54 protein-coding genes (1 of these 54 running past the window's edge) are annotated in these 57,488 nt (G+C 56.9%); 35 read left to right on the forward strand and 19 right to left on the reverse strand.

Features of this window, described 5'->3' with window-relative positions:
- The 5 genes from C8265_RS17305 to C8265_RS17325 all read left to right on the forward strand — a co-directional run.
- On the forward strand, positions 1 to 288 hold a 288-nt coding region (locus C8265_RS17305), incomplete at its 5' end, for a PRC-barrel domain-containing protein (protein WP_108485294.1).
- Between the two features lie 139 nt (positions 289 to 427).
- Positions 428 to 1,105 (forward strand): SOS response-associated peptidase, encoded by a 678-nt coding sequence (locus C8265_RS17310; protein WP_108485295.1) that lies wholly within the window; start codon positions 428 to 430, stop codon positions 1,103 to 1,105.
- 85 nt (positions 1,106 to 1,190) lie between these two features.
- Positions 1,191 to 1,625: a LexA family protein gene (locus tag C8265_RS17315; RefSeq protein ID WP_108485296.1), complete on the forward strand. Its 435-nt coding sequence runs from the start codon at positions 1,191 to 1,193 to the stop codon at positions 1,623 to 1,625.
- Positions 1,622 to 2,893: a Y-family DNA polymerase gene (locus C8265_RS17320; RefSeq protein ID WP_108485297.1), complete on the forward strand. Its 1,272-nt coding sequence runs from the start codon at positions 1,622 to 1,624 to the stop codon at positions 2,891 to 2,893. The genes C8265_RS17315 and C8265_RS17320 overlap by 4 nt, the downstream gene beginning before the upstream one ends.
- Positions 2,894 to 3,026: 133 nt before the next feature.
- Positions 3,027 to 3,392, forward strand: coding sequence for a hypothetical protein (locus C8265_RS17325; protein WP_126623193.1), 366 nt, complete (start codon positions 3,027 to 3,029; stop codon positions 3,390 to 3,392).
- Positions 3,393 to 3,804: 412 nt separating this feature from the next.
- On the opposite strand, the gene C8265_RS17330 is transcribed toward C8265_RS17325, so the two are convergent.
- The 6 genes from C8265_RS17330 to C8265_RS17355 form a co-directional block, all read right to left on the reverse strand.
- Positions 3,805 to 4,674, reverse strand: a complete 870-nt coding sequence (locus C8265_RS17330; protein ID WP_108485299.1) for an alpha/beta fold hydrolase — start codon at positions 4,672 to 4,674, stop codon at positions 3,805 to 3,807.
- 93 nt (positions 4,675 to 4,767) lie between these two features.
- Positions 4,768 to 5,148, reverse strand: coding sequence for a hypothetical protein (locus C8265_RS19330; RefSeq protein WP_126623194.1), 381 nt, complete (start codon positions 5,146 to 5,148; stop codon positions 4,768 to 4,770).
- Between the two features lie 239 nt (positions 5,149 to 5,387).
- Positions 5,388 to 6,005 carry a hypothetical protein gene (locus C8265_RS17340; RefSeq protein ID WP_126623195.1) on the reverse strand — a complete coding sequence of 206 codons (618 nt, stop codon included), beginning with the start codon at positions 6,003 to 6,005 and terminating at the stop codon, positions 5,388 to 5,390.
- 183 nt (positions 6,006 to 6,188) lie between these two features.
- Positions 6,189 to 6,572: a hypothetical protein gene (locus tag C8265_RS17345; protein WP_108485302.1), complete on the reverse strand. Its 384-nt coding sequence runs from the start codon at positions 6,570 to 6,572 to the stop codon at positions 6,189 to 6,191.
- Positions 6,573 to 6,934: 362 nt separating this feature from the next.
- Positions 6,935 to 8,095 carry an AAA family ATPase gene (locus tag C8265_RS17350; RefSeq protein ID WP_164512371.1) on the reverse strand — a complete coding sequence of 387 codons (1,161 nt, stop codon included), beginning with the start codon at positions 8,093 to 8,095 and terminating at the stop codon, positions 6,935 to 6,937.
- Positions 8,096 to 9,143: 1,048 nt separating this feature from the next.
- Positions 9,144 to 10,223 carry a plasmid recombination protein gene (locus C8265_RS17355; RefSeq protein WP_164512372.1) on the reverse strand — a complete coding sequence of 360 codons (1,080 nt, stop codon included), beginning with the start codon at positions 10,221 to 10,223 and terminating at the stop codon, positions 9,144 to 9,146.
- A gap of 620 nt (positions 10,224 to 10,843) precedes the next feature.
- On the opposite strand from C8265_RS17355, the gene trfA reads away from it, so the two are divergent.
- From trfA to C8265_RS17395, 8 genes are all read left to right on the forward strand, one after another.
- Positions 10,844 to 11,833 (forward strand): plasmid replication initiator TrfA, encoded by a 990-nt coding sequence (gene trfA, locus C8265_RS17360; RefSeq protein ID WP_240611127.1) that lies wholly within the window; start codon positions 10,844 to 10,846, stop codon positions 11,831 to 11,833.
- An 87-nt stretch (positions 11,834 to 11,920) separates the two neighbouring features.
- Complete coding sequence (locus C8265_RS17365; RefSeq protein ID WP_108485306.1) at positions 11,921 to 12,589, forward strand: ParA family protein; 669 nt, start codon at positions 11,921 to 11,923, stop codon at positions 12,587 to 12,589.
- A complete protein-coding gene (locus C8265_RS17370) occupies positions 12,571 to 12,864 on the forward strand; it encodes a hypothetical protein (protein ID WP_108485307.1) in 294 nt (97 codons plus the stop codon). Before C8265_RS17365 ends, C8265_RS17370 begins: the two co-directional genes overlap by 19 nt.
- A gap of 113 nt (positions 12,865 to 12,977) precedes the next feature.
- The gene (locus C8265_RS17375; RefSeq protein ID WP_108485308.1) at positions 12,978 to 15,728 is read left to right on the forward strand and encodes a class I SAM-dependent DNA methyltransferase; all 2,751 of its coding nucleotides are present in this window, start codon (positions 12,978 to 12,980) and stop codon (positions 15,726 to 15,728) included.
- Positions 15,725 to 17,197 (forward strand): ATP-binding protein, encoded by a 1,473-nt coding sequence (locus C8265_RS17380; protein ID WP_108485309.1) that lies wholly within the window; start codon positions 15,725 to 15,727, stop codon positions 17,195 to 17,197. Before C8265_RS17375 ends, C8265_RS17380 begins: the two co-directional genes overlap by 4 nt.
- 175 nt (positions 17,198 to 17,372) lie before the next feature.
- The gene (locus C8265_RS17385; RefSeq protein WP_108485310.1) at positions 17,373 to 19,421 is read left to right on the forward strand and encodes a DEAD/DEAH box helicase; all 2,049 of its coding nucleotides are present in this window, start codon (positions 17,373 to 17,375) and stop codon (positions 19,419 to 19,421) included.
- Positions 19,414 to 20,607, forward strand: a complete 1,194-nt coding sequence (locus tag C8265_RS17390; RefSeq protein ID WP_108485311.1) for a GIY-YIG nuclease family protein — start codon at positions 19,414 to 19,416, stop codon at positions 20,605 to 20,607. The genes C8265_RS17385 and C8265_RS17390 overlap by 8 nt, the downstream gene beginning before the upstream one ends.
- Before the next feature lie 341 nt (positions 20,608 to 20,948).
- Positions 20,949 to 22,058 carry a hypothetical protein gene (locus tag C8265_RS17395; protein ID WP_164512373.1) on the forward strand — a complete coding sequence of 370 codons (1,110 nt, stop codon included), beginning with the start codon at positions 20,949 to 20,951 and terminating at the stop codon, positions 22,056 to 22,058.
- Positions 22,059 to 22,346: 288 nt separating this feature from the next.
- Here the strand turns inward: C8265_RS17395 and C8265_RS17400 are convergent, their stop codons facing one another.
- On the reverse strand, positions 22,347 to 23,096 hold the full coding sequence (locus tag C8265_RS17400; protein ID WP_126623197.1) for a hypothetical protein: 750 nt from the start codon (positions 23,094 to 23,096) through the stop codon (positions 22,347 to 22,349).
- Between the two features lie 339 nt (positions 23,097 to 23,435).
- On the opposite strand from C8265_RS17400, the gene C8265_RS17405 reads away from it, so the two are divergent.
- The gene (locus C8265_RS17405) at positions 23,436 to 24,008 is read left to right on the forward strand and encodes a recombinase family protein (protein WP_108485314.1); all 573 of its coding nucleotides are present in this window, start codon (positions 23,436 to 23,438) and stop codon (positions 24,006 to 24,008) included.
- Between the two features lie 424 nt (positions 24,009 to 24,432).
- Here C8265_RS17405 and C8265_RS17410 read toward each other — a convergent pair whose 3' ends face one another.
- The 3 genes from C8265_RS17410 to C8265_RS17420 are packed head-to-tail and all read right to left on the reverse strand — an operon-like array spanning position 24,433 to position 26,214.
- Positions 24,433 to 25,035: a hypothetical protein gene (locus C8265_RS17410; protein ID WP_108485315.1), complete on the reverse strand. Its 603-nt coding sequence runs from the start codon at positions 25,033 to 25,035 to the stop codon at positions 24,433 to 24,435.
- 15 nt (positions 25,036 to 25,050) lie between these two features.
- Entirely contained in the window at positions 25,051 to 25,542 is a 492-nt protein-coding gene (locus C8265_RS17415) for a hypothetical protein (RefSeq protein ID WP_126623198.1), read from the reverse strand.
- A gap of 18 nt (positions 25,543 to 25,560) precedes the next feature.
- Positions 25,561 to 26,214 (reverse strand): hypothetical protein, encoded by a 654-nt coding sequence (locus C8265_RS17420; RefSeq protein ID WP_108485317.1) that lies wholly within the window; start codon positions 26,212 to 26,214, stop codon positions 25,561 to 25,563.
- Positions 26,215 to 26,235: 21 nt separating this feature from the next.
- Between C8265_RS17420 and C8265_RS17425 the strand changes: the two genes are divergently transcribed.
- The 3 genes from C8265_RS17425 (at position 26,236) to C8265_RS17435 (ending at position 29,291) form a co-directional block, all read left to right on the forward strand.
- A protein-coding gene (locus C8265_RS17425) for an IS3 family transposase (protein WP_108485318.1) occupies positions 26,236 to 27,587 on the forward strand; the annotation gives its coding sequence in 2 pieces (ribosomal slippage) (positions 26,236 to 26,572 and positions 26,572 to 27,587; 1,353 coding nt in all).
- A 110-nt stretch (positions 27,588 to 27,697) separates the two neighbouring features.
- Complete coding sequence (locus tag C8265_RS17430; RefSeq protein ID WP_276308511.1) at positions 27,698 to 28,420, forward strand: SDR family oxidoreductase; 723 nt, start codon at positions 27,698 to 27,700, stop codon at positions 28,418 to 28,420.
- Between the two features lie 76 nt (positions 28,421 to 28,496).
- Positions 28,497 to 29,291 carry a Crp/Fnr family transcriptional regulator gene (locus C8265_RS17435; RefSeq protein WP_164512374.1) on the forward strand — a complete coding sequence of 265 codons (795 nt, stop codon included), beginning with the start codon at positions 28,497 to 28,499 and terminating at the stop codon, positions 29,289 to 29,291.
- Between the two features lie 76 nt (positions 29,292 to 29,367).
- Here C8265_RS17435 and C8265_RS19820 read toward each other — a convergent pair whose 3' ends face one another.
- Positions 29,368 to 30,225, reverse strand: a complete 858-nt coding sequence (locus C8265_RS19820) for a BON domain-containing protein (protein ID WP_240611128.1) — start codon at positions 30,223 to 30,225, stop codon at positions 29,368 to 29,370.
- Positions 30,226 to 30,430: 205 nt separating this feature from the next.
- On the opposite strand from C8265_RS19820, the gene C8265_RS17445 reads away from it, so the two are divergent.
- The 3 genes from C8265_RS17445 to C8265_RS17455 all read left to right on the forward strand — a co-directional run bounded on the left by C8265_RS17445 (position 30,431) and on the right by C8265_RS17455 (position 34,359).
- The gene (locus tag C8265_RS17445; protein WP_108485322.1) at positions 30,431 to 33,508 is read left to right on the forward strand and encodes a CheR family methyltransferase; all 3,078 of its coding nucleotides are present in this window, start codon (positions 30,431 to 30,433) and stop codon (positions 33,506 to 33,508) included.
- A 16-nt stretch (positions 33,509 to 33,524) separates the two neighbouring features.
- The gene (locus tag C8265_RS17450; protein ID WP_108485323.1) at positions 33,525 to 33,896 is read left to right on the forward strand and encodes a response regulator; all 372 of its coding nucleotides are present in this window, start codon (positions 33,525 to 33,527) and stop codon (positions 33,894 to 33,896) included.
- Positions 33,897 to 34,044: 148 nt separating this feature from the next.
- On the forward strand, positions 34,045 to 34,359 hold the full coding sequence (locus C8265_RS17455) for an EF-hand domain-containing protein (protein ID WP_108485324.1): 315 nt from the start codon (positions 34,045 to 34,047) through the stop codon (positions 34,357 to 34,359).
- Between the two features lie 310 nt (positions 34,360 to 34,669).
- Here the strand turns inward: C8265_RS17455 and C8265_RS19575 are convergent, their stop codons facing one another.
- The 5 genes from C8265_RS19575 to ku form a co-directional block, all read right to left on the reverse strand.
- Positions 34,670 to 34,807, reverse strand: a complete 138-nt coding sequence (locus C8265_RS19575) for a hypothetical protein (RefSeq protein WP_164512375.1) — start codon at positions 34,805 to 34,807, stop codon at positions 34,670 to 34,672.
- A gap of 248 nt (positions 34,808 to 35,055) precedes the next feature.
- Positions 35,056 to 35,673, reverse strand: a complete 618-nt coding sequence (locus C8265_RS17460; protein ID WP_108485325.1) for a hypothetical protein — start codon at positions 35,671 to 35,673, stop codon at positions 35,056 to 35,058.
- A gap of 103 nt (positions 35,674 to 35,776) precedes the next feature.
- Positions 35,777 to 36,130: a PRC-barrel domain-containing protein gene (locus tag C8265_RS17465; RefSeq protein WP_108485326.1), complete on the reverse strand. Its 354-nt coding sequence runs from the start codon at positions 36,128 to 36,130 to the stop codon at positions 35,777 to 35,779.
- A gap of 117 nt (positions 36,131 to 36,247) precedes the next feature.
- Positions 36,248 to 38,710 carry a DNA ligase D gene (ligD, locus tag C8265_RS17470; RefSeq protein WP_108485327.1) on the reverse strand — a complete coding sequence of 821 codons (2,463 nt, stop codon included), beginning with the start codon at positions 38,708 to 38,710 and terminating at the stop codon, positions 36,248 to 36,250.
- A complete protein-coding gene (gene ku / locus C8265_RS17475) occupies positions 38,711 to 39,538 on the reverse strand; it encodes a non-homologous end joining protein Ku (RefSeq protein WP_108485328.1) in 828 nt (275 codons plus the stop codon).
- 171 nt (positions 39,539 to 39,709) lie between these two features.
- Here ku and C8265_RS17480 point away from each other — a divergent pair, with 171 nt between their 5' ends.
- The 3 genes from C8265_RS17480 to C8265_RS17490 all read left to right on the forward strand — a co-directional run bounded on the left by C8265_RS17480 (position 39,710) and on the right by C8265_RS17490 (position 42,562).
- Positions 39,710 to 40,162 carry an enoyl-CoA hydratase gene (locus tag C8265_RS17480; RefSeq protein ID WP_126623199.1) on the forward strand — a complete coding sequence of 151 codons (453 nt, stop codon included), beginning with the start codon at positions 39,710 to 39,712 and terminating at the stop codon, positions 40,160 to 40,162.
- Entirely contained in the window at positions 40,159 to 41,094 is a 936-nt protein-coding gene (locus C8265_RS17485) for a cation efflux transmembrane domain-containing protein (RefSeq protein ID WP_108485330.1), read from the forward strand. Before C8265_RS17480 ends, C8265_RS17485 begins: the two co-directional genes overlap by 4 nt.
- 337 nt (positions 41,095 to 41,431) lie before the next feature.
- Positions 41,432 to 42,562, forward strand: a complete 1,131-nt coding sequence (locus tag C8265_RS17490; protein WP_108485331.1) for an extracellular catalytic domain type 1 short-chain-length polyhydroxyalkanoate depolymerase — start codon at positions 41,432 to 41,434, stop codon at positions 42,560 to 42,562.
- Between the two features lie 23 nt (positions 42,563 to 42,585).
- Here the strand turns inward: C8265_RS17490 and C8265_RS17495 are convergent, their stop codons facing one another.
- On the reverse strand, positions 42,586 to 43,623 hold the full coding sequence (locus C8265_RS17495; protein ID WP_108485332.1) for a nitrilase-related carbon-nitrogen hydrolase: 1,038 nt from the start codon (positions 43,621 to 43,623) through the stop codon (positions 42,586 to 42,588).
- A gap of 118 nt (positions 43,624 to 43,741) precedes the next feature.
- On the opposite strand from C8265_RS17495, the gene C8265_RS17500 reads away from it, so the two are divergent.
- The gene (locus C8265_RS17500; protein WP_108485333.1) at positions 43,742 to 45,850 is read left to right on the forward strand and encodes a catalase; all 2,109 of its coding nucleotides are present in this window, start codon (positions 43,742 to 43,744) and stop codon (positions 45,848 to 45,850) included.
- A gap of 48 nt (positions 45,851 to 45,898) precedes the next feature.
- Here C8265_RS17500 and C8265_RS17505 read toward each other — a convergent pair whose 3' ends face one another.
- Positions 45,899 to 47,140, reverse strand: a complete 1,242-nt coding sequence (locus C8265_RS17505; protein ID WP_108485334.1) for a cation:proton antiporter — start codon at positions 47,138 to 47,140, stop codon at positions 45,899 to 45,901.
- A gap of 1 nt (position 47,141) precedes the next feature.
- Positions 47,142 to 47,657 carry a DUF421 domain-containing protein gene (locus C8265_RS17510; protein WP_108485335.1) on the reverse strand — a complete coding sequence of 172 codons (516 nt, stop codon included), beginning with the start codon at positions 47,655 to 47,657 and terminating at the stop codon, positions 47,142 to 47,144.
- A gap of 172 nt (positions 47,658 to 47,829) precedes the next feature.
- On the opposite strand from C8265_RS17510, the gene C8265_RS17515 reads away from it, so the two are divergent.
- The 11 genes from C8265_RS17515 to C8265_RS17565 all read left to right on the forward strand — a co-directional run.
- Positions 47,830 to 48,273: an MgtC/SapB family protein gene (locus C8265_RS17515; RefSeq protein WP_164512376.1), complete on the forward strand. Its 444-nt coding sequence runs from the start codon at positions 47,830 to 47,832 to the stop codon at positions 48,271 to 48,273.
- A 10-nt stretch (positions 48,274 to 48,283) separates the two neighbouring features.
- Positions 48,284 to 49,021 (forward strand): Crp/Fnr family transcriptional regulator, encoded by a 738-nt coding sequence (locus tag C8265_RS17520; RefSeq protein WP_108485337.1) that lies wholly within the window; start codon positions 48,284 to 48,286, stop codon positions 49,019 to 49,021.
- A 309-nt stretch (positions 49,022 to 49,330) separates the two neighbouring features.
- Positions 49,331 to 50,680, forward strand: a complete 1,350-nt coding sequence (locus C8265_RS17525) for a glycosyltransferase family 2 protein (protein ID WP_276308512.1) — start codon at positions 49,331 to 49,333, stop codon at positions 50,678 to 50,680.
- Complete coding sequence (locus tag C8265_RS17530; RefSeq protein WP_108485339.1) at positions 50,677 to 51,645, forward strand: glycosyltransferase family 2 protein; 969 nt, start codon at positions 50,677 to 50,679, stop codon at positions 51,643 to 51,645. The genes C8265_RS17525 and C8265_RS17530 overlap by 4 nt, the downstream gene beginning before the upstream one ends.
- A gap of 35 nt (positions 51,646 to 51,680) precedes the next feature.
- On the forward strand, positions 51,681 to 52,688 hold the full coding sequence (locus tag C8265_RS17535; protein ID WP_164512377.1) for a glycosyltransferase: 1,008 nt from the start codon (positions 51,681 to 51,683) through the stop codon (positions 52,686 to 52,688).
- A 5-nt stretch (positions 52,689 to 52,693) separates the two neighbouring features.
- Complete coding sequence (locus C8265_RS17540) at positions 52,694 to 53,791, forward strand: acyl-CoA dehydrogenase family protein (RefSeq protein ID WP_108485341.1); 1,098 nt, start codon at positions 52,694 to 52,696, stop codon at positions 53,789 to 53,791.
- Positions 53,788 to 54,492 carry a PIG-L deacetylase family protein gene (locus C8265_RS17545; RefSeq protein ID WP_108485342.1) on the forward strand — a complete coding sequence of 235 codons (705 nt, stop codon included), beginning with the start codon at positions 53,788 to 53,790 and terminating at the stop codon, positions 54,490 to 54,492. The genes C8265_RS17540 and C8265_RS17545 overlap by 4 nt, the downstream gene beginning before the upstream one ends.
- Positions 54,492 to 55,055, forward strand: coding sequence for an SAM-dependent methyltransferase (locus C8265_RS17550; protein WP_108485343.1), 564 nt, complete (start codon positions 54,492 to 54,494; stop codon positions 55,053 to 55,055). Before C8265_RS17545 ends, C8265_RS17550 begins: the two co-directional genes overlap by 1 nt.
- Positions 55,052 to 56,158 (forward strand): glycosyltransferase family 2 protein, encoded by a 1,107-nt coding sequence (locus tag C8265_RS17555; RefSeq protein WP_108485344.1) that lies wholly within the window; start codon positions 55,052 to 55,054, stop codon positions 56,156 to 56,158. Before C8265_RS17550 ends, C8265_RS17555 begins: the two co-directional genes overlap by 4 nt.
- A 1-nt stretch (position 56,159) precedes the next feature.
- A complete protein-coding gene (locus C8265_RS17560) occupies positions 56,160 to 56,648 on the forward strand; it encodes a YciE/YciF ferroxidase family protein (RefSeq protein WP_108485345.1) in 489 nt (162 codons plus the stop codon).
- A 290-nt stretch (positions 56,649 to 56,938) separates the two neighbouring features.
- A protein-coding gene (locus C8265_RS17565; protein WP_108485346.1) for a hypothetical protein crosses the window boundary here: on the forward strand, positions 56,939 to 57,488 show its 5' portion. It continues 14 nt past the right edge of the window; only the first 550 of its 564 coding nucleotides appear in the window; it begins with the start codon at positions 56,939 to 56,941; its stop codon lies off the right edge, out of view.

The raw sequence follows: 57,488 nt of genomic DNA on the forward strand, positions 1-57,488 counted from the left end.
TCCAAGCACACCCCCCTCCAAGCTAACGAACTGACGTCCGCGAACGTCGATGGCGCTAACGTTTACGGCCCCGATGACAGCCACATCGGTGACGTGTCGCATTTCCATGGCACGGGTCATTCCGCGCAGGCCATTGTAGATGTCGGTGGATTTCTCGGCCTGGGTGCAAAGCCGGTGTCCCTGCCTGTTTCAAATCTGAACTTCATGCGCGACGAAGGTGGCAAGGTTCACGCAACGACCGCCATGACGAAGGACCAGTTGAAAGATCTGCCTGAGCACAAGCACTGACTATTCTGCATTTCGCAGAAAATGGGGCCAGCATATCTATATGTGCTGGCCTTCTCACTGTCTGATATCGCCTGTCTTTCACCCAAGATCATATGGAACGATCCTTCGTGGCGACCACTCCATCAAGTTAAGATTTGTCATGTGTAACCTTTACTCAAACACCATGCCGCCAGCCGCGATGCGCCAACTCTTCGCGGTAGACGCGCAGCACGATCAGCTCGGCAACGCAGAGCCTCTGCCCGCGATTTTCCCGAAAGGGACTGCCCCGGTTGTTGCCCTGAACGATGACGGCGACCGTGCGCTCTGGAAAACGCACTGGGGCTTCGTGCTGCCGCAGGTCTCGAAAAAGACCGGCGATCCGATCCAGCCAAAGGCGGTCAACAACGCCCGCGATGACAAGCTGCAGACATCATCTTTTTGGAAGAAAAGCTTTGTTGAACGCCGATGCCTGATCCCGGCGACGAGCTTCTGCGAGGCCAAGGGGCGCAACCCAGCCACCTATGTCTGGTTTGGCGTCAACGGCGAAGATGCGCGCCCACCCTTCGCCCTCGCTGGTGTCTGGCGGGCATTCAACGGGAATTATGGCGGCGAGCACTGCGATCTGATCACCTCTTCCATGATCACCACGACACCGAACGAGCTGGTGGGGGATACTCATCCGGACCGTATGCCCGCAATCCTGCATCCGGAAGACTATGAAGAATGGCTCACAAGCGAGCCGGAAGTAGCATTTAAACTGATACGACCGTTTCCGACTGAGAAAATGGTCATTTATCAATCGGGCGAAGGGCTCAAATCCGACTGGGGCGATCTTTAATTTCAGGGCCGCCAGCCGGATCAATCTTGACAGTCACGGGGCATATGACAGATTAAGAACAAAATAAGAACCACTAAGGATTTCCATGCCTCTGCACCGCGTCGAACAACCTGTCACTGCCAACGGTTTTCCGATGCGCCTCGTCACCATGCCTGCCAGTGCGGGGTTTCCATCACCTGCTGGGGACGACCTTGAGGACGAAATCGACCCTATGGCTTGGGTCGTGCGCCATCCGGCGTCCACCTTTTGGTGGCGTGTGGAGGGGGACTGCCTCTGGGACGTGGGGATCCGGGATGGTGACATCATTGCTGTGGATCGCGCGGGCAAGAAGCGCCTCGGCCGCGCCGTCTTGGCCGTTGTCGAGGGTGCCGTGACGGCAAAGATCCTGCGCAAACGCGGGGACAGGTATTATTTGGCTCCGGCAAACAGCCGGGAGAAGTTCCCCGACATCGAACTGACCGAAGACAGCGAGATCTGGGGTGTGATCGCAGGCGTCGTGCGGCGATATGATCTGGCGTGAAGCGGCCCATCGCGATCAGCGACAGCGCGAACTTTTATGTCAGCGCTGAACGGATCTTCGATCCGACCCTGAAAAATGTGCCTGTCATCGTGCTGTCGAACAATGACGGCTGCGCCGTGGCACGCAGCGACGAGGCCAAAGCACTTGGCATCAGGATGGGCGAGCCTTTGCATTTGATCCGCGACAAGATCGCGGCGCATGGCGTGCGGGTGTTCAGTTCCAACTACACGCTGTATGGCGACATCTCCCGGCGGGTTGTCGAGGTCTATGAAGATTTCACACCAAACGTGGAAATCTACTCGATCGACGAGTGTTTTCTGGATTTCACCGGCTTTAAAGATCGTGTGGCCCACGCTCGCGCTATGCGGTCTGAGGTTCTGCAACGTATCGGCGTCCCGGTGCGGGTCGGCATTGCATCTTCCAAAACTCTGGCGAAATGCGCGAACGATGTCGCTAAGAAAAACCCGATTTTCGCGGGGGTTCTGGACATGATGGATGAAGCGCTTGCGGATCTCATCCTGCCCATGGTGCCGGTTGGAGACATCTGGGGCGTCGGACGACAGACACAAAAGAAGCTGCATGGTGTAGGAATCCACACGGCTGCAGAACTGCGGGACATGCCACTGCGGCAAGCCCGTGCCGTTGGCACTGTTGTGCTTGAGCGCACGATTTTGGAGCTGCAGGGCGAGGCCTGCCTGTCTTTCGACGAGGTAGAGCCTCAACGTAAAGGCATGGCGGTCACGCGCTCCTCAGGGACACCAATGACGGACTTCGATACGTTGTTTCAGGCGATCACCGCACATGCGACACGAGCGGCAGAAAAGCTTCGCAGACATGGGCTCGTCGCCGGAACACTGACGGTCTTCTATCATACTAACAGGCATCGACCGGACCGACCTCAGTATTCGGGGTCGCGTTCTACCCGGATGATGCCGATGTCGTCGGATACCTTCGATCTTGTCGAAGCGGCACGGCGCTGCGCACAGGCGGCTTGGCCAAAGGCGCACGTCGGGACCTTCGGATTTACGAAAGCCGGCGTGCTCTTGGACGATCTGGTGCGGCTCGAAGACCGGCCGCAGACCTTGTTTGACGTCGCACGTCCAAAGTCTGCAGCGCTCATGACCGCGCTTGATCAAGTGAATGATCGGTTCGGGAAGAAGACGATGGTGCTGGCGAGTGAAGGCATGCAGAGGCCATGGCAGCTGCGGGCGGATCATCGCAGCCCGCGTTATACCACTCGGATGTCTGATCTACCTGTGGTGCGCTAATCGACAGCATCCCAATCTGTCTGAAGCAGCGCTGGTGCAGAAATAATATGCCTCAGTTCACTTGACACTATTGCGTGCGAGGTAGTGTAGTAAGTCAGAAAATTAAGGTTACTTCTAACCAATCAGGGAATAAATGTCATATTCTGAAAGTAAGAAACACTCTATGCGAACTGCGTCTGCAGAACGTCGCGGGCGCCTGAAAGATGCGGGCCTCGTGCAACGGTCTGTCTGGATCCGGGAAGAAGACAGCGAAGCTTTTGACGCCGCTACTGCTGCTCTGACCGATCACGCCCGTATTATCTCATATCTGATCGGATATGATCTTGGCATGACGCCGAAAGAAATTTTCGCTGCGATAAAGAAGCACGGCTTGGCCTATACCCCCGAAGATATGCAACTGCTGTTATCTCGCGGTTGGATCCATGATGATGATGATGCAACCGAGGCAGTGCTCCGGAAATACAATATGTCGATAACGCTTGATGCATTGAGATCGTGACCCTCAAATGAAAAGGGGCTGCGTTACCACAGCCCCTTTCTGATATCCCCGCATGTGCGGGGCTAAAACGCCCGTTACTGCCTGTAAGCACAGACAAGACGTTTCGATCAATCGATCACATCTAAGTATACACTAAGATGATTAGTCTGATCTATCCCCGCATTTGCGGGGCACGTCCTCAACTTTCGCTGAGGGCGGCCTCAGGGACAAACGTTGTTAAGTTAAGTTAACATCGAGTGTCTTCTCAGCCGCCTATCCGGCGGTAGACTGTCCCTGAGACAACTTAACCATACCTTCTCTCAACGAGGCTTGCAAGCAATAATTTTAGCAAGCTTACATTTTTGTTTACTTGCAACCAATATGCTGAAGGATCGCTCCCATTTGCAAACCTTCGAGTGTTCTCTTTGCGACCTCATATCGCATTCAGCAGCACCTCCGTGACAGCAGCAGGTTTCTCCCGATGAGCAAAATGCCCCACATCCGGCCAGGTGATTTTCTGCTTGATCGATGTGAAGAACACTTCATCCCGGGCGACATAGGCGGGGGGCTCCAGTGGATCCTGCCCTCCCCGGATTATTGTCGTCGGCACCGTAACCCTGGGTCTTGCCGAAAGTGTCGTCTGGATATCAGAAAGGCGCGCATCGTGTCCCTTTCCCGTGTAGGCGGACAGAACAATCTCAACAAAATCCTGGGTCATAAACGATTTCACAACGCCGGCGAGAGCGATTTCACGTTCTGTCGCACACCAGCCCGGTGACCAGATGCTCCAAAGATATCTGGCGAACCGGTCCATATCATCCTCGAGGATTCTCTCGGCAAACGGCGTTTTCAGCAGGAGCTCATACCAATTTTCCTGCAGGATTGAGTAGGTCGGCAACAGGTCTTTGTTTGGCGGCGCGATGGCATAGCTGCCAAACGTCACAAGGCGCTCCACGTGCTCGGAGTAAAGTGCCGCAAGACCCTGCGCGGTCCGCGCGCCCAGACCGTGACCGACAAATGTCGCGCGATCAATGCAAAGCACGTCCATGATCTCGAGCACATCCATGATCAGTGACGCGGTATCTCCCGAACGCAGCATTGATCCGTCGCGAAAAGTCGTAAGGCCAAAACCCCTCATGTAGGGGGCCAGCGTGCGGATGCCCTTATCGGCGAGCAGGTTCATGACCGGAAGAAATCCCGTGGCATCGTCCGGAAAACCATGCAGGAAGATGATAACCCGGCCATCTGCAGGCCCGCGTTCGAGGAATGCGACCTCAAGAGAAGGGGTGTAAAGTTTGTTCATGACAGCGCCCTCCGCTGCGGGTGCGGATCAAGCGCGAATGAACGCGGCGGGAGCAGTGTAAGCAGAAGCAACATCATTGCATTATTACTCCAATCACGCTGCACTCAGGGCATATGACACCGCATTTTTGGCGATAGTGTCCCGCTGTGCTTCGGTCAGTTCCACATGCACACGCTGCGGGGTTTTCGGATAGCGTTTTTCCCGCGTAATCTGGTCGATCCGGATACCCTTGGTCGTCAACATGGCCACAACCTTGATACCGTTTACCGGAAACCGATATGCCATAGCATCAGCACCCGCAGACAAATATGTGACACGTGCTCCCGACCGCTTATTTTGCGGCAAATGCGTAAGGCGATCACGAACAGCCCTCACGATAGCAGCCTCGATCTCCGTGAGATTTGGAGTATTTACGCCAGCGATATTTGCATGTGTTGCGACCGCGTCGAGGCGGCGATTGTAGGAAATCTTCATTAGTCCATCCTTCTAATGCCAACAGATTTTCTGCGGCTCTAGAGCATTTCTTAAGTAGGACTTTTGATCGCGCTAGGTCTGAAAGAAAGAATATTGGGGAAAACCCGAAATATTACAACTTCGTGAACAGACAGTATCATGGAATTGCCAAAATCTGGCAAATTATTGAAAAGATTGCCAGATTTCGGAAGCTTTAAACGATGCCCGAAAAAAAAGGCGGCACCGCGTGACCAAGACACCTATGGCACGCGACACTCGAACGTGTCGCCGCTTTGCGGAGAATACCACGTGAAGGATGTCGTTGTGACGTCGAAAGCGGCAAAACGGTATCCATCGGTCAACGCCACCAGATAATCGTCCCCCATTCGCTCGATGGTATCGACAGGTTTGCCCTGATAGTGCCTCGCGCTGATGGTTGTGCTGGCTCCACCACATATCCACTCGCCGAAAATCGGCAGGGCTCCTTCTGCAGCCACAGCGCACAGGTGGAATCCGGCATCGCCCAGGCAAACTCCTTGCGCGGCCAGCTCCTCGCGCGCGGCGTTCCTCTTGGCACACCAGCCGTCGATGTTGGCCTGACCTACAGCGCCACGGCATTCTTCAGAGTAGACCTTGTATTGCGTCAGCAGGCGGGAGGTTTCCTCAGTTGGGCCCTGATAGATGTGGCCGTTCGGCGCGGGCCCAAAGGTCTCGGTCGCAGCGCATGCGCCAAAACCGGACTGGGTTAGGCACTCTCCGGCGGCGATCGCCTCGTGCCACTCCGGTGTGATGGTAACGAGACCATTAATTTGAGTCTCCGTTTGAGCGGCCGACGCGACCAGCGCGCTTGACATCAATACGGTATTAAAAAATTTCATCAAAATATCCTTGTTTTACAGAGAACACATTAGCCATGGCCTTGAAGAGGCCTGCAAGCGCGGTTTCAGGTGTTCCAGAGAGTGCTGTCAGGGCCGTGCGCCGATCACCAAGGCGCGACCTGAAATTTCAAATTCCAGCTTCAGGCTGCAGCCATCCATCAGGCCGACTGCAGCTTTCAGTATTCAAAGTTCGTGTGCATAGAGCAGCCGGACGGCGTAATACGACGCGGCTACATAGAGAGTCAGGCCCACAAAAGAAATTGCCAGACTCGGGTGTCCATTGAACAACGCGATGAAGGTCATGACCGGATATACACCCGTCACCCATGCGGGGATCAGAACGATGGCGAGCACTGCAGCGAGATAACTGGACAGCGCCAAGGCCACGAAACGGAGGCCATCCGGCGCAATTGAAGCTGCGGCCACCTGCCCGAGGGCTTGCCATTTCAGGATATCGATTATGCTCCAGGCATCATCCAGAACGTCTGCCTCAAGTTGGTTGAGCAGGACGTAGACTTGTGCCGCGATAACGCAGATGGCACCGATAATTTGGGCGGGGATTTGCATCTTTTTTCTCCATAAATTTTCATGCAAATTTCCCTTTTCATAATTTATTTCAGTTACTTATATTACCACCCCACTGCCACCTGCGTCAAACAAACTTCGGAAAAAATATTTCCAAATCCGCACTTTTTCTTGGCATTGTCAGTGACGTTGATTGAGATAAGGATTGCTGGGTCAAGTCGCGCCGCGAAACGGACCAATGTTGCACACACGAAACTTTAATCCGCGTAATGTTCCATGTGTGCTACATCATCATGCCGACCAGGTGATCTTTCACGCCCTGCCCGCCTCAGGTCCATAATGTTCAACACAGTTAACATTTCAGCTGGTTTTGCCAAAAATGTTAAATGCGTTGAACTTTTCTGTCAGTGCAGCATTGGCCGATCGGCCGCCTCCTCTACTCTGTCCAGCAATCGCACCACATGCCGAAGCGATAGCCGATACCCTCGCCTTAGACATCTCTCGGCTTGCTCAACGACGGCCCCAACGATCTCTTCATCGAAGCGCTTTTTTGCTTCGCGTTCAGCAAAACCTAAGAGCTGTTGGTGCGTCAGGTTTGGTATCTCGATCACGGTCATGCGATCGAGGAGCGCTTGCTCGATATGCGCAAAATCATTGGTAGAGGCGACCCACGATGTGTGGCGCAGGTCGACTGGGACTTGAAAATACGGACACGTCCACGCGGCGGCTGTCGAAGGCTCGATCATACCCATCAGGATTTTCGACAAGCCAGGGATGGATCCGCGGGTCGTTCCTGCGGTGCTGCTGCCGGCATCCAGCTCGTCAAGGATGATCAGCGGGTTGCCAAGACGCTCAGCCACCATCACTGAAACGACTTTACCTTTACTTGCTGACCCCCAGCCCTGTGCGATCCCTTGAACGTCGAAAACGCCGCCTGTTGCACCGACATCGATCTCCACCGAGGGCACCTCCAGCACCTGGGCGACAGCACGGGCCCAGGCGCTTTTACCCAGACCTGGCGCGCCGGACAGCAGCATGGCCCCTACTCCGACCGGCAATCCTGATTGCGAACGGCGCAGAGCAATCCGCCATGCTTTTTCCGTGACCGCTACGAGCCACGGAAAATCTTTATGCACGGCCGCAAAAGCCTCATCGATCTGATGCTCGGTCAGATAAACTGCGCGCATGCCACGCGCCGCCGCAGTAAGCGCCTCTCGTTCTTCCAAGGGGATTTTAGCAGATAGCGGGCTTCCAGCGGGTATCGCAGCGACCCTTTTTTGCACCCAAGCCGTGATCCGGGTTCGCTCCGCTGACGACAGCCGGGTCGGGTAATGCGGAAAATCCTCGACGGTTGGCTTGCTGATTAGGCCACTGATGCTGTCGTCATCGCCGCCCTGCCGCATGCGCCACATTGCGGTCGCAACATCAAGCCAGTCCGAAACCGGTTGGCTTTGCTCCATCTGGTGGCGGATCCGCGCAAGCCGACGCTGGATCAGCTCCACACCGAGCTTTTCAGGGTCCGGCTTTTCGGGCCGCACCTGAAATAAGGAAATACTTTTTTGCATCTTCATTCTCCAGCCTGACCTGCGCCGAATGAGAAGATATTTTGAGGGATGGGAGATCAGGCTAAAAAACGCTCGATGGCGCTCACCCCCGGCCGGGGGACTGTTGAGGATTGCGAATGGAAATATTTTATACGGTGATGAAAGCATCTGCAACGGGGTCTCGCAGCCCCCTAGCAAAACATTATATCACTGTGGTTAGCAGCAGTGGATGTTTCCGATGGGACAACGGCTCTGAAAAAGGACCGCTGTCGGATTGATACGGGTCACGAAATGTCGACATCGGCATCAGTCGCAACCGGACAGTGGCAAAATGATCAAAATCGCCTGAATTTTGAAACCCCGGCACCCCGAAGAGCCGCATTGGCCTGCTATAAGCATGATCGCTCAGGTTGCGTTACAGCGCGGCAAACCCGCCTTCTCGGCATCTGTGACGGGTAAATTTCTCCCTTTTTGGAGCTTCTTTTCGGAAAAGATTGAATTTTATTGTTTAGAAACAACGGTGTAACGAGGTTACACTCCGTTACAGGAAGTTTACAGATGAGGTTACACCCGTAAGCACCTGTAAAATATACCTTTTATTACTATCTATCTATCTATGTAACTTAAATATAAATAAATATATATATACGTATACGCACGCTCTCATACGCATGCACCATTACATATATGTTTGACGGTTACGGGGTTACAGCGTTACAAATTCATATTGTTAAATGATATCAATAGACTATCTGTAACCATGGCTCGTTACAGCCAAAACTCAGCGTTACATTGGCAGAGGAGCAGAGCCTATAACTCCGCCGCGGCGGAGCCGCAAAAGAGGCTCATACAGCGCCATAAGGTAGTTTGCGCTACCCATGGCAGCAAATACCCTCGACAGGCCACGAGAGGCGCCTCCCATCGCCCCTGAGGCACGTTCTATGATGATTGTCGGCTGCTCTAAGCGCTCCGCTTGGAAATAGTCTGGAAAATGACCATAATCCCCCATTCTGGCAGTATCGCCCGTGAGACCAATGTTGACAGATCTCTCACCCCATCCCCGATGCGATCACATTCTTGGATCAGAGTCCCCATCGCCTTGTGGCTCTGACACGGATCGTGTCTGGTCGGGCAAGCTCGTGATCAAAAGCTCGATCTTGTCGACCATTGCGGTCATGCCATCGGGCCACCTGACGTCCAAGGTCGTCCCCACTGCGTCAATAACTCCCTGCAATGCACGCATCGCGCTCTGGATGGTATCGCGATCCCTTTCGATTTTCGTTCGCATCTGCTCCAGTGCGAGCTTCTCACGCGCCAGCATCGAACTTTTTCTTTGCTGGTGGGCTTTAATTTTTTCAGCTTCACCTCTGTGTTTCAGGCGATACTCATCAGCTTCTACGATCTCAGCGTCGAGAGCAGCACGATCTGAGCTGAAATGGGCACGGTCTTCCGCTACCCGTGCCGCCTCTTCCCTCACCCATTTTGCAGTTGTTTTGTTCTGGGGTGATGGTTGGCCGGCTGCGACAAAATCCCGACCATAACCGATGCCCAGATGCTCGACAGCTGCATGATAGGATTTTCGCGCGTCGCGCCGGACCGAGATTTTCGACCAGTATTTGTTGCTGGATCGGCTGACTGTTCGTGTCGTCTTACCGGTTTGTGCAGCAAAAATGCGGGCATCGAATTCTGGGAGCGTTTCGTTTTTTGCAGGCTTCCCAGGTCTACGAGGTCTGCGTTCGTAGGTAGGCACGATTAGGATGTGGAGATGTGGCGTGTCTTCGTCCAAGTGCAGGGCGACATGCGCCAGATCCGGCCCATATTCTTTTCGCAGCCAAGCCATTGTGACCTCAATCCACTTTTTGAGACGCGCTTCGTTCCACTCCCCTACGCCTTGGCTTTCATCTCGGAAAAAGTTTGGTGATGCGCTGATGACCGTCTGAACATATGGACGCTCGGCTTGTGCTGTCGGCCTCCTTACCCCTGAATCCCAGAGCTTTTTCAGCGCAAGATGTTGCGTAGCAGGCCCATGCAGAATCTTGTTCAGATGCGTTCTTGTTTCGTCAATCGCAGAGAAACCGTCAGGTGTCCGGTTCCGCTCATGATTGGTCATCTGCCCGATTTCTGATGCCCCGACATAACGTGTCGTCATCACTAGATCCGGGCCGTTTCTCCCATGTGCCATGTTACTCTCCTCATCAGTCGTCATAGATAAACGAAAAATGAGAAAAAGTCTTTCTGCTCATATGGGGACTTTTTATCATTCTGTTTTATAATTGCCGCATTTTGTGGAGTTTTGTTTTACGAACACCTTCAAGAAGGTGTTCGTAAAACAAAACTGTTAGGTCTGACCGTTCGTAAAACAAAGTTACGCCTTTCCAGTATTGGTAAAACCTAAGCGTGCCGGTCGCATGCTCTGCCGCTCATGACATATTTGATGAAATTATTCTGAAGGATGAAGGGAAGCCGTTGATCGCTTTTCAAGCGACGCGAAGGTGTGTGTTATATTTGTGTTAATACTAGTGTTACGAGAATCGGAGAAACCCTAAGCATATGATATAAAACATTAAAATGACCACATTCTGAGGGGCTGGTGTGTAGAGTATCGAAGAATGGTGGGTAGACTATCGAGGAAAGGTGTGTAGAGTATCGAAGAACTTGCCCAAAGGTGGGTAGACTGTCGAAGAACGGTGTGTAGAGTATCGAATAATGGCTAGACCAAGAAAACGCACGGCTCTCCTACCAGAAAGGCACGCTGAACCGGATCTGTTCGTGTGCGATATTCTCGACGCTACGCCGAAAAGCGATCGAGCATCGATGGAGTATCCCCTCTTCTCGTTATCGGTCAAAAAGGACATGGTAGCGTTTCAGTATGAGCAGGGTAATGTTAAAGTGAAAATTACGCCGGCCGCTGAAGAGGGCCGCGCAAACGTCTTTGACCGGGATATCTTGATATATGTTCTCAGTCAGCTGATGGCAGCAAAAAATGAAGGCCAAGAGATCGGGCGCCGCGTCCAGATCTCGGCTCATGACCTCCTGAAGGCAACCAACCGGCACACGACTGGACAAGCCTATGCAACACTGCGTCGTGCCCTCACCCGGCTTCAGTTCACGCAGATCGAAACAAATATTCATGACCACGGCATAGGCGAATGGCGCTCGATTTCGTTCATTACAGACGCTCGTATCGTCAAAGAAGACTCGACGGGACGGCTTCTGAGCGTTGAGCTAGAAATGGGTGACTGGCTGGTAAAAGCAATTGAAAACAAGAACGTTCTTACCCTTCACAAAGCTTACTTCCAGTTAAGGAAGCCTCTGGAACGTCGTCTCTATGAACTCGCCCGGAAGCATTGCGGGAAGCAAGAGGTTTGGCGGATAGGTTTGGATAAATTGCAACTCAAAACCGGCTCGACATCGACGTCCAAGGAATTCAAACGGCTGGTAAAAACCATCTGCAAGGCCGACGAAGATTCGTCACACATGCCGGATTATCGCTTTCGATTACTACACGATGTTCTGGAGATTACCCCAAAGCCTGAATTTCTTGACATTTACGGGGATCAGCCCGCTTCAAATCTCACGGATACAGTTCGCCTATCTGGCGAGGCTTATGAGAAAGCACGTGAGGCGGCTCCGACATGGGATGTATATTTCCTTGAGCAAGAGTGGCGGATGTGGATGAGTGAAGCCCCGCGTCACGCTGACGGTGCTTTTGTCGGTTTTTGTCGAAAGTGGTATGAACGAAAGGGCAATGCACCATAACAAATAACAGTTATGGCTTACCTGTTATCAGGTAAGTGTTGACTGTTAGGTGTTACCTGTTAATTGTTGTGGAAACAGGAGTGCTTCATGACGCAAGTTATTAGCGTAGTTCAGGAAAAAGGTGGCGCGGGCAAGACGACGCTACTGACGGCGCTTGCCAGCCTGATGGTCGCTGACGGTGCCAAAATTGCTGTTATCGACACCGACCCTCAACGCCATCTCGAGGCCTGGGCGAAAAAGGAACGGACTGACTTGGACTGGTTGTCCGAAGAAGACGATGAAAAGCTTTTGCCTACGGTCAGGGCTCTAAAGAAATCCGACCCCGCGTATGACGCAATTTTCGTGGATACCGCAGGCTTCAAGTCAGCGATGGCAATGCACGCCATCGCTGCTGCCAACCTGATCCTCATTCCATCAAAGGCCAATGAAGCGGATGCCAAGGGGGCTCGGCGCACCTTTTCCCATGTCCAGAGCGTTGCCGATACGATGGAAAAGGACATTCCGGCGCTTGTCGTGATGATGGACGTGGATGCGCACACCAATATCACGCAGGCAATTGTGGACGCCTTGGATGCCCAGAATATTCCGCGACTGAAGGCGATGTGCGCACATCGCACGGGTTTCAAGGAAATGACCTCAACAGGCATGGCCCCGCAAGGCGCGGCCAAGACCTCTGCGCAGACCGTCCTAGCAGATCTGCAAAGTAGAGGCCTTATCGATTATTACAGGAGCGGATCATGGCAAAAGTCAGTGTAAGTCTTGAAGACGATTTTGATGGCGATGACAGCGCTCGCAAGATCAAGGAGATGGCGGCCCCCCTCCCGAGCGTAAGCAGGGCCAAATCCTCAGCGTTGAAGGATGCGCCGCGCGTCCAGTTCTCGTTTACGAATGTCCCTAAACCAATAAAGGAGGCATTTGCTGCGGAAGCAAAAAAGCGACGGCTGACACAAAAAGAGCTGCTGTATGAGTGCCTGAGAGCCGGCGGCCTGGACATTCCGGCCAACGCTGAAATTGATGGTCGCAGAAGATAACAGATAATAGGTAACCGATAAGCGTTATCTGTTATCTGTTGGGTATGGTCGCTTACTCAATACATCACTGTTACTAAGCCACGCCACATTTCCGATTGCATAAAGGGTGACGCATGAACGCTGTTGAAATCGAAGAGGCCATATCCGATTTGGCCGAGCAGCCGTTCGATGATGACGAATTTCCTTATGCCTTTCTGCTGGCTTTCGGCAACAAAGAGACCACCATCAAACGCCTGCGCACCGGCGCGTCGAACAAGTCCGACCTTGGCGGCGTTCTTCAAACCAACAACATCCACCTTAAGACCTGCGCCAAGGGCGAGGTGGCCCAGACTCTCGCAGCCCTCAAAGCCAGCGGGGCCACCACCAAGGCCAAGGCGAAGTTCATCCTTACCACCGATGGCATTGACCTTGAGGCCGAGGACATCACCACCGGCGACACCATCGCCTGCGCCTATGCCGATTTCCCTGATCACTTCGGCTTCTTCCTGCCGCTGGCGGGCATCTCCACCGTCAAACAGATCCGCGAAAGCGCTTTTGACATCCGCGCAACCAGCCGCCTCAACCGGCTTTATGTCAAACTGATCGAGGACAACCCCGACTGGGGCACCGCCGCGCGCCGCCATGACATGAACCATTTCATGGCGCGGCTGATCTTTTGCTTCTTCGCCGAAGACACCGATATCTTTGTCAGCGACAACCTGTTCACCGCGACGATCGACCAGATGTCGAACCGCGATGGCTCCAACACACACGAAATCATCAGCGAAGTCTTCCGCGCGATGAACACCGCTATTGCGGATAGGGCAGGGGCCAAGCTGCCCCGCTGGGCCGATGCCTTCCCCTATGTGAACGGCGGCTTGTTCTCCGGCAGCACCGAGGCGCCGCGCTTTTCCAAGATCGCGCAGCGCTACCTCAGCCATATCGGCTCGCTGGACTGGACCCAGATCAATCCGGATATCTTCGGCTCGATGATCCAGGCCGTGGCGGATGATGAGGAGCGCGGCGCACTGGGGATGCATTACACCTCCGTGCCGAACATCCTGAAGGTGCTGAACCCGCTGTTCCTTGATGATCTGCGCGAGGCGCTGGAGGCGGCGGGGGACAATGCCCGCAAGCTGGCAAACCTGCGCGCGCGCATGGCCAAGATACGGGTGTTCGATCCCGCCTGCGGGTCGGGCAACTTTCTGGTCATTGCCTACAAGGAAATCCGCGCGATTGAGTTCGCGCTGAACAAACGCATCGGCACGCCCGGGCGGCGCAGTGACATTCCCCTGACCAACTACCGCGGGATTGAGCTGCGGGATTTCTCGGCCGAGATCGCCCGCCTTGCGCTGATCATCGCGGAGTATCAGTGCGATGTGACCTATCTGGGCCAGAAAGAGGCGCTGGCCGAATTCCTGCCGCTGGATGCGCGCAACTGGATCACCTGCGCTAATGCGCTACGGCTCGACTGGCTGTCGATCTGTCCGCCCACGGGGACGGGGGTGAAGTTTCAGTCGGATGATCTGTTCATGTCGCCGCTGGAGCAAGCGCAGATTGATTTCGAGAATGAAGGGGGCGAGACGTATATTTGCGGCAACCCGCCCTATCTTGGCAGCGCATGGCAAACAAAAGAGCAGAAAGAAGATCTAAAGCGCATTTTTGACGGGCGCACCAAAAGCTGGAAGTCGTTGGATTATGTCGCGGGTTGGTTCATGAAGGCTGCTGACTACGGGCTACACACGCCAACTGTGTCGGCCTTTGTGTCCACCAATTCCATCTGTCAGGGAGAGCAGGTGCCGATCCTCTGGCCGCTGATGTTCGAAACAGGGCACGAGATCGTATTTGCACACACAAACTTTAAATGGGCAAATTTGGCCAGCCACAACGCAGGCGTGACGGTAGTCATTGTGGCTGTCTCCAACCACGTCGGCTCGGTGCGTAGGCTTTATGCGTTAAATAGTGACGGTGAAACCGTTCTGAAAGAAGTCGAAAACATCAACGCCTATCTAGTGGCCGGTCCGAACGTTATAGTGAGTAAAATTGCACGCACACCCGAAGGCAGAGGAAAGATGCTGCGTGGTAACATGCCTACCGATGGCGGTAATTTCCTGATGACAGCGCAGGAAGCGCGTGAGTGGATTTCAAATAATGTTTTGCCTGAACAGTTTGTTCGCCCATTTATGGGAGCAAATGAAGTTCTCAATGCGTTGCCAAGATATTGCATATGGATTGAGGATGAAAAACTAACCGAGGCTCTAACGATCCCGTTCATTGCCGAGAGAATTGATCGCGTGCGCGAAATGCGTTTGAACAGTAGCGCACCGACTACGAGAAACACAAAAGTCCCACCACACAGGTTTATGCAGATAGAAGGAACGGCAGAGGAGTTTACAATCTCTGTCCCTGCAATCACTTCGGAAAACAGAGAGTTTCTACCGGTAACCCTGTTGCCAGGGAATGTTGTCTTTTCAAATAAGTGTTACGCTATCTACGATGCTCCCCTATGGAACATGGCGCTAGTCGCCTCGCGTCTGCACTGGGTTTGGATCGGCACGGTCTGCGTGCGACTTGAGATGCGTTTCAGCTATTCCAACACCATCGGTTGGCATACCTTCCCGATTCCGAAACTCACCGAGAAGAACAAAGCCGATCTGACGCGATGCGCCGAGGACATCCTGCTCGCCCGCGAGGCGCATTTCCCCGCCACCATCGCCGATCTCTACAATCCCGACACCATGCCTGAAAACCTGCGCGCCGCCCACGCCCGCAATGACGAGGTGCTGGAACGCATCTACATCGGCCGCCGCTTTCGCAACGACACCGAGCGGCTCGAAAAGCTGTTTCAGATGTATACGAAGATGACCACCAAGGTGCCCGCATGACGCTTGATCCGGTGATGAGCGCGGATCGCACCCGCAAACTGGTCGATGACCTGCGCGCCAAACCGGCGGAAACCGCGTGGATCGAATTCAAGGAAAACAATGCCGATGGGCCGCTGATCGGCAAGCTGATCTCGGCCCTGTCCAACGCCGCACGTCTGGCCGATCAGCATTTCGCCTATGTCATCTGGGGCGTGCGCGACAGTGACCATGCCGCCGTAGGCACGACGTTCGACCCGACGGTGAAAAAGGAGAAGGGCCAGCCGCTGGAACTGTGGATCGCCAACCACCTGCAACCCGGCATCGAGTTCCGTTTTGAAGAGGTGGATCATGACGGGGCGCGCCTGATCCTGCTTACCATCCCCGCCGCCGCCACGGCCCCCGTAGAATTTGACCGCACAGCCTATCTGCGCATCGGCAGCGCCACACCTCGCCTGTCCGCCCATCCCGAGCGCCTGCGCGCCCTCTGGGCCAAGCTACAGCCCTATGCGTGGGAAACAGGCATCGCCGCGCAGTTCCTCACCGGTGACGAGGTTCTGGCGCGGCTGGACTACGCCATCTATTTCGATCTGACCGCACAACCCTTACCTGATAACAGACAGGGGATATTCGATAAGCTGCTGGCGGATCGTCTGATCCAGCGGGACGTCAGCGACCATTGGAACATCACCAATCTCGGGGCGATCCTCTATGCCAAAAAGCTGGCCGATTTCGGTCCTTCGGTAGAGCGTAAAGGCGTCCGCTTCGTCGCCTATGCAGGCACTGGCCGCGCAGATGATGTGAGCCACCGTCAGGACGGCCAGCGCGGCTATGCAGCGGGGTTTCAGGGGTTGGTGGATTACATCGACGGCCTTCTGCCCCGAAACGAGCTGATCGGAAAAGCTTTCCGCGAGGAACGCCCGCTTTACCCGTCAATCGCGATCCGTGAGTTGATCGCCAACGCGCTGATCCACCAGGACATGACGATCACCGGCGCAGGCCCGCTGATCGAGCTGTTCAGCGACCGCATGGAAATCACGAACCCCGGCGCGCCATTGATGAGCCCGGACCGGTTTCTGGATACACCACCCCGCTCCCGCAACGAGGCCCTCGCATCCCTGATGCGCCGCATGAAGCTGTGCGAAGAGCAAGGCACCGGCATCGACAAGGTGATCACGGCAGTTGAGCTGCACCAGCTGCCACCCCCGGATTTCCGCATGGAAGGCGACGCTGTGCGCGTGGTCCTGTTTGCGCCGCGCCGCTTTGCCGACATGACACCGGAAGAGGCCGTGCGTGCATGTTTCCAGCATGCCGCACTGAAATACGTAGGCGGTCAGAAGATGACGAACGCCACACTGCGCGAACGGCTCGGCATCGACGATCAGAACGCAGCGCAGGCGTCACGGGTTATCCGCGCGACACTGGACGCCGGCCTGATCCGGCCAGCAGATGCAGAGCGCCCGCGTGCCGGCTATGTGCCTGCATGGGCGTAGCTTGGAAAAGAATTGATCGGGTTTTGATTATGACGACGGGGGCAGGAGGGTGAGATTTGAAAAACAAATATAAATCATGCTGTTATGATGTCTGTATCGCGGCATTATCATTTGATCGGGTCTTGATCGCCTACCTTGGAACGGAAGATGTCGCAGACGCCAGAAAGAAAACAACATGAAAAACCAAGTCCCCTCCGTCTCCGTCAAATATGAAGCCAATGGCGCATCGACCAAATCCAACGAGATGGGCATGCGCCAGATGCAGGAGCGCGTGTATCAAAAGCGGGGCGAACAATATCTGTTGATTAAGTCGCCCCCCGCTTCCGGCAAATCCCGCGCACTGATGTTCATCGCGCTGGACAAGCTGCACAACCAAGGGGTCAAACAGGCCATCGTGGTGGTGCCGGAAAAGTCGATTGGAGCCAGTTTCAATGACGAGCCGCTGAGCAGGTTCGGCTTCTGGGCCGATTGGCAGGTCGAGCCGAAATGGAACTTGTGTAACTCGCCCGGAACGGATGGCGGCAAGGTCAAATCGGTCGGCGCGTTCCTTGAAAGCAGCGACCAGATATTGGTCTGCACCCATGCCACATTCCGGTTTGCCGTGGAGAAGTTTGGAATCGAGGCATTCGACGATCGGCTGATTGCCGTAGACGAATTCCACCATGTTTCATCCAGCGAGGACAACATTCTCGGCAAACAGCTCAATGACTTCATCACCCGCGACAGCGTGCATGTCGTGGCGATGACCGGCAGCTATTTCCGCGGCGATGCGGCGCCGATCCTGGTGCCTGAAAACGAGGCCAAGTTCGATACGGTCACCTACACCTACTATGAGCAGTTGAACGGCTACAAATATTTAAAAACCCTTGATATTGGTTATTTCTTCTACTCCGGCTCCTATGCTGACGACATCCTGAAGGTGCTTGATCCGAATGAGAAGACGATCCTGCACATCCCTAACGTGAATGCACGCGAAAGCACGAAGGACAAACACAAAGAAGTAGAGCACATTATCGAGGCTCTGGGGAAATGGCAGAAAATGGACCCTATTACCGGGTTTCATCTCGTGAAAACCCCCGAGGGGCGGGTTCTGAAGATCGCCGATCTGGTGGATGATGAGGCTGTGAAGCGCGAAAAAGTTTCTGCCGCGTTGAGAGACCCTGCTCAGAAGAACAACCGTGACCATGTAGACATCATCATCGCCCTAGGGATGGCCAAAGAGGGTTTTGACTGGGTCTGGTGTGAACACGCGCTGACGGTCGGCTATCGCGCCAGCCTGACTGAAATCGTGCAGATCATTGGCCGCACTACCCGTGACGCGGTCGGCAAATCACGCGCCCGTTTCACCAACTTGATTGCCGAGCCGGATGCTGCTGAAGCGGCAGTCACCGAGGCTGTGAACGACACGCTCAAGGCTATTGCAGCAAGTTTGCTCATGGAGCAGGTGCTTGCTCCCCGGTTTAATTTCACAGCAAAGAGCGCCAAAAGTGGACCTGTCGAGGGATTTGATTATGGCGAAAACGGCTATGATCCGAAGAAGGAAAATGTTGGCTTTGACAAGCACAGTGGTCAATTCCAGATCGAGATCAAAGGCCTCGCTGAACCTAAAAGTGAATTTGCACAACGGATCTGCAATGACGACCTGAACGAGGTGATCACTGCTTTTGTTCAGGACAAGACAGCAATCGAACGCGGGCTGTTTGATCCCGAACTTGTGCCTGAGGAGTTGACCCAGGTCCGAATGGGCAAAATCGTCGGGGCGAAGTTTCCCGAGCTAGATGCTGAGGATCAGGAGGCGGTGCGCCAGCATGCGGTCGCTGCCCTGAACCTGACCCAGAAGGCAAAGGAGATAGCGCTTTCCGCTTCAAACGATCCAGAGACAAACGGCAACACGGCACTGATTGACGGTGTGCGCAAGTTTGCAATGGACGTGCGCGAACTCGATATCGACCTGATCGACCGGATTAATCCCTTTGGTGAAGCCTATGCCATCCTTGCCGAAAGCATGAATGAGGAAAGCCTCAAGCAGGTTGCAGCGGTAATCTCCGCCAAGAAAGTGCAGCTGTCCCCTGAAGAGGCACGCGATCTGGCGCGCCGCGCAGTGAAGTTTAAGCAGGAGCGGGGGCGGTTACCGTCCATCACATCGGCTGATGCATGGGAAAAGAAGATGGCTGAAGGTGTCGCTTTTCTTGCCCGTATGAAGCAGGAGGCCGCCAATGGTTAAAGAATTTACCCCGGATGATGATGCTTTACTGGCCGAGCTTGGCATTGAGATCGAGCCAAAAAAGACCGTCAGCCGCACGCCGCGAGAAGAGCGTATCATCGCCGGCTTTGAAGAGATACAGCGCTTTACCGAAGAGCAGGGGCGACAGCCGCAACATGGCGAAGACGGGGATTTTTTTGAGCGCCTCTACGCCGTCCGGCTGGATCGTATGCGCGAAGTGCAGGAATGTCGTGATCTGGTGGAGCCGCTGGACCATCAAGGGCTTCTGAGAGGGTCTGAGCCAACTTTGCCTGCTGCCAGCGATGAACTCGATGATGATGCTCTTTTGGCGGAGCTCGGGATCGACGTTGATGCCCTCCCGATCACAGAACTGAGGCACGTTCGTTCAACTGCAGAAAAGAAGGCGGCAGAAGACATCGCGAACCGCGACAAATGTGAGGATTTCGACACATTCAAACCGCTCTTCGAACAGGTGCAAAATGAGTTGAATAGTGGCCTGCGCGAAACACGTCCGTTCGAGATGAAGGCCGAGATCGAAAAGGGGCGTTTCTTCATCGTCAGCGGTCAGAAGGCCTATGTCGCAGAAAAGGGTGAGATCACCATCACTGATCAAGGGCGCACTGATGCCCGGTTGCGAGTGATCTTTGACAATGGCACCGAGAGCAACATGCTGATGCGCTCGCTTCAGCGTGCGTTGAACAAGGATGAGGCTGGCCGCCGGATCACAGAACCAACCGCTGGTCCATTGTTTTCCGACCAAACGATCGACGGCGATGAGGCGAGCGGCACAATCTATGTGCTGCGCAGCAAGGCCGATCATCCGCTTATCGCGGAAAATCGAGAGCTGGTGCATAAGATCGGTGTGACCAACATGAGCGTGGAAAAGCGCATTGCAGGAGCGCATCTCCAGCCGACATTCTTAATGGCCAATGTAGAGATCGTGGCGACCTATGAACTCTATAATATCAACCGAACGAAGCTGGAAAACCTGATCCATCGCATCTTCGAACCCACACGGCTTGAGATTGAGATCTTGGATCGCTTTGGGCGGCCGGTTGTGCCGCGTGAGTGGTTTTTCGTGCCGCTTTTTGTGATCAAGGAGGCGGTCGAGCGGATTAAAGACGGCACGATTGCGAGGTATGTTTATGATCCACAAAACGCGCAACTCGTGAAGCGTTCGATATAATGGGGAAAATAAGCAACCCAATCAGATTTTCAGAGCACTATGGGATTGATTCCAAAGAGCTCGAAAGTCGGGGCATCCTCGACCCGACTTTAAATTCTGATACGAAGCTTTTTATCGACCCGCTACTACTCGCAGAATCAAGTCACGCGGAGATTTCAAGCGGGGCACGTATTACCTACGAGACGCATTTCGGGAAAATCATAAAATTTCTTGTCAGAGCGAAGAATCCCACTGACGTAGCCTGGAAGAGTGCAGCGCGACTTCTGACGTTCCCAGAGATCCAATGGACCTGCCTAGGCTATGGTTCTCAATCGGTTTCTGGGAGCGGATCGGGATCAGACATGACAGGGCAGTATATCGAAACAGCACGACAGATTGTAGAACTTGGTATCGAAGACCCTGACCTTTTTGTCGCTATGGCCTTGTTCGAAAACGGCGTAGGCCCTGATCGCATAAGCGATATGACCACAAACGTTATCTTGGGTGATCTTCTGAGGCTTAACGAGCGTATCCTTCCGGAACTTGGCATCCCGACCCAAGAAATGACCCTCAATTTGAAGAACGGGAAGAGCTATACCGCGCAATTGGCGATTAACCCTTATGTGGGGCCTTGTGACCCGGTTATCCTCGTTCCCAGTGACATACTTCGCGACCTTCCGATTGCGACGGATTGGTCGGATGTGGCGGATGCTGCATCGAAGAACGCGGAGCTGCGGTCTCGGGTGAATGTTCAGATTGCTCGGATGTGGCGGGTAAAGAGTAAGAAGGATAAGGGTGAAATCCGCCGATGGGCACTTTCGGATAAGTCCTCATTCGAAACTTTCATGGAAATGCTGCGAGGTGCCAATCCAACGGCCTACGACATGCATGGCGATCCTCTGGGCGAGGTGTTCTGGCGGAAAATCGCCGCCACTTTGGCTCAGCAAGAGCCTTTGGAAATATCAGCTCCACCGAAAATGGACCTTGCAGGCGTCGAAACCGTTGTCAGAATAATTATCGAGCAATTCCGCTTTTTGATCGAAGATCGTCGGTTTTCAGAAGAGCTTTATCATCAAGGGAAGCCTCGACCCGAGATTTCTGCGCAGCGGCTATTTTTTGCGGTCGCGCACGCCTACTGTAAAGCGAATAACCTCGATCTGACGCCCGAAGCTGAGACGGGCAACGGACCAGTTGATTTCAAAGTATCGGCAGGATTTTTGGGGAGAGCAGTCGTAGAGATCAAGCTATCGCGAAATCCCAAGATAGTTGATGGCTATACCAAGCAACTGGAAACCTACAAGGTGGCCGAAGAAACCGTGAGCGGTTTCTATGTCATTGTGGACGTAGGGCATATGGGCAAGAAGGATGAGCGATTAATTGCGACCAAGAACGCGGCTGCATCCGAAGGTAAAATCACCTCGCCAATTATTTTTGTTGATGGATCGCGTCGCGCGTCAGCAAGTAAGCTCTAAACGTGCAGAAACCGTGTGTAAAATAGCTGTATGAAAATGATCGGCTACGCGCATGTTTCCACCTCCGGCCAAATCCTCGATGCTCAGTTCGAATAGCTTGCGGGACCGGAAAGCGATCTCGTGTTAAAAGAGAAGATGAGCGGGCATGGAACGATTATCCCAGCTGAAGAAAGCCTTGACCGTCATCTCGCAAGGGGGCGTGCTGATTATGACGCGGCTCTGGTGCTTGAGGGCGAGGTTTCTGTTTCAACGGCTTATGGATCAACCTCTGACATGCGGGCACAGCCCCTAAGGTTTATCTTTTGGGCGGGGCAGGTCGATCACGGGCGCAAGGCGCTGCTCTAATGCGTCCATACGAGACCATGCTTGGTCGGCCCGATCTTCCGCCTTTTTGACGGCTGCATCTGACACGGCTTGCAGATCCAGGGCCGACTTTTGCAGTGCTTCGATCTCTGACTTGAGGGCTTCCCGTGTAGCGTTGTCGTCTTTGATCTTCTGGGCGAGCCTTTGAATTTCCCCTGCCTGATCCTCAGTTCGTGCGGTCACGCGTTGCAATTCATCTTCCGCATTATCCGCACGCGTGGATTCTTCCTGCGCCTCTGTTGCCAGGCCATCATTCTCTGCGCTAATGGCGTCGATCGTTGCTGTCAGCTGTGCGATCTGCTTTTCGTGCAGATCCCGCTCGTCGGCTCTGATCCGATCGGATTTTTTGCGTTCATCTGCGACTGCACGGTCAATTTCGTCCGTGACTGCTGTGCGCATGGCTTTTAGTGCTCCCGCGATGCTGGTCAGACCTTCGTCTATGATCGATGCACGATCCTCGACAACCTCGTTGGCGGGGGCTTCTACATCACCCTCTTCTTCTTGCTTCGTTGCACGCCATGCGCTGATCACCTTAGTGAAGGTGGAGAGAGAGCCGCCAACATTCATGTGTTCATGGACAGCCTTGGCATAGACCGTTCGCCAACCTTTCTCCGCTGCCAAATGATCTGCTGCTTCAATTATCTGTTCGTCTGATGCTGCGCGTGGTCGTGCCATTTTATCCATCCAATCGTAATATTGTATCGTATTTAATATTGTATTACGTAATATAGATTACGATACGTTACTAATCAAACGTGATTGGCCACTTATGTTTGAGCTTTTAACTGTTTGTGTGAACAACCACCTGATGATTCACTTTTATCACGTGCAAGAAGATCTAAAGCAGACAATCGAGGGTATCCCACTGGAGCGCATGTGGGGTGCGAAAGCGTCACATTTGGGCACACCCACAGGTGACGGCCAGTTGTGACAGAACGAAATGTCGCAATTGAGTGGCGCGACAGCATTTGTGACAGTATCAGGGCGTTAGCCACCCTAATGTGATAGATTGCCATGCCCCGGATCGGATACGCCCGCGTCAGCACCACGAGTCAGGACCTCGAAATCCAGAAAACCAGGTTGAAGGTGGCAGGGTGCGAAATCATCCGCGCCGAGACGGGCTCCGGGGCCTCCCGCGACGACCGAACCGAGCTGGCCACCGTTCTAGAATTTCTGCGCGACGGTGACGAGCTGGTCGTGCATCGCCTCGACCGGCTTGGCCGCTCGACACGCGACGTTCTGAATCTGGTGCATGAGCTTGATGCCAAAGGAGCGTCGCTGCGCGTTCTGGAACCCGAAGTCACCACCGCGGGCGATATGGGCCGCATAGTCATTACCGTTCTCGGCATGGTGGCTGACATGGAGTTGAAATTCATCCGTGACCGTCAGCGCGCGGGTATCGACGCCGCAAAAAGCAAAGGCGTCTACAAGGGGCGGCAGAAACGAGTGGACGATGGCGAAATCTGCAGGCTGGCATCGGAGGGCGTGTCGAAGGCCAAGATCGCTCGCGATCTCGGCGTGTCGCGCATGACAGTCTATCGGGCCCTGGAGGCCAACGCACCTGAAGCGGACACTGGATCTGGCTGAAGCGAATAACCGCAGTGCGGGACGATTGTGTTGAAAAACTCCGATTTTGGCCAAAACTGTTAGAAAAGTGGTCCATGGAAAGCTTGTCGGAAAATTCCACGAGGGGGTCGGCCAAACCGCTGACTTGGCAATGTGAGAGGTCGTCATGGCCTGCACTGATCGTTCAGCGCCGACTTGAATGAATCAATGGATTTCGGCGGAAAAATGTGCCGGTCGAATTTTCGAGTTTTTCAACACAATCGGACCTTACTGCCGTTCGCTGCCACAGCGCAGTTTCCGTGCAGTTGAAAAGGCATCTTGGAGGAACGGCGGATTCCGGACTTTCTCTGCAATTGCGACCATGTCCTACCGGACTGTTGAAAGCTGACATCCATGTGGGATTTTCCCAAGGTCTGTCATTTGAAATACTGGGTGCGGTTTTTTCTCAAGGGAGCGGAATGCTACCCCTATTGACCACCTGCTGAAGCTCGAAACGTGCGCTCAGCGGCAGGATGTCTTTTGGATTGTGGCCGATGTCATAGCTTTGCTGACCTGACATCTCACCCTCGGCCGTCGCGATGATCGCCAAGGTGTCGTCCTCAAGTCTGGTCACGCTTTCGATCTGGAAACTGCCTTTCGTCAACGCATAGTAGACATCCGTGTCCATGTCTGCCGGATGGTAGGTCAGGGTTGCCGCCGGATCGGTCTTGAGATCAAGCGTGACAGGATCGAGCGAGAATTCGACCCGCATTTCGGGCTGCCCGGATTCCGGCGAAACCGTGTCACGCGTGGTCAGCGTGACAAACACATCATCGGGAGAGATGTTCACGCCGCCCAACAGCATCGGCTTGAGGATCAACCAGCTTGCCGTATGCACCTGACGGGTCGCATCACCGGGGACGGTATTCCATGCGGTGTAATGGGTCGCTTCTTCCGTCCCGAGCGTCATCGTGATGACACCGGTTTCCTGATAGACAGGCACACCCTGCGCCATAGCGGCGCCGACGAAACAGCTGGCCACAATCAGGCCGAATCTGAGGTTCTTCATTGTCTTGCCTTCAGGTTATTTGTTGCAGTCGATACGCAGGCTGGCACTGGGATCCACCGGTTCGCTCTGCCCGTCGACAAGGTTGAGGCCTGTCACCGATATAATGCCGTCCGAGACGTCGACTTCGAACGGGGTCGAGACATACTGACCGGCCTGGAGTTTTCGGCCCACCGATTCATAGGGCTCGTCCACCCCCAGCTCGATCGTCATCTCGTTCGCGGTTGAGGAGAAATCAAAATAGAAGCTCTCACCATCGGTTGCCAAACCCGGTCCCTGAACTTCGATATCCGGGACGCCATCCTCAACGTAGATGACGCAGGTGACTGGCGTGAACTCGTAGGTCGCGGTGGTGGTTTCGAGAACACCAGGACTCGTGGCCTCAACGTCAGGTGAAGCGACTTTGGCCTCCTCGGCCATGGAGGCAAGGGGCGTCACCATCAGGATGCAGGCGGCAAGGGCGACCGCGAGACGCTGTGCTCCTGCCATTGAGGAGTGGTTCAAGGTCATGTCTTAATTCTCCGAATGTTACGGGTAGGACCAGCCGTCATGCTCGACGTTGAATATCCGGAAGGGCGCGCCGGGCTTGGTCGTGTCGGCCCGGAGGTAAAATACCGCGCGCTGCGGCTGGCCAAAGTTGGTGAAGTCGACATTGATCGTCACCATGCCGCGGAACATCGGCCGGTCGGGATCGGGTCTCGCCGACTGAACAGAACCGTCGAAATCCTGTGCCCCGAACAAGGGATGCGCCTGCACGTTTCCGGAGTTGAGCCAAGCGACGATATCGTCGGTGAAATACATGAACGAGTTCACAGGGTCCAAGGGCCCGGGCCCGCCTGCGGCATCGGCCTCTATCTGGTGATAGTAGAGTTCATCAACCAGAGCGCGCGCACCCTCTACAACGTCATCGGAGTCACCCTGATCAAATTGCGGCGCATTGCCGTGTGGCGCTTGATAACCCTGTGACGGGACTTGGGCCTGATCCTCGCCCGACTGATCGGGTGTGATAAAGCGTTGCGCCACCCATCCTGCCTTATCCATTCCTGCGGTGCGCATCAGACACCAGCGCGGCGGCAGTGCCGCAATCTGGGCTTGGGTCAGCGCATTATACTGGCTGGTGTCTGACGTCAGCACCCTTGGGACAGATTTGAGGATTTGAATAGCGGAGGATTTCTGGTTCATCTTATCGATTAGGAGATTGAGATGACAAAGAAACCGCAGACATCGAAAGACGCCGCCGAGAAGGTGGTCAAGAACATTCGCCGCAAGACCCGCCAGACTTATTCTGCGGAGGAGAAGATCCGCATTGTTTTGGCAGGCCTGCGCGGCGGGGAAAGCATCTCGGTGCTATGCCGCCGTGAGGGTATTGCTGAGAGCCTGTATTATAGCTGGTCGAAGGAATTTCTCGAAGCGGGCAAGCGCCGGTTATCTGGCGACACGGCGCGGCAGGCCACATCGCCTGAGGTAAAGGATTTGCGTTCTGAGTCCTTGGCCCTGAAGGAATGCGTCGCCGACCTGACGCTTGAGAACCGTCTGCTCAAAAAAAGCATGACAGGGGCTGGGGATTTCGGGGAATGAGATACCCTGCATCCGAGAAACTGGAGATCATCCGCACCGTTGAGGGATCACATCTGCCGGTTAAGCAGACCCTCGACATGCTGGGCGTCCCTCGAACGACATTCTATCGATGGTATGATCGATACGTCGACGGTGGGTTCGATGCGCTGGCAGACATAGCCCCGCGCCCAAGATCGGTCTGGAACCGCATCCCTGATGCCCGCCGTGACGACTTGATTGAGTTTGCGCTGGAACATGAAGCGCTGACCGCACGGGAACTGGCCGTCAAATACACCGATGAGAAGCGGTATTTTGTCTCTGAATCATCGGCTTACCGTATTTTGAAAGCGGCTGATCTAATCACCGCACCGGATTACGTGGTGATCAAAGCGGACGATGAGTTCAAAGATAAGACAACGGCCATCAACGAGATGTGGCAGACTGACTTCACCTACTTCAAGATCATTGGCTGGGGGTGGTATTATCTCAGCACGATCCTGGACGATTACAGCCGCTACATCATCGCCTGGAAGCTCTGCACAAATATGCGGGCCGAAGATGTGACGGACACGATTGAACTGGCTCTCACAGCGTCAGGCTGCGACCGGGCGGTTGTGCGGCACAAGCCACGTCTGCTCAGCGACAACGGCTCATGCTACATCTCAGGCGATCTGGCCAAGTGGTTGGAGGATCAGAAAATGACGCATGTCCGCGGCGCGCCATTCCACCCACAGACCCAAGGCAAGATCGAACGCTGGCACCAGACCATGAAGAACAGGGTTCTGCTGGAGAACTACTACCTACCCGGTGATCTCGAACGCCAAATCGGGGCCTTCGTCGATTACTACAACAACCAGCGTTACCACGAGAGCCTGAACAACGTCACACCAGCTGACGTCTACTTCGGCCGCGACAAAGCCATTCTCAGGGAAAGGAAGAAGATCAAGAAACAGACAATCCAACAACGTCGCTTGCAACATCAAAAACAAGCAGCATAATCAATCACACAAACGAGCCAGAGCCTCTAATGCTCAAGCCGCTCTGATGTCCCATTTTATATGATGACGGACATGCCGGGTCGGAACGGCTGGCGGGAAAGGTCGCGCTGATAACGGGTGGGGATTCCGGGATCGGGCGGGCTACGGCGGTTCTTTATGCGCGTGAGGGCGCGAAGGTGGCCATCGTTTACCTGGACGAAGACCGCGATGCGGAGAAAACTAGGGAACTGGTCGAAAATGAGGGTAGCGAGGCCCTGCTGATCCGCGGCGACATCGGTGAAAAATCGTTCTGTCAGGATGCGGTGAAGCAAACGATCGGGAAATTCGGCCAGCTTGACATCTTGGTCAACAATGCAGGCGAGCAGCATGCTCAGGAGGACCCGGAGGACATTGAGGAAGCGCAGATAGAGCGGACTTTCCGCACGAACATTTTCGGCATGATTTTCATGACGCAGTCGGCATTGTCACACCTGAAAAAAGATGCGCGCATCATCTGCCTGACGTCGATCACTGCTTACAAGGGGCAAGACCTGCTGATCGATTATGCGTCGACAAAGGGCGCGATCCTCGCGTTCCTGCGGGCAATGTCGAGCAAGCTGGCCTCGAAGGGCATTTTGGTCAACGGGGTGGCACCCGGACCGATCTGGACCCCCTTGATTCCAGCATCCTTTCCGAAAGAGGCGGTCGACGATTTCGGTCAGGACGCACCTCTTGGCCGCCCCGGCCAACCGAATGAGGTTGCACCGTGTCTGCTGTTTCTCGCCTGTGAGGATTCGTCTTACATGAGCGGTCAAGTGCTGCATCCGAATGGCGGGACGTTGGTCGGGGGCTGAGGGTCAAACCAGCCGTCGGAACTGTTTAGGTCCCTCATATGTTGACCTCACAAATAGTTGCCGTCGGGGAAAGGAAATGTCTAGTCTGCCAGATATCGACAGAAAGAAGGCGATCACCCGTGTCGCTGGAGATTTAAATTCCGCTCTGCGTAAATGGAATGTCGAACCGATTTTTTTTGAATCACAAACTGATATTCAGCACGAAGGCGACCGCTCAAAAGCAATGTATTTGGTGAAATCAGGCTGGGTCTATTCTTACGCGTCCCTTGCCGACGGGCAGCGGCAAATTCTGTTTCTGTATCAGGCGGGCGACATTGCTGGTCTGGCTGATTTCTGCGTGGAACAGGTAAGTTGTTCAATGCGTAGTCTGGGCGGCTGCGAGGTTTTGCCAATTCCGATAGGGGCCATCACAACAACCGATTTTATGACACCGGAAATCATCACATACTTCTTACGGAAATCTGCACAAATGCAGTCCATCCTCATGCGAACGCTGACAGCGGTCGGGCGCATGGAAGCACGGAACCGGATAGTCTGGCTCATACTTATGCTACATGATCGTCTGCCTCACACCGGAAATGGGATGCCGACTATAGAAATCCCCTTTAACCAGTCCGAAATCGGGGACCTTATTGGTTTAACAAATGTTTCGGTCAGTAAAACGCTCTGCCAGCTCTCAGACGAGGGATTTATCGAACGGAAGGGCAACAAAATCTTGATCCGGCGACCGGCCGACCTGCAGACCATGATCAATTATGAATCGATGGGTTTCTCAGAAGGTTCTTTTCTTAACGTGAAAGATATCCCCGGACAGAAGGATGGCAGATCGCGGGTTCTTCGCAGTAGGAAAGAGCTTTCGGGTTTAAACTGACTTACGATCTGCGACATGAAAAAGGCTACGCTCTGCGAGCGTAGCCTGACCTGCTGAAAATTGATTGGTGCTTAAATTATTTGGACTTCGACTTGTTTGCACTGTCGTCATCTCGCCCAGACTGCGATTTCTTCACACGCAGATTGTTCTGAACATGTTCCACACCGGAGCAGGAGTCTGCACAATCTTCGGCATGACGCTTGGCCTGTTTGGAATCGACCTCTCCGGACAGGGTAACCTCTCGGTTGGAAACAGAAACGTCGATATTGGAGGCATCAATGTCATGATCGTCCGACAGACGGTCGCAGACATCGTCACAGATGCGCTCGTCGGAACGTTGATAGTTCTTCGGTCCGCGCCCGCGGTGGGACTGGCCACCCTCGTAGCCTCCCTGCATGCCCCGCGAACCATTTTGGTTCCAAGACGAGCCACCTTGCTGACCGGACTGCTGATAGCCGCCCTGATTGGAGCCATATTGGCCTTGCCCGCGGTCATACCCGCCGCCGTAGTTGCCCCGCTGGTAGCCGTCTTGTTGATAGCCGCCCTGCTGGTAGCCTCCTTGCTGGTAGCCGCCCTGACCGCCTTGCGCGTAACCGGAATCATACTGGCCACGCTCCGATCTGTAGTTCTGGCCGGATTGACCGCCGCGATCACGGCTCCAGCCGCCCTGATCACGTCCACCACTCTGATTATGGCGGTAATCGCTCTGGCCATAGTTACCTTGCCCGCGGTAGTCTTGGCCGTAATTGCCTTGGTCCCAGTCCTGTCGGCCGCCGCGTCCTTGCTCACCACGCGAGCGATAGTCGTCGCGATCCTGATGCTGGTCCCGTCCACGCGACCCTTGCCAATCACGATCGTTTTCCCAGTCGTCACGGCCCTGCTGGCCGCGCTCATCATTGCGGGAATGTTCTTGGCGATAATTTTGATTGCTCATTTTGATATTCCTCCTCCAGGTGAGTCGTCTGCAAAATGCCGACCGACCCATTCAGGGTTCGTTGTTTTGTGACAACGCTCATTAAAGTGTTTTAAGCAATTTTCTGATCCGGTGGGTTAGGACGAGAGATGCGCCAATATCCGCGCATCAGCATCGGAGCAGTCCCTTGTGGATTTCGGCACAGCAAAACCGTAGCGTGGCCCGTATGAATACTGATTTGCCACTCATCGTTGGTGTTGGAGCCTCTGCCGGGGGTATTGATGCGATATCGCATCTTTTAGAAGGAGTCCCTTCGCAGTGCGGGATGGCCTTCATCGTCGTGACCCATCTCAATCCGGATCGGGAAAGCCTGTTGCATACGGTGCTGGCCCGAAAAACCGGGATGGATGTTAAAGTCGCGCAAGACGGTGAACGGGTCGAAGCGGACACTGTCTATGTCATGCCCGAAAAGGTGTTCCTGCTGATGAAGAATGGCCGGTTGCATTTGATGGAAAGCGCAAGGGGCAGCCGCGAACACAAACCCATCGATATTTTTTTCAGCTCTCTGGCAGAGGACCAGAAGGAAAACGCCGCCGCCATTGTGCTGTCGGGGGGCGACGGCGACGGAACGCTCGGCGTCAAGGTCATCAAGGAACAGGGCGGCGTGACTTTCGCCCAGATTGCGGACGGCAATCCGCCTCTCAACCCTGAAATGCCGCAAAGTGCCATTGCCACAGGGCTTGTTGATTTTGCCATTCCCGCGGCCCAGATGGGCGAAAAGCTGATTGAAATCCGTGATGGCCGCGCGACGCTGGATGCACTGGTCATGGCTGACGATCCGGATCACGATGCTGATCCTTCGAAAGCTCAACAGACGATTTGCGAAATACTTCTGAAGCAAACCGGCCATGATTTTTCTGGCTACAAGAGCAAGACGTTTTTCCGCCGCGTCGCTCGCCGCATGCAGGTTCGGCAGATCGGCGAGCTGAAAGAATATTGTGTTTTGCTGTCTCGGGATGAGGATGAGATCAGCGCCTTGTTCAGCGACCTGTTGATCAGTGTCACCAATTTTTTCCGCGACACCGATGCTTTCAAGATCCTTGCCGACAAGGTCATTCCCCAGATATGCGAGAACCGGGATGCGAAGAATCCGGTGCGTGTCTGGGTGCCGGCCTGCACCACCGGCGAAGAGGTCTATTCCCTCGCCATCCTGATCAGCGAGCATCTGGAAGAAAACGCCATCTCTGCGCCCGTGCAGATATTCGCCACCGACATCGACGATCCGGCACTCGCCGTCGCACGGCAGGGCCGGTATCCCGAACAATTGCTGCGTCAGGTCAGCAAGGAGCGGCTGGAGAAATACTTCCACCGCGACGGGCTCAGCTATGTCGTGTGCAAGAAGGTGCGCGAGATGTGCATCTTTTCGCCTCACAACGTGATCAGCGATCCGCCGTTCTCGCGCATGGACATGGTGTCGTGCCGCAACCTTCTGATTTACTTCGGGCCCGAACTTCAACGCCAGGTGATCCCGACCTTCCATTACGCGCTGAAACCGGATGGATATCTGTTTCTGGGAACTTCAGAGAGTATAAGCCAGTATGCCGACCTGTTTCGCACCGTAGACAAGCAAAGCCGTATTTTTCAGGCGATCGAACGCTCCGACCGGCGTTGGAACCCGGCCGGCATGATGAACCGGATTGCCGACAGGAGAGCAGGCACCACCAACGAACAGGGGCTGTCCGATATCCAGCTGCGCCACAAGGTTGAACGGCACATTCTTGAACAGCATACCCCTGCCCATGCCGTTGTGCGCGAAGACGGTGAAATTGTCTTTGTGTCGGGCGGCACCGGCGGTTTGCTGGAACTGCCACGAGGCGCCCCGTCCCATCACCTTCTGGATATGGTGCCGCGTGATGTGCGATTCGAACTGCGCGCCGCTTTGCGGCAGGTGGTCGACAGCAGGCGATCGACTGTTCGGCGCGACCTTTCGATGCTGACGGCCACAGGGGAGTTGAAACGCCTGAATCTGACCGTGGAACCTCTGCGGGGCACGGGTGAGCGGGACCCACTCTTCATCGTGTTTTTCGAACCTGTTGAAACTGCTCTTCCGAGTTCCGATGCGGACACCACCGATCACAGCAGACGAAGCGAGGCGGCCGAGAACGAAGTGCGCGAGATGCGCGAGCGTCTGCAATCCACCGTCGAGGAATACGAGACAGCCCTTGAAGAACTGAAATCGTCGAACGAGGAACTGGTATCCGTCAACGAAGAGGCTCAGTCCACCAATGAGGAACTTGAGGCCTCTAAAGAGGAGATGCAGTCCCTGAATGAGGAATTGAACACGATCAATTCCGAGCTGAGCGGCAAGATCGAGGAACTTGATCACGCTAATGCCGATCTACGCAACCTTTTTGACGCAACCCAGATCGCGACAGTCTTCCTGGATGCCGACCTGGTCATCCGCAATTTCACGCCTGCGGCGGCAGAGCTGTTCAATCTTCGCGCCGCGGATCTCGGGCGACCGCTTTCAGAGTTGTCCAGCGTCAGCGATTATCCGGAACTCAGGGAGCATATACGTGAAGTCTTCCAGTCGGGGGCGATCTATGAACATCGTCTCTCGCGCTCCGAATTGAGGACCAACTATCTGGTGCGGATCACCCCTTATCTTGGTGCGGATGAAACGGTCGAGGGCGCGGTAGTCACGCTGGTGGATGTCACGTCGCTCACGCAGGCAGAAGAGCATCAGAAAGTCCTGATCGCGGAACTGAACCATCGCGTCAAGAACATGCTGGCGGTGATCATCACCATCGTGAAGACGTCGCTCCGGGGAAAAAACATACCGCCCGACGCGCTGGAAACGCTGATCAACAGGTTACACGGCATGGCACGGGCCTACAGCCTGTTGTCCGAACGCTCCTGGACCACGGTCGGGATGCGGGACCTCATTCAGGCAGAAACCGAACCGTTCGAACAGGACCGGATCCACGTCAGCGGACCGAACGTGAACCTGCAGCCTTCCCAGGCATTGGCCATCAGCATGGTCATCCATGAGCTCGTGACCAATGCGATCAAATACGGTGCGCTTTCCAACAGCCACGGCACCCTGGAAGTAAGGTGGAGTTTGGTAGGCAACCGATTGGCTCTCGAATGGCGGGAACGTGACGGACCGGAGACGACCAAGCCGGAACGAAACGGCTTCGGATACGTTCTTATTGAAGGTCAGGTAGAGCAACAGCTTAATGGCAGACTGGAAACAAAATTCGACCCCGAGGGTTTGAGCTTAACAATGGAGTTTCCCTTGTAAGACAGGAGTTTCGATCATGTCCCGGCCAGAAAACTCTCACAATATTCTGGTCGTGGAAGACGAATGGCTCATTGCCATCGATATGCAGATGATGATCGAAGATCTCGGATACCGTGTTGTCGGACCGGCCAGTAATGTTGCGGCTGCAATGAACCTGATAGAAAATCACAAAATCGACGCCGCCTTCCTTGATATCACCCTCGGACCAGAGACCTCATTTACTATCGCCGAGAAGTTGGATGCCTTGGCTGTTCCTATTACGTTTGTGAGCGCTTACGCAAAAAAGGAAATCCCTCTGCAGTTTCGTCAGTTCGACCTGAAATCGAAACCCATCACGCTCCACGTGTTAGCGCGTCAATTGCGCAAGATGCTCGGTAAAAAGACCTAGGTCACCAACACTCATGTGCGAAAATTCGCCTAAGCGGGCGCATCTTAAAATAGATTGAAGGCCGCTTTTCCTAGGACGCTTAGCATCCTTCTGAACGATGAGGGCTTACGCCTCGCCGTTCACATCACATTTATCAGGAGGAAAAGTAATGAAGATCATCACAAACACTGCCTGTGCTCTACTGTTGTTGACCGGAACCGCCGTGTTTGCGCAGGATTCTACCATGGACACCGATGCTGACGGCAATATCAATATGGATCAGTTCAGCACCGGATTCAGCCAGACCGGAAATTTCACGTCCTGCGATTCCGATGGCGATTCCATGCTGAGCGAGGATGAATACAACTCTTGTGTATTCAGGGGATATGATCGCAATCAGGATGAAAAGATCGATGCTGATGAGCGCACAACCATGGACGAAGACATGGGCGAAGGCGGTCGCTACAAGAACATCGACTCCTGATTTTCTGGAGCCCTCAGGCGGCCCTCGCAGAGGGCCGCTTTTTCCGTGCAGACGTTGCGAAGAGGCAATGCAGTAATACCATGGCAAGCCGGTAAGGAAATGATGCTGCCCCCGACTGAAGAATCCCTTGGCGAGGGTTACTAAAGTGGAGGGACTTCACGCGGTGGTTCAGGGGGTGCCTCATCTGGGTCCCTGACCGGATCTTCGGTCGGATCATTCACCGGGTTTTCTATGGGCGGGCGCGCTGGGGTTTCGAATGGCTCACGGACAGGAACTTCAGTAGGGGATGGGTCTGGATTGTCTGTCATGATCAGTCCGCCACTCGTGATCGCTCGGTGGGCTTCGGATCACTTGCCGGTGCATCACCAAGCGTTTTTTCTGGCCTGTGCAGGTCATCCTGAGGTTTTTCAGGCGGTTTTTTCTTTTTGTCGTCATTTGGCTTTGACATGATCTTCTCCTGAACGTCGTTACGAGGATATTAGCTCAACTGTCAGACCCTGTTGGAGGTTCCGAGCGTCCAGACTGAATGCCGTGTGCCGGATGATCCACAAATGGATGATCGCACCCCGAAGGATCAATTTTTTGAACCCGTCTTGACAAGATTTTGAGCCATTTTCAGATATTTGAATACGGGATGCCGGCTTTAAGGCCTTCGCGAATACCTGCCCCTGCTACGGACCGAGGCAGGTCCTATCATCAGCTTTTCAAATTTTCCTGTAGCTCCCGCTTGAGCTTGTAGCGACCCCACCAAGACCGAATTTGCGCGGCATACAGCGTCTTCGGTCGAAGCTGGCAGTTGTCCCCGACACACTCAACGTAAAACTGCCGCTTCGATGCTACCACGGCGGAACTGGCGGCTGAAATCGCTGCAACTTTTACCTCCACGCGTTTGATCGCACCGGGATCCAGGTCGTCCGAGGTGTTCCAGCGGGCACGTTTCAGAAGGTCTTCAAAGCTGCCGATATCGATAAACTCCCCGCTTTTCAGAGGCCCCTGAAAGGTGGTGGCGCTCGGGTTGGACAGATCCTCTTTCGCCATCTCGGTGCGATCGGCGATGGAGGTCTCGCGCTCGCCGTCCGTGGACCAGATTGTCAGAAGAATCTCTAAAACGTAAATCGGCTCGAAACCGAGGTTGCTGATGAAAGCGCGCGCATCGAGGCTTTGACTGCCACCGAGGTGTATCAGTAATTCGGTGCGGCGTTGGCGACGCAGCCCTGAGACAAGGATCTGTAGATAGACGACCCAGACCAGAGCGGTGATTGCACCTACAGCCGCTTGGATAGGTGACGCATTCTCGGCCAGCCAGTTCCACATGATGCCTCACAAGCTCAAGGGAGTATTATCAAAAAGTTATCAGCTGTATAAAAATGGCGGCTCTCTCAGAGAGCCGCCGCCGATGTTTTCGGTGTATTCGTCATCAAATCCAATAGTGTGGAACGCCATAATGATCGTGGGTCCGGCGCTCCCAGTCTCGGTCCCCATACCAGTTGTCGTTACGGGCAGGCGCACCCTTGACCTCTTGCTCCGTGATGTCCGTCACGAAGCCGTTTCTGGACGTATCGTAACGCAATTTTCCCCACGGGACCGGATGATGGTCTTCGCCCAGCCCCAGAAAGCCACCAAAGCCCATTACCGCGTAGGCGACCCTGCCGGATTGCTTGTCGATCATGAGGTGGTCGATTGTGCCGATGTGGGCACCATCATTACCATAGACGTCAGTTCCGTTTACGTCATTCGATGAGACGAGGCTTGCATGTGCAGAATTGTCCATTTGTTTTCCTCCATTTTCTAAGAGGAAAACCGAGAAGCACGCAAAGTGGTTCCGTTGCACAGGTGCGGCTGGCAGCATTTTGCTGATTTGGTGCCGATTATTCCAAGAGAATGCAGTTTATTCTTCCGACAGGGCTTGAAGCGCGTCGATCACGCCGTCGTTGAGGGTCTGCAGATTTTCCCGCACCTGCGCTCCGGGGCAGCCCGTTTTCAGCCGCGCCGCCATGTCCGACATGGAAAACTGGTTGGCACTGTCCAGTTTCTTCAATTCGCCCCAGGTCACAGGCATCGCGACCGGAGCACCGGGGCGGGCGCGCAGAGAGTAGGGGGCGATCGCCGTCGCACCGCGCTCATTGCGCAGCCAGTCGATGAAGATGCGGCCTTTGCGCTTGGATTTAGACATGGTGGCGGTGTAGCGGCCAGGCGCGCGTTCGGCCATCACATGGGCAAAGGTCTTCGCAAAGAGCTTGACCGTGTCCCAGCCCCGGGTGCGCCGCAGCGCCAGCCAGACATGCACGCCCTTGCCACCGGTGACGATGGCACCGCTTTGCAGGCCGAGATCGGCCAGCGTGTCGCGCACATCAAAGGCCGCAGCCTGCACATCGGCCCAGTCCAGCCCTTCGTCGGGGTCGAGGTCGAACACCAGCCGGTCGGGCCGCTCCAGCCGGTCGGTGCGCGCGCCCCAGATGTGGAACTCGATACTGCCCATCTGCGCCGCAGCGATCAGGCTTTCGGGGCGCGTGGCAAAGAGGTAATCGGCGCTGTCGCCGTCACTTTCCTCTATGCTGATGCGGGACAGCTCGCCGGGCATCCCGCCGCCGTCGTGTTTCTGGAAGAAACACGGATCGGCGATGCCGGACGGACAGCGGAACAGCGACAGTGGGCGGTGCCCCGCCAGCGCGATCAGCCGTTCGCCCACGTGCGCATAATAGTGCGCCACGTCGCCCTTGGTGCAGCCTGCGTCGGGGAAAACGGGCCGATCCGCGTTGCTGATGCGGATGCCCTGAACGGTGGTTTCGGTCTCGTGGTCCATCATCGGTTCCTCCAGCCGCACGTCATCGGCTTTCTTGTCATCGCGCAGGCCGAGGAAACTGGCGTGGCGCACATAGCCTTCGCCGGTGAATTCGGCGAACTCAACCTCGGCCACCAGATCGGCGCGCACCCACTTCGCGTCTCGCGCGATGTCGTCCGGGACATCGTCGCAGGGCGGCGTCTTGCGCGGGGTCATCGCACGGGCCACGTCCTCCATCACCGCGTCGGAAAACCCAGTGCCGACCCGGCCCTTGTAGCGCAGCGCGTCGCCCTCGTGGCTGGCCAGCAGGAGCGAGGCAAAGGGCCGCCCCGCCTTGTCGGACGGAGAATAGCCGATGATCACGAATTCCTGCCGGCGCGTGCATTTGACCTTGCGCCAAGCCTTGCTGCGGGTGCCGCGATACGGCGCGTCGATGCGTTTGCTGATGATCCCCTCGGCCCCGGCCTTGCAGGCATGGGCGAAGACCTCCGGCCCGTTTCCGACGATATGCTCGCTTAGTCGCAGCAGGCCGCCGGAGGGCACGCCGGACAGCAGCTTTGCCAGCCGTTCGCGGCGCTCGATCTGGGGCTGCTTGCGCAGATCCTCGCCGTCGATGCCAAGCAGGTCAAAGGCGAAAAAGACCAGCGCGTTGCCCTCTTTCAGCGCCTTTTGCAGCGAGGAAAAGGCCGAGCCGTGAATGCGTGCCGCCATCACCTCGCCGTCGATCAGCGCAGCGTCGCAGGGCAGGGGGTCGAACGCGCCATCCAGCGCGTGGAACCTGTCGGTCCAGTCGTTGCCCGACCTTGTATAAAGCCGCATGCCGCCTTTGCCGAGCGCGGCAAGACAGCGATAGCCGTCGAACTTTGTTTCGTGCAGCCAATCGTCGCCTTCGGGGGCCTCGGCCACAAGAGTAGCCAACTGCGGTTTGACGAAAGCGGGACGTTTGCGGGTCCGGTCGGGGGTGGCCTCGGACGGGGCTTTGGCGGGCGCATCGTCGGCAATTTCTTTCATGGTGCGGCCGGTCTTGACCGAGACCGCCTCGCCCTTGGTGAAACCGTCAGGATCATCGCGGGCATAATCGTCGCGTTCCTTAATCAGCAGCCAGTTCTCGCGTTTCTCGCCCGATTTCCCGCGCATCCGCACCAGCGCCCAGCCGCCCTTCATCCGTTGGCCTTGCAGGGTGAATTTCAGCTTACCATCCGCGAGGCCTTTTTCGAAATCTTCTTGCGGCACCCAGCCTCCGGTATCCCACAGCATCACCGTGCCGCCGCCATATTCGCCTTTCGGGATCGTGCCCTCGAAATCACCGTAGTCCAGCGGGTGATCCTCGGTGCGCACAGCGAGACGCTTCTCGCCCGGATCGGGGGATGGCCCCTTGGTCACCGCCCAGCTGAGCAGCACGCCGTTCCATTCCAGCCGGAAATCATAATGCAGGCGGGAGGCGGCATGTTTCTGCACCAGAAACCGCCGTTTCGTGCGCGCTTCGCCCACTTGTCCGTGTGGCTCCTTGGTGCGGGAAAAGTCCCGCATCCGGTTGTAATCAGCCAGTGGATCGGGATGCTTGGCCATCTATGACGCCTTTTTGGCCGGTTTCTTCTTTTTCTTGCCGTCGGCATCCTTGAGGCTCTGTTTCAGCGCGCTCATCAGATCGACGACATTGTCGCCACTTGTGCTGTCATCGTCGTCGGTCCGCACGCGCGGTGTCTTCTTGTTCTTGATTTTGGCTTCCAGAAGATCCTGCATCGCCTCGGCATATTTGTCGTGATAGGCGCCAGCATCAAAGGGCGCGCTTTTACGGTCGATCAGGGATGTGGCGACCTCCAGTAGCTCCTTGTCGACCTTATCATCCTCGATATCGGTGAAGATCTGGTCGGCCTCGCGCAACTCGTCTTCGTAATGCAGCGTCTCCATCAGCAACCCGTCGCCGCAGGGTTTGACGGCCGCCAAGTATTCCTTGCCGCGCATCGTCACCTGCCCCAGTCCCACCTTGCCCGCGTCGCGCAAGGCGTCACGCACCACGCGGTAGGCGTCCTGCGCGAGGTCGTCTGATGCAGTGATATAATAGGGTTTGTCGAAATAAAGCGGCGAAATCTCGCAGGCGTCGACAAACTGCACCAGTTCGAAGGTCTTTTTCGTCTCCAGCTTGATCGCGTCGATCTCGTCGGGGTCGAGCAGGATGTATTCGTCGTCCTCGACCTCGTAGCCCTTGACGATGTCGTCGGTCTTGACCGGACCGATGCCGGGCACGGATTTTTCATAGCGGATGCGCTTGCCTGACGGTTTGTGAATCTGGCGGAACGACACCCGCGCGCCCGATTTGGTGGCCGAAAAAATCTCGACCGGAATGGAGACGAGCGACAGGCGAAGCTGTCCTTTCCAGAGTGCGCGCGGTGCCATGTCGGTCCTCTCCTTGCGGGTGCGCCGCCATGTTCAAAGACGGGATAATGAAGATATAGATTTGAAACGACAAGCGTTCCACATTTTTAGACTCGGAACCTATTTTCAAACGTTTGGTTTAGAAAGGAAGTGTATTTCCTCGGCGACGGGGCCGGATTTGCAGGAAGATCCATGCGCGCAACAGCTATCTCTTCGCAATCCTGGCGCACCCTCATGGCAGGGCTGGCCATGTCCCTGTTAATTGCTTGTAAAGTCCCGGATGATCCGGAAGGAACGACAGAGGAAGTGACGGGTGGTATCCTCAGAGTCGGGGCGTTGGTAGAACCACTCGACCAGGCGGATAGCGATGCAGTCGCGCGGGTTGCCAGTGCCATGCAAGCAGAGACAGAACTCGTGACAGGTGATCCGCACACGCTTTTTGTGCAGTTGGAAAACGGGAAGTTACACATTATCGCCGGACGTATTCCAGCCAATACACCCTTTGCCGCCGACGTCGGGCTGAGCAATCCGCTGGGCCGCGTAACACTTGGAAATGAAACCGAAGACCGGGTTTTGGCCATTCGCAAGGGCGAAAACAGGTTTCTGATTACGGTAAACCGCGCAATCCGGGGGATGGTCGAATGAGCCACGACCTTCCCGACGAAATCAAGCGCAAGCTGCGCCGTGCCGCCAGACTGGAGTGGTGGTCAATTTTCTGGCTGCTAACCATTATTGTGGTGATGTATTTTGCGATGGGATCCAGCCAGGCAATGAAGACAGCGTGGATCGAGGACACGCTCAGCCTGCTGCCGCCCATCCTGTTCCTGCTGGCGCGAAAGTTCGAGAACAAGCCCGCGACCGAGCAATATCCGTTTGGATTTCACCGTGTCGGGTCGCTGGCTTTTCTTCTGGCTGCTGGCGCGCTGACCGCCATGGGAGGATTCCTGCTCTATGACGCGACCAGTGCTCTGATCCTGCAGGAGCACCCCACCATCGGAAACGTCACGATCCTCGGCTGGGATGTCTGGCTGGGCTGGCTGATGGTCGCCGCACTTGTCTATTCCATCATTCCCCCTGTCATCCTTGGCCACATGAAGAAACCGCTGGCCTGTGCGGCGATGGACAAGATCCTCTACACAGATGCGGATATGAACGCAGCCGACTGGAAGACGGGCTTGGCAGGTATTGCGGGTATCGTGGGCATTGGTTTCGGATTCTGGTGGGCTGATGCGGCCGCGGCAGGGCTGATTTCCTTCGACATCCTGCGGGACGGACTGCGCAACCTTCGCATTGCGGTTGCCGAGCTGCTGGACGGAGCACCCCGAGAACTGGACTCGACCGATGTTCATCCGATCGTCGACACGCTTTCGGCCGAGTTACGTAAGCGGTTTCCGGGCCATGACGTGCAGGTGCGTGAAACCGGACGGTTTGTGCGGGCCAATGTGGTTCCCTTCAAGGGTGCAGAGCTGAACATCGGTGAAGCGCGCAAATTGTTATCAGATGATCAGGCGTGGCGGCTGATGGCGCTCGGGCGGCAACTACAAGATCTGCCTGATCCTTCGGAGGACAGCGAATGATGGACGCTACGAGACCCGTCGAATGACGAAATTTATCGGCTTGTGGATAATGCCGATACATTTGTTTTGCAGCGATTAAAAAGGTCTATTCGCTGATGAACCAATAGTCGAAGCCGGAGTTAAACCAGGACATGTCCGTTGCATGTCAATCGGACACGACGGTATGGAGAACAGGGCGATTTTTCCGATTTCCCGTTCTGGCCAACGCAAAGGCAGACGAGCTTCTCGTCCCGTCTGCAACGGACATGTTGCCAGCCATAAACAAGCAGGCGGCGAAACGGCGGACCCCGGTAGGTGAATACCGGGGTTTCTTATATTTCAGAGCTTGTGAGGTCAGATGCACGATCCGTTCAGGCGCGCACGCGCGAAGACACAGCGCAAGCTAAGACGCGCGGGCGCTTCCGCAATCACCGAAATGTGGAGCACACTCCTTGGCCCGTCCAAACCGAAAAAACGTAGAGCCAGAAAACCCGGAACGCCCGCGCGCAAAGCCGTGAAGCCTGCCAGCCCGTCGCGTGCAGCCGGCGGCGGAAGTGGTAAAGTCAAAGCCCGCGCGGCTGTTCCTGCCACTTCCAGATCCCAGGCAAAGACCCCGCGGGGCGCAACGTTCAAGGCCGGACAGCATGAGACCGCTTTTGGCACCCGTTCATACAAGCTCTATGTGCCGGTCGCTGCGAACACGGCAACGACGCCGCTTCCGCTGCTCGTCATGCTGCACGGGTGTGGGCAATCGTCGAAGGATTTTGCGCGTGGCACCGGGATGAATACACTGGCAGAGGAATTCGGTTTTCTGGTTCTTTATCCGGATCAGGCGCGGGACGCCCATCATTATCGGTGCTGGAACTGGTATAGACGGGGCGATCAGAAACGGGGCGCGGGAGAGCCCGCTTTGCTGGCGGACATGACGCGCAAGATCATTGCCGACTGGAACGCCGATCCCGCCAGAGTCTATGCCGCGGGCCTGTCTGCCGGGGCAGCAGCAGCGTTGATCCTGGCAACGGAATATCCTGACATTTTTGCGGCAGTCGGTGTCCATTCGGGGTTAGCCACAGGTGCCGCGCATGATCCGGCGTCCGCACCGAGAGCGATGCAGCACGGCAATCCCGGCGAGCGTCATGATGCTCAGATGCCGACGATCATTTTTCATGGCGACGCGGATAAGGTCATCAATCCCCGCAACAGTCGTTTCATTGCCATTCGCGCACTCGAACCTTTCGCCCCCCTTGACCGGACAGAAAAGAAAGGGCGCGTTCACGGTGGCCGTGAATTTAGCCGCACCGTGCATCGGGTGGGGAGGGGACGTCCCTACATTGAGCAATGGGTCGTCCACGGGTCTGGACACGCCTGGTCCGGCGGACATGCGGCCGGAAGCTACACCGATCCCACAGGCCCTGATGCCTCGCGGGAGATGGTGCGCTTTTTTCTACGACACCGCACGACCAAGAAGCGTCGATTGACGCTACCTTAGTGAACCCCCGGTCATGCCACCAATTACGGTGAGGCAGGATCATTCACAATCAGATGTCCGGCATCCCACAGGGCGGGACAAACCTCCGCCTCGGCATGGCCGTTGCGCAGTCTGCGACAGGCACCGACGGGAATATCGACAGCGGCCAGAACGTGGTCGGTCATCATGGCGGCAGTCTGGGGCGCGATTGCCCCGTGAATGCCGTCAAGTGAAACACCCACATCGCAGGGTAAAAATACGCTGGCACCACCAACGCCGGTGTCCGTCAGCGCAAAACCGAAGGGCACACCGACTGCGCCCAGAACGCAGACAACCGTCTGAAGCTCGATGGCCCGGGCCCGCGCGCAACTGAACACCCTGTTGTAGCCGGTAATCATATCGGTTTTGGCAGGGATGATCACCAGATCAAGGTCGAGCGTGCCCAGCCGGGACCACAAATCCGTAAATTCGCTGTCGAGGCAGATGATCATGGCAACCCGCAGCCCATTCCAATTGAAGACGTTAATCGATTCACCATGAACGGTAATGCCACCTGCGCCCTGGGCTTCGAGCGGAGTCAGGCTCAGTTTGTCCTGGCTGTGACGCTGACCATCGGGCGTGATCAACCAGGCACGGTTAAAATAGGTCGGGACACCGTCCACCGGTTCGGTCAGGAAGGGTATCGTGCCTGCAAGTATCGAAACACCATGTTTCGCAGACATCGCCGCAATCGCATCGAGCGCTACCTCCCCGCATTCGAACAGCCATTCAAGGGTGTCTGCCTCCGCCATATCTGCGGGCGCAAAGCTCAACCACTGGGCGCAGGCGAACTCCGGCAGGACAAGCATGTGACCGCCCCGAGCCACCGTCTGTGCGACCCGCATTTCCAGTGCAGCAAGCCAAACCTGCAAATCCGGCACCACCGGTTCAAGATTGGCGGCCCAGAGGTCGATCGAGACAAATTCCATGGATTTTTCCAGTTTGGAAGGAGGGTGGGCGGTCTGGCAGATCTTCCGACGCTCGAGACAAGCTCGGACGTTCGTTTGAGGTCGCAGACGGCTTTCAATCAGATTGGTAGGCATGACTTTACGTCTCGTCGCATCAATCTAGATGGAAGCTATGGAATATTAACCGGCGTAGGATCTGCTTTGGTCGATATTAGCCTGTCTGCGCGCGCACCAATTCCTTGGAGAAACACAAATGTCTGAAAAATCACCGCAATTTCGTCCCTCAATCGAGACGCAGAAATCAAATGAGACGACTGAGCGTCCCGAAAAAACGGGGCAAGGCGGCGAAACGCATCAGCAGTCATCCGATGGCGCGCGTTTGACCACAGCGCAGGGTGTGCCGGTTTCGGACAATCAGAACACGTTGAAAGCGGGGCCGCGGGGTCCAGCCTTGCTTGAGGACTTCCATTTCCGCGAGAAGATGTTTCATTTCGACCACGAGCGTATCCCCGAGCGGGTGGTGCATGCCCGGGGCTATGGCGCGCGCGGATATTTCGAGACAACCGACGCGATCCCGGAGCTTACGTCCGCGCATCTTTTGCAGGAGAAGGGCCGCAAGGTGCCGGCATTCGTCCGGTTCTCGACCGTGGCGGGCAACAAGGGGTCGATGGATCTGGCCCGCGATGCACGCGGATTTGCCGTGAAACTCTATACCGAGGAAGGCAACTGGGACATCGTCGGCAACAACATCCCGGTGTTCTTCATCCAGGACGCGATGAAGTTTCCCGATCTGGTGCATTCGGTCAAGGAAGCGCCTGATCGCGCCTTTCCACAGGCGCAATCGGCGCATGACAACTTCTGGGATTTCATCTCGCTCATGCCCGAAGCCATGCACATGGTCATGTGGACCATGTCGGACCGGGGCATTCCGCGGTCGTTCCGGTTCATGGAGGGGTTCGGAGTTCACACATTCCGCTTCGTCAACGCGGAGGGGGAGAGCCATTTCGTCAAGTTCCACTGGAAACCCAAGCAGGGTCTGCAATCGGTCCTGTGGGACGAGGCGGTCAAGATCAATGGCGCCGATCCCGACTTTCACCGACGCGACCTGTGGGGAGCCATTCAAGCGGGCGATTTCCCGGAATGGGAACTGGGCGTGCAGGTGTTTGACGACGCCTTTGCCGACACGTTCGACTTCGATGTGCTGGATGCGACCAAGTTGATCCCCGAAGAGGACGTGCCCGTGCGTATAATCGGGCGGCTTGTGCTGGACAGCGTGGTCGACAACTTCTTTGCCGAAACCGAGCAGGTTGCGTTCTGCACCCAGAACATTGTGCCCGGTATCGATTTCACAAACGACCCGCTGTTGCAGGGGCGTAATTTTTCCTATCTCGATACGCAGATCAAACGTCTGGGCGGGCCGAATTTCACCCATATCCCCGTCAACGCGCCCAAATGCCCCTTTGCGCATTTCCAGCAGGACGGCCACATGGCGATGCACAACCCGGCGGGCCGCGCCAACTATGAGCCCAACAGCTGGAAAGACGGCGGCCCCCGCGCCGATCCGGAGACGGGCTTTACCTCGTTCCCAGAAGCCGTCGAGGGCGAGAAGCGCAAGGTGCGTGCGGAGCTTTTCGCGGATCACTACAGCCAGGCGCGCCAGTTCTATCAAAGCCAGACCGAGGTGGAGCAGGGCCACATCGCCGACGCGCTAATCTTCGAGCTGTCGAAATGCGAGGTGCTGGACATCCGCGAACGTGTCGTGGCGCATCTACCGAACATCGACCCGGACCTCGCGCAAATGGTCGCAGATGGGCTGGGGTTTGAAAAAATGCCCAAGGCCCACACGCCCCGCCGCGAGGTTGTCGAGGGTCTCAAGCCATCGGACGCGCTTTCGATCCTCAAGAACGGGCCGGACAGCTTCAAGGGCCGCAAGCTGGGTATCCTAGTGACCCACGGTATTGACGGCGATCTGCTGGCTTCATTGCAGGACGCTGTCAAGGACGCGGGCGGGATGGTCGAAATCGTCGCACCGACGATCGGCGGCATCAAGACGTCCGACGGAAAGCGCGTGCCGGCGGATCAGAAAGTCGATGGCGGGCCATCCGTGCTCTATGATGCTGTGGCCGTGATGGCATCGGAAGACGGGATCAAAAAGTTGAAGTCCATGCACCCGGCCAAGGGCTTCGCTGCCGACGCATTTGCACATGCGAAGTTCATCGCACTCGCTGGTGAAGCCGAGGAATTGTTTCACGCAGCGGGCGTCGGCGATTTCGATGACGGCGTATTCCGGATTGCGAAAAAGGGCGACTGTGCGGCTTTCATCAAAGCCTGCGGGAAACTGAGATTCTGGCAGCGCAAATGAAGAGCTTCTTTGCCGCTGGTGTGTGACCGGCGGCAAGAGACCCGACGATCAGCGCCCGATCCTATCCATACTCCAGCCCACCGAGAAACCATGTAGGATGGTGGACAGGAAGATCGTCAGCGCGGTGATGATCCACAGGTCAGAGAGATGCGGCAGATCGGCATGGCTGGTGGCATAGGCGAGATAATAGATCGACCCGATCCCGCGCACCCCATAGACGGCAACCACCGCCCGGTCGGAACGGGCTAACGCTCTTGCCGTCAGGGATACCCATCCCGCCAGCGGGCGCAGCACCACGATCAGCAGCACCGCGATGGCGACATGGTTCCAGGTCAGGTCCGCTGCCAGAGCGGGGAGCAGGCCACCCAGGGCAATCAGCAGAAGCGCCGTCAGGGCGTGTTCGATGGATTCCGAGAAATCGTGCAGATGCCGATGATAATGGTGTTCGCTCTCGATACGCCTCAGCGACAGGCCCATCGCGGCCACGGCGATGAAACCGTAGCCCTCGACCAGTTCGGTGGAGCCATAACACAGGAACACCCCGGCAATCGCGATCACCCCCGAGCCGGTATCGGCCAGCCGGGTTTCGCGGGGCAGGTTGAACAGGATCTGGCCCAGCAGCCAACCCCCGGCCCAGCCCATCGCGGCCCCGATGGATATCCGGTAGATCACGTCTTCCAGCAGCCAGCGCAGACCCCAGTCGCCGGGGGCCAGACCCTGCGCGATGACGAGCAGGCCGAGGTAGACGAAGGGAAAGGCCAGCCCGTCGTTCAGCGCGGCCTCCGTGGTCAGGGCAAAGCGCACCGGATGCTCCTGTCCCTCTTGGGGTGGTGCGATCTGCACATCGGCGGCGAGAACCGGGTCGGTCGGTGCCAGCACGGCGGCCAGCAGAAGCGCGGCGCCGACGGTCAGCCCACCCAGAACCACGCCCAGGAGCGCGACCGCCGCGATGGTCAGGGGCATCCCGATCACGAGCAGCCGCAGCGTCGTTCCCCATTTTTCCAGCGGACCGAGGCTGTCGACCCGCATGCCGGCGGCGAAGAGCGCGACGATGACGGTGATTTCCGCCACGACCTCCCACAGCAGGGGGGCGCTGCGGGGGTCGGGAGGTGCGGGCAGGCCGGGGACCGTCAGGACGGCCAGCGCGCCCAGCAGGATCATCAGCGGGGCGGCCGCCGGTTCCCGCGAGGAAACCAGCCGCGGAAACCAGCGCGCCAGGATCACGATGCATCCCGCCACCGCGAGGGTCAGGTGATAGGCGCTGAATTCGAAGAAGGCATCGGTTTCCATTTCAGGCGTCGGCAACCCCCTTGAACAGGGCCTCGTCCACATGATCGCCGTGCAGCACCGAGATATCGCCGGTTGTCTCCAGCACCACGGCACGAACGGATGAGAAATCAAGCGCATTGGCCTCCCGCAACTTTGCGATCAGGTCTTCCTCGGCAACACGCGTCGCGCGCAAGGCATCGTGCAGGATGACGCCGTCCTTCATCAGCAGGACCGGCGTATTCTGAACCAGCGCGTCGAGTCGCGGCGACCAGCGTCGCAGCCGGGAGACGCCATACTGGACGGCAAAGAGGCTGGCCATCGCCGTCAGCGTCTGAAGAAATCCCGTCCATTCCTGCGACTGAGACGCCCCGGCCAGAAGCGAGCCCATGGCAACAGTCATGACGAAGTCGAAATTGGTCATTTTCGAGAATGATCTCAATCCCACGATGCGGACCAGAAAAATGATCCAGGCAATACCGATCACGCTCAGTAGGGAACCCTTGGCCAACGCATCGAGTATAGGTCCGTCAAAAAACATCAATGTATCCCTTGTTTGAAGGTTCTTTTTGCATCCAAGACTTATTCGTTCGAACGCGACCATAGCCGCGTGCGGAATACCCCGTTTCAATGCATATTAAATCCACGCAAGGCAGTCGGGTTTAAAGAAAGTATATGGCAAGGTAGGCACAAGAACAGGGAGTTCTCGGTTAGTGGTCGATTTCAGTGAATTTATACTTCGCGTCCTTTTTTCTGGGGGGTGTGGGTTAATCGTCGGGCTTGATCGCGAGATCAAAGGAAAGCCTCTAGGGGCGGGTGTCTACGTTTTGGTTGCGATCGGCTCTGCCGCCTTAATGGCAGTTACCCTCAATTTTGCTCTGAGCAGCATGGCCGAGGATGAGGCCCTCAGTATTGACCCTACCCGCCTTATTCAGGGTATTGTCGGTGGCATCGGGTTCCTCGGAGCGGGCGCGATCATGTCGCCCAGTGACGACGGGCGACTAAAAGGTGTCCGCAGCGGAGCCGCAATCTGGGCTGTAGGATCGATTGGCATCGCTTGCGGGCTAGGTTTCCTGAAGGAAGCGGCATTTATTTCAGCGCTGATCTTCGTCGTTCTCAATATTTTCGACTGGCTTCATATCAGAGGCAACAAATAGAAAGATTTTCATGTCCAGCACATCCAGTTGCCTCGTGACCAAGCTGTCGCACTATGTCTCACTTTCCGAGGCCGATTGTAATAGGTTAGCTACGCTTGAGAAAGCCGAACGCGTTTTCGATGCAGGACGGGAAGTGTATCAGGGGGGCGACGAGAACAAGGACCTATACGTGGTTAAACATGGCTGGGCCTTCAGCTACACCGATCTTCCTGATGGCCGCCGCCAGATCGTGAAAATCCATCATCCCGGCGACATCATCGGTTTTCCCGATGTCGCCCTCAAACACTCCACGACCACGCTGCGCACTGTCGAGGACGTGTGCCTGTGTCCGTTTCCAAAATCGTCGCTTGACGAAATTTTGCGCAAGTCTCCGAAGCTTTCAGCACTTTTGCTGTCGATAGCGCTTCGCGACCAGGTCGTTTTGATCGATGTGCTCCGTGCAATGGGCCGGATGAGTGCGCAGGAACGGGTCAGCTACATGCTGCTGGATCTGATCGCGCGGCTCAGGATCACCAACCGGGATATGACCGACACCATCCGCCTGCCAATGACCCAGAGCCAGATCGCCGATTATCTGGGCCTTACCAACGTTTACATCAGCAAGACCTTCATCCGGATGGAAGAAGACGGCTACATTCACCGCGATCAGAATCGCCTCCGGATTCTTAGAGAAGATGCGATGATCGAACTTACGGACTTCCACGATCGCTATGCCGACATGGATACTTCGTGGTTTCCGCAAGACTAGAGACGGAAAACCAATTCAATCCAGTTGAAAGCGGGTGTCGACGGTCTGACGCATTGTCAAAGCGTCGGCATGGATCCCGAATTGCCCTACGCGCGGGAACTAAACAGCAACGAGAGTTGTTTGCTTCTTCGGTAGCGTCCGAACCGGACAAACTACTGATTGTAAATAATATTTATCGAAATTTAACGCTTGGGGGCGAATGTGGAAATACGGCTTGTCGCAATCTGTGGAATACTGATTCTGTCCGCTGCCGTTCCGACAGTGGGCATGTTTGTTTGCGCCGCCATCGTTGCAATTCAGGTCGCCCTGATGGCTCTTCGGCCAATTATCGCCTGTTTGCCCACGTCATTGACAGCAGGACAGAAGAGATCCGCTGCCCCGCGATTCTCAATTCATGTTGCGACCCATTCGGAACCGCCTCACTTGGTGATCCGCACCCTACGGGCCTTACTCGATCAGGACTGGCCGTCAGGTGGCTTCAAGATCGTCGTGATGGACAACAACACGGACGATCCGGCGCTGTGGGAGCCGGTCGAAAGGTTTTGCACGGCGCACTCCGACCGGATCACATTCCTGCACCAGATGGGCGTCAGCGGTGCCAAGGCTGGCGCGCTCAACATTGCGCTGGAGCATACCGATGCAGACGCGACCCATGTGGTCACCGTCGATGCGGATTACGTGGTCAGTCGCGACTTCTTGAGCCATGCCGCAGAGGCGCTGCACCGGACGGGGGCGGATTATGTGCAGTTTCCGCAATCCTATGTCGCCACGACGATTGCCGCACCGGGCGTCGATGCCGAGCTGGAGGAATATTTCCGCACCAATGCCGCCGCCGCCGATGAGGCCGAGGCGGTGCTTTTGACCGGCACGCTTTGCGTGATTTCCAAACCGGCGCTGGTTTCCGTCGGCGGGTGGTCGGGCGCCACCACGACCGAGGATGCGGACCTGGGCGTGCGGCTTTGCCATGCCGGATTTACCGGGCGCTTCATCAACCGGGTCGTGGGCAAGGGCCTACTGCCGCTGTCCCTGCGCGATCTTGAAAAGCAGCGGTATCGCTGGTGCAGCGGCAACGTCCAGACCCTGCTGCGGCATGGGCGGACGATCCTCACCCCCGCAGGCGATTTCGACCTACACAAGCGGCTGGTGATTCTCACGCAACTGACCGCATGGTTCAGCCTCGCGCTGGTTCCTTTCGCGCTGCTGACGGTCTGGCTGCTGACCGGCCAGGGGCATACGGCCGCCGCCACGTTGGCTGCGGTGGCCATCCTGCTCGCGCTTTGCGACATCGTTTCACGCGTCGTGGCGCGCGGGATGCGCGACGGGCAGGCCCTTCCGGTCATCCTGCACGCGCTGGCCTGTCGCATCGCGCTGGCGCCGCAATCGGCCAAGGCGACCTTCGATGCGCTCACGGGCTGCCGCCTGAAATTCGTGGTCACCGACAAATCGGGCGGCAAGGGCGCTGGTTCCCTGTCGGCCTGTCACCTCATGGTCTTCCTCACCGCGCTCCTGCTGCTGCTCGGCGTGCAGCCCACCGAGCCGCTGATCCACGCCGCGCTGCTTGTGCTTCTGCTGCCGCTGCCCGCCGCGCTGCTGACCGACAGGAGCCTGCGCGCCTATCGTGCCACCATCGCCTTACCTAAGAAGGAGGTTTCCGCATGACATCCGATCCGCTTGCCCCCTTGGTCGATATCGTCATCCCGACCTGGAACCGCGCGCATCTGATCGCCGGGGCCATTCGCGCCGCGCTCGATCAAAGCTGGTGGAACATCCGCGTCACGGTCATCGACGACGCCAGCACGGACACGACCGAAAGCGCGGTGCAACCATTCCTCGCCAATCCGCGTTTCAACTACATCCGCCTGTCGCAGAACCTCGGCACGGCAAACGCCAAGAACGCGGGCCTACTGCTGACCGCGGGCGATGCGGTCACCTTCCACGATTCCGACGACATCCCGCATCGTGACAAGGTTCTGCACCAGGTCCGCGTGCTGACCGCGCAGGATATCGGCGCCGATGCATGTCTGAACTGGCAACTGGCGGGCAAGGAGGCGGGGCAGAGGCTCGAGGTCAGCGCCGCGCTCACCCACCACGAGTTGATCCTGCCGGACGGGCGGCGCGTCGAGATCCGGCGCGACCTGTCCCTGCTCGATGACGTCTTCCCGAACCTTCAGATGGGCGCGCAGGTGCCGGGGGAGTGGACGCACATCAACTCCGGCCTGTTCCGCGCGGATGTGTTCCGCCGTCTCGGCGGGTTCGAGGATTGCATCGAGGAGGACCGCGAATTCCGCAACCGGCTGATCCTGAATGGCGAGATCATCTGGATCGTGCCGGAACTGTTGCTGACCAAGATCGAGACCCCCGACAGCCTGACGCAATCGGCGGTTTCGGATTACGACAGCGCCAGGCGCAAGGCGGACCGGCAGAAGGTCTGGGCCAAGGTCGAGGCGTGGCGGGAGGCGGGCAGGGTCGCCCCGGTGCCGGTGGATATCCCGACCCTGGGCATCAGCCATGTCAGCCGGCCCGACCTGTTGGCGCGGCGCAACATGCCCGCAATGCCCGACACATCGGCCCGGGTCGAGCGGATCCTCGCCTCCGCCCCGGTGACAGAAATGGCCGCGCAATGAAAGTGCTTCGCAATGAGACTCGGCGTGTGCCTCTGATGATCGTGGACCCGTGCTCTGCTGCGGGTTACGACCTGCCCGATCTCGAGACCGGCGGGCTTGGCGGAACAGAAGCGACCGTGCTGCGGGTGGCCACCGCGCTTAGCCCCCGGTTCGAGATCACGCATTACCAGAACGGTCGCAGCCATCGACACTTGTCGGGAGCGGGCCAGTTGCGATCGCTGCAAGACCTCGATGAGCAGCAAAGACCCGCTGCACTTATCGTCATCAACCGCTGGAAGGTGGCGACCAAGCTGCGCAAGCGACATCCAGACACGCCGATCTTCCTCTGGCTGCACGTCTATCCCGGCCGTCACAACCGCAAGATGGGCGCGGCGCTGAAGGCTGCCGATATCACGGTGATCTGCGTGTCCGAGACGCAGGCGCGTGCGCTTGCGGGGTTCCTCGGGGCGGAGGATGTGCCGCCCATCCGGGTGATCTACAATCCGCTCGATGATGATCTGCACCCCGACGCCACGCCCCGCGATCCCGACCGGCTGCTCTTCGCCAGTTCGCCCCACAAGGGGTTGGCCGAGGTGTTCGAACAATTCGCCGCCCTGCGCCGTGACATTCCGAACCTGACACTTACAGTCGCTGACCCCGGCTATCTGCGCTGGGATACCGGGCCGGTGCCCGAGGGCGTGGTTTTTCTGGGGTCCCTGTCCCATGGCGCGCTCATCCGGCAGATGCGCCGTGCGCTTTGCCTGTTCTATCCGCAGACCACATTCGCCGAAACCTTCGGCCTGGTCCTGGCCGAGGCAAACGCGGTCGGCACGCCGGTGCTGGTGCATGATGGGCTGGGTGCCAATGCCGAAATCGTGGCGGATGCCGCGCAGCGGGTCAACGGCCATGATTCCGCGCAGGTCCTTGCTCGCATTCAGGCGTGGCGGCGTGCGCCGCCGCAGGTCAGCGCCAATCCCGCGTTCCGGCTGGGCCGGGTCGCCGACGACTGGGTGCAGCTGCTGGAACACGCCCCCGGGATGCGCCCGCAATTGAGCGTGGTATAGAGCACATGACAGCTTCCAGACCCCTTGCCGCGTTGCCGCCATCGAACATCGCCGAGCCAGTGCTGGCCGATGTTTCGAAGGCTCTGCGCGCCGCCGCCGCAAAAGAGGAACGCGGCGCGCGCCCGATCAGCCGCTCCATCGACCTGCTGCGACAGGCGGACCTTCTGACCGATGACGGCGCGAGCGATCCCGCCCGCGCCGCCCGCGCCCTGATGCAGGTGGGCGCGGCAAACCTCGGCGTCGGGCGGCTGTTCGAAGGGCATGTCAACGCGCTGCATCTTGTGCGCCTTTATGGAACAAAGGTGCAGAAGGCGCGGGTCGACCGCCGGATCGCCGAGGGCGCCCTGCTGGGCGTCTGGGGGGCCGATGGCGCGGTGCCGGTGACGCTGGACGCCACGGGCAAGCATTTGCAGGGCGGCAAGTGCTTTGCCTCGGGACTGGGCACCGTGACCCATGCGCTGGTCACCGTCGATTCCGGTCCCGAGGTGCGGCTGGCGCTGGTCGATGTGACGGACGCCGCCCGCTCGGACCTCTCCGCATGGGACATGCAGGGGATGCGGGCGACCGCTTCGGGGACCTATGATTTCACGGGCCTGTCGACTGCACAGGTCGAATGGATCGGCAACCCCGGCGACTACCTGAAGGAGCCGCATTTCGTCGGCGGTGTCTGGCGGATCGCGGCCTTGCAGGCTGGCGCCACCGCGGGCCTGCTGGACGGGGCGGCGGCAGATCTTCGCATGGCAGGGCGGATGGACGCGGAGGCCCAGAAGGCGCGCCTGATGAGCGTGTTAATACAGGGCTGGGCCGGCATGGCCTTGGTCGAGCGCGCCGCCGACGCCGCTGCAGATCGCCGCATCGCGCAAGACGACATCGTTGCCACGTCGATTGCGGCGCGGCTCTTTACTGAAGAGGTCGGGCTCGACGCCATCCGGGCCGTCGAGCAGAGCATCGGCCTGCGGCATTTCGACACCGGTTCCGAAACCGGACGCATGGCCCGCGATCTGGCGGTCTATCTGCGGCAGGCCGCGCGGGATGCGTTCCTGCAACGCGCGGCGCAGACGGCCCTCGGCGAAGACGGGCGCATCTGGGGGGTCTTCGGATGAACATGGCACATGCGCCCTTGCTGCCGGACGTGTTCGAGGGTCGCGAAAGCCTCGTCGTGCTGGCCCCGCATCCCGACGATGAATCCCTCGGCTGCGGTGCGCTTCTGGCGCGGGGTTTCGCAGGCGCGGGCGCGCATGTCATCTGCCTGACGGATGGCAGTGCCAGCCACCCCGGATCGCGGCAATGGACACCGGAGCGACTGGCCCGCCAGCGACATGCGGAGATGGTCGAAGCGATCGAGTGTCTAGGCGGAACCGCGCGCGATCTGACTTGGCTGGGCATGGCCGACAGCCGTCTTTATCAGGCCGATGCGACAGAGGTTGCCGCCCGGCTTGAACAGATCATCGAAGGTCATGGCGCGCGCCATGTCTTCGTGCCTGCCGCCGAGGATCACCACGAAGACCACCAGGCAACGGCGCGGTTCGCCGGCGCGTTGCGCAGCCGCCGCCCGGAGTGGGCGTTCTACAGCTATCCCGTCTGGTGCCGCTGGGACGATCCAAAGTTCCGCCAGACCGTCGCCGGCCACGCCCCTGTGTCCGTGCCCCCGGGGTGCCTGCGCGACAGGAAACGCGCGGCAATCCATGCCCATCGAAGCCAACTGGGCAGGGTCGTCACCGATGATCCATCGGGCTTCATTCTTCCGGCAGGGTTCATCGAGAAATTCGTGACCGAAGACGAGATCTTCTGGAGGATGCCGTGATGGGTGTGGGCCGCGATCACCTGCACGCGCTTTATGCCGACACCTCGGACCCCTGGGATTTCGAGCACAGCGGTTACGAACAGGCCAAGTTCGCCGCGACGCGGGCGGCGCTGACGCGGCCCCGCTACGCCTCGGCCTTCGAGCTGGGCTGCGGCAACGGGCAGCTTGCGCGGCATCTGGTGGACATCTGTGACCGCTATACCGGCATGGATGCGGTAGCCATCGCGATCAAGGCAGCGCGCCGGGCCGTGCCGGATGCCACCTTCATCCACGACTTTTACCCTTGTCCGCTGCCAAGAGGCGATTTCGACCTGCTGATCCTGTCCGAGATCCTCTATTTCCTCGATGAGGGCAGCCTGCGTGGACTGGCCTCGGATATCGCCACCGCCTGGCCGAAGGCGGAGGTGCTCTGCGTGAGCTGGCTTGGCGAAACCGACCATGATTTGCAGGGGGCGGAGGCGCTGACGATCTTCACGGCGGCGCTGGACACCCATGATTTCGACTGCGTGGCGCAGACCGACGGGTATCGCATCGACCGCGGACTGCCGAGGGGCACGACATGACCCGCCCCATCGCAAAAGACACCGCGATCGTCATACCCGCCCGCAACGAGGAAGCCCGGATCGGTGCCTGTCTCACCGCCTTGGCCGGACAAGGCAGCGCGACGGTGATCCTCGTGGTCAACAACACCACCGACCGCACCGGCAGCGTGGCCCGCGGCATCGCCGCGCGGCATGACCTTGACCTGACGGTGCTGGAACGCGAACTCGCGCCACACGAAGGTGTCGGGTCGGCACGGAAAATCGGATGCGATCACGCCCTGCAAACCATGCCCGCGCTTCACTACCTTTTGACCACGGACGCGGATTGCATCGTCGGCCCGGACTGGATCGCGCAGAACCTTGCACACCTGAAAACGGCGGACGCTGTCTGCGGCAAGGTCGATCTGATCGCGGATGAGGCCGATATCCTCGCTGGCATGGACCCCCACCTCGCCGAACTGGAAGGCATCTACAGGGCCTTAGTGCAGGACATCTACGCCCGCCACGCGCCGGGGTGTGTGGACATCGCTGACACTCACGGCGAAGCGGCGGGGGCGAGCCTCGCGTTCACCCGCACCGCGTATCTGGATATCGGAGGGTTCGCGCAGGTCAGGTGCGGCGAAGACCGCCGGATTGTGCGGGAACTCCGAACCGCAGGCTGCAAGGTGTGCCACGCCGACGACGTAAAGGTTCAGGCGTCCTGTCGCCTGACCGGTCGCGCGGCGGGGGGCATGTCGGACGCGCTGATGGCGCGGATCAGTGGCATGGATTACCTGATCGACGACTGCCTGCCCTCGGCGAACTGGCTGGTCAGGCAGGCCAGCGGCAAGACGCTCGGCCCTTGGCCCCCGCATGTGCCTGCCCGCTTCCGCCTGCATGTGCAGGATCTCCCGCGACATATCGAAATACTGGAAAACTTTGAGAATTCGGAGCGGCTGATATCCGCCTCGATCGTTCGGGCTGCAGCTACGCCATGTTCCCACCTTGGCATGCCTGCGCCGAACAAGGGGTCAGCGATTGCCCTCGCTGACCCCGATCCGCAGACCTGTCGTGCCCCTGAGGAGCGCATGTCTGTCACCACTCAAACCAATGGGTCGGCCATACCGACCGCGAAAGGAGCGTAAAATGACAACGTTGAAAGACCTTTACATCGAAGAACTACAGGATCTCTGGTCCGCGAATGATCAGATGTCGGACGTGGTGTCGGCCATGGCTGACAAGGCGTCCGACAGCAAGCTGGCTGATCGGCTGAGTTCGGCCAAAAACGGGATCGATCAGCACACCCGCCTTCTGAAATCCCTGCTTGAGGACACAGGTGCCGACGTGAAGAAAGAACATTGCAAGGGCATGGAAGGACTCGTGAAGGAGGCCAAAAAGCACGCGCTCGACAGCGACATGAGTGGTGCCGCGCTCGACGTGGCGATCATCGCGCAATACCAGCGCATGTGCCATTACGGCATCGCCGGTTTTGGAACAACCAAGGCCTTCGCCGAGGCGCTTGGCAATGACGAGGCGGCGCGCAAGCTCGACCAGGCATTGGACAACATCTACGAGTCCGACGATTTCATGACCGAACTTGCCGAGAGATCCAGAAACGTCGACGCCAAAGCGTGAACGCCGTGACCTGATGGTGAGGCGGAATTCTTTGCCTCACTATTTTACTTCATTTTCCAATTGGAGGACGAGAAAGATGACTGTCTCCAAAGACAGCTTGACGAACCTCGATCATCCCCTCTTCGAAAGAGGCACCTCGGGAACTGGAGAGCAATGAAGCGGTTAAATCTTCAATATCGGAAAGTTGAACCATCAGGAGAAACCACATGCACAACGTTTTTTATCTCATCGGCCTCGTAGTGGTCGTTCTCGCCGTTCTTTCCTTTGTCTTTTAACTCAAGGAGATCATCATGACGAATACGAACAAAACCGAATCCGGCACAGACAAGCCTATTGGTGAGAAAGCTAAAGAAGCTGCAACTGCAGCTACGCAAGAAGCCAAAGCAACCGCCCAGGGCGTAGCCGACACCGTTGCAATCGAAGCCGGAAACTATGCGGGTCAGGCGAAAGATGCTGCCGCCGATGAGGTAAAGGGCGTCGCCTCGGCCTTGCGGACTGCGGCGGAGGAGATGCGCAGTGGTTCCCCGCAGGAGCGGACATTCAGCCAAATTGCCGAAGGTCTCGCCGATGCATCGGATGCCATGCGCGACAAGGATCTGGGCGAGATGGTGGGAGCCGTCACCGACTTTGCAAAGCGGAATCCGATGGTCTTTCTCGGCTCTGCCGCCTTGATCGGGTTTGCGGCCACAAGGTTTGCTAAGGCGTCCAGCGACAGCACGTCAAACAGGACGAGCAGCGGTCAACAAGAGCGCCGAATGGATCGTCCAAGTGCCGCTCACCGCTCTGACATCGCAGGTGCAGGCAGCGTGCAAAGCCCAGCAGTCTCAACTTCGCATGAAA

It is taken from the genome of Oceaniglobus ichthyenteri (assembly GCF_003057885.1).
GTDB classification, from domain to species: Bacteria; Pseudomonadota; Alphaproteobacteria; order Rhodobacterales; family Rhodobacteraceae; genus Oceaniglobus; species Oceaniglobus ichthyenteri.

Bases quoted from the DNA above. Each gene is read 5' to 3' on its own strand.
- C8265_RS17310 (WP_108485295.1), top strand. From the start codon at position 428: ATGTGTAACCTTTACTCAAACACCATGCCGCCAGCCGCGATGCGCCAA.
- C8265_RS17315 (WP_108485296.1), top strand. From the start codon at position 1,191: ATGCCTCTGCACCGCGTCGAACAACCTGTCACTGCCAACGGTTTTCCG.
- C8265_RS17325 (WP_126623193.1), top strand. From the start codon at position 3,027: ATGTCATATTCTGAAAGTAAGAAACACTCTATGCGAACTGCGTCTGCA.
- C8265_RS17330 (WP_108485299.1), bottom strand. From the start codon at position 4,674: ATGAACAAACTTTACACCCCTTCTCTTGAGGTCGCATTCCTCGAACGC.
- C8265_RS19330 (WP_126623194.1), bottom strand. From the start codon at position 5,148: ATGAAGATTTCCTACAATCGCCGCCTCGACGCGGTCGCAACACATGCA.
- C8265_RS17340 (WP_126623195.1), bottom strand. From the start codon at position 6,005: ATGAAATTTTTTAATACCGTATTGATGTCAAGCGCGCTGGTCGCGTCG.
- C8265_RS17345 (WP_108485302.1), bottom strand. From the start codon at position 6,572: ATGCAAATCCCCGCCCAAATTATCGGTGCCATCTGCGTTATCGCGGCA.
- C8265_RS17350 (WP_164512371.1), bottom strand. From the start codon at position 8,095: ATGCAAAAAAGTATTTCCTTATTTCAGGTGCGGCCCGAAAAGCCGGAC.
- C8265_RS17355 (WP_164512372.1), bottom strand. From the start codon at position 10,223: ATGACGACACGTTATGTCGGGGCATCAGAAATCGGGCAGATGACCAAT.
- C8265_RS17365 (WP_108485306.1), top strand. From the start codon at position 11,921: ATGACGCAAGTTATTAGCGTAGTTCAGGAAAAAGGTGGCGCGGGCAAG.
- C8265_RS17370 (WP_108485307.1), top strand. From the start codon at position 12,571: ATGGCAAAAGTCAGTGTAAGTCTTGAAGACGATTTTGATGGCGATGAC.
- C8265_RS17375 (WP_108485308.1), top strand. From the start codon at position 12,978: ATGAACGCTGTTGAAATCGAAGAGGCCATATCCGATTTGGCCGAGCAG.
- C8265_RS17380 (WP_108485309.1), top strand. From the start codon at position 15,725: ATGACGCTTGATCCGGTGATGAGCGCGGATCGCACCCGCAAACTGGTC.
- C8265_RS17385 (WP_108485310.1), top strand. From the start codon at position 17,373: ATGAAAAACCAAGTCCCCTCCGTCTCCGTCAAATATGAAGCCAATGGC.
- C8265_RS17390 (WP_108485311.1), top strand. From the start codon at position 19,414: ATGGTTAAAGAATTTACCCCGGATGATGATGCTTTACTGGCCGAGCTT.
- C8265_RS17395 (WP_164512373.1), top strand. From the start codon at position 20,949: ATGACAGGGCAGTATATCGAAACAGCACGACAGATTGTAGAACTTGGT.
- C8265_RS17400 (WP_126623197.1), bottom strand. From the start codon at position 23,096: ATGGCACGACCACGCGCAGCATCAGACGAACAGATAATTGAAGCAGCA.
- C8265_RS17405 (WP_108485314.1), top strand. From the start codon at position 23,436: ATGCCCCGGATCGGATACGCCCGCGTCAGCACCACGAGTCAGGACCTC.
- C8265_RS17410 (WP_108485315.1), bottom strand. From the start codon at position 25,035: ATGAAGAACCTCAGATTCGGCCTGATTGTGGCCAGCTGTTTCGTCGGC.
- C8265_RS17415 (WP_126623198.1), bottom strand. From the start codon at position 25,542: ATGACCTTGAACCACTCCTCAATGGCAGGAGCACAGCGTCTCGCGGTC.
- C8265_RS17420 (WP_108485317.1), bottom strand. From the start codon at position 26,214: ATGAACCAGAAATCCTCCGCTATTCAAATCCTCAAATCTGTCCCAAGG.
- C8265_RS17435 (WP_164512374.1), top strand. From the start codon at position 28,497: ATGTCTAGTCTGCCAGATATCGACAGAAAGAAGGCGATCACCCGTGTC.
- C8265_RS19820 (WP_240611128.1), bottom strand. From the start codon at position 30,225: ATGAGCAATCAAAATTATCGCCAAGAACATTCCCGCAATGATGAGCGC.
- C8265_RS17445 (WP_108485322.1), top strand. From the start codon at position 30,431: ATGAATACTGATTTGCCACTCATCGTTGGTGTTGGAGCCTCTGCCGGG.
- C8265_RS17450 (WP_108485323.1), top strand. From the start codon at position 33,525: ATGTCCCGGCCAGAAAACTCTCACAATATTCTGGTCGTGGAAGACGAA.
- C8265_RS17455 (WP_108485324.1), top strand. From the start codon at position 34,045: ATGAAGATCATCACAAACACTGCCTGTGCTCTACTGTTGTTGACCGGA.
- C8265_RS19575 (WP_164512375.1), bottom strand. From the start codon at position 34,807: ATGTCAAAGCCAAATGACGACAAAAAGAAAAAACCGCCTGAAAAACCT.
- C8265_RS17460 (WP_108485325.1), bottom strand. From the start codon at position 35,673: ATGTGGAACTGGCTGGCCGAGAATGCGTCACCTATCCAAGCGGCTGTA.
- C8265_RS17465 (WP_108485326.1), bottom strand. From the start codon at position 36,130: ATGGACAATTCTGCACATGCAAGCCTCGTCTCATCGAATGACGTAAAC.
- ligD (WP_108485327.1), bottom strand. From the start codon at position 38,710: ATGGCCAAGCATCCCGATCCACTGGCTGATTACAACCGGATGCGGGAC.
- ku (WP_108485328.1), bottom strand. From the start codon at position 39,538: ATGGCACCGCGCGCACTCTGGAAAGGACAGCTTCGCCTGTCGCTCGTC.
- C8265_RS17480 (WP_126623199.1), top strand. From the start codon at position 39,710: ATGCGCGCAACAGCTATCTCTTCGCAATCCTGGCGCACCCTCATGGCA.
- C8265_RS17485 (WP_108485330.1), top strand. From the start codon at position 40,159: ATGAGCCACGACCTTCCCGACGAAATCAAGCGCAAGCTGCGCCGTGCC.
- C8265_RS17490 (WP_108485331.1), top strand. From the start codon at position 41,432: ATGCACGATCCGTTCAGGCGCGCACGCGCGAAGACACAGCGCAAGCTA.
- C8265_RS17495 (WP_108485332.1), bottom strand. From the start codon at position 43,623: ATGCCTACCAATCTGATTGAAAGCCGTCTGCGACCTCAAACGAACGTC.
- C8265_RS17500 (WP_108485333.1), top strand. From the start codon at position 43,742: ATGTCTGAAAAATCACCGCAATTTCGTCCCTCAATCGAGACGCAGAAA.
- C8265_RS17505 (WP_108485334.1), bottom strand. From the start codon at position 47,140: ATGGAAACCGATGCCTTCTTCGAATTCAGCGCCTATCACCTGACCCTC.
- C8265_RS17510 (WP_108485335.1), bottom strand. From the start codon at position 47,657: ATGTTTTTTGACGGACCTATACTCGATGCGTTGGCCAAGGGTTCCCTA.
- C8265_RS17520 (WP_108485337.1), top strand. From the start codon at position 48,284: ATGTCCAGCACATCCAGTTGCCTCGTGACCAAGCTGTCGCACTATGTC.
- C8265_RS17525 (WP_276308512.1), top strand. From the start codon at position 49,331: ATGGCTCTTCGGCCAATTATCGCCTGTTTGCCCACGTCATTGACAGCA.
- C8265_RS17530 (WP_108485339.1), top strand. From the start codon at position 50,677: ATGACATCCGATCCGCTTGCCCCCTTGGTCGATATCGTCATCCCGACC.
- C8265_RS17535 (WP_164512377.1), top strand. From the start codon at position 51,681: ATGATCGTGGACCCGTGCTCTGCTGCGGGTTACGACCTGCCCGATCTC.
- C8265_RS17540 (WP_108485341.1), top strand. From the start codon at position 52,694: ATGACAGCTTCCAGACCCCTTGCCGCGTTGCCGCCATCGAACATCGCC.
- C8265_RS17545 (WP_108485342.1), top strand. From the start codon at position 53,788: ATGAACATGGCACATGCGCCCTTGCTGCCGGACGTGTTCGAGGGTCGC.
- C8265_RS17550 (WP_108485343.1), top strand. From the start codon at position 54,492: ATGGGTGTGGGCCGCGATCACCTGCACGCGCTTTATGCCGACACCTCG.
- C8265_RS17555 (WP_108485344.1), top strand. From the start codon at position 55,052: ATGACCCGCCCCATCGCAAAAGACACCGCGATCGTCATACCCGCCCGC.
- C8265_RS17560 (WP_108485345.1), top strand. From the start codon at position 56,160: ATGACAACGTTGAAAGACCTTTACATCGAAGAACTACAGGATCTCTGG.